Below are 57,671 nucleotides of genomic sequence, written 5' to 3' on the forward strand. Positions count from 1 at the left end.
TGTTTGAAGCCCAGGCTTACAGTTTTGCCCTCCGCCAGCAAGATAATCCCAGGGCAGCAATCGAGGTGCTTACGCCGTTTCTCGATGCCAATGGCGATTCCATTCAACAGGCTCAAATTAAGGCAGAGCTTGCCACTTCCTATGCTGCAAATCGTGAATATGAGCGTGGGTTAGCATTACTAGATACCATTCAAGGCCAGCCGCTAGTGGTGGCTCGTGCCCTCAGAGGGATGACGTTCTACACAGATGCCCCTGTCGTGCAACGTCGTGCGATCTCAGCCTATCAAGGGGTCTTAACCAGCTCCAGCCTGACGGTGGGGGCCGCTCGTGAAGTGGCGGCTGCCCTGGGCGCTTATCCCAGTAGCCAGCCCACCACATTAGCGACCTATCGCCAGCTGTCGGCTCAATACCCCGATGACGTCAGCCTCTATGTACAGACCAGCATTTGGGAGCGACAGCTGGCTCAAATTTCGGCCTACGAGCTGCGACAGCGTCTGTTGTCGATCAACTTACCGCAAAATCCCACCCAGCTTCAGTACATTGCCACCAGCCTGGCCAGACTTGATCCCCCCGATGCAGAGCTAATCACGTTTTATCAGGATGTGCTTGCAGTGACGTCTGCTGAGCCATTTCTCCACTATCGTCTCGGCCAAATTTATCTTCAGAAAAATCAGTTGGACCTGGCCCAGGAGCAGCTGCGTCTTTATGCCGGAGATGATCCGGCTGTTTTTCTATTCCAGGCGGAACAAGCTCGTCGTCAAGATGATATCGACACGAGTATTGCACTATATCAGCAGCTGATTAATGACCCTACCAGTAGCAATGAGGTAGTGACCGGTGCTCTGCAAGGTCTGGCGGGTATCTATCAAGGTCAAGGTCAGTACGTTGAGGCCTTGGCTCTTTATGAAGAAATCATTGCCCTCAATCCCGGTAACGATGCCAAAATCCTGGGTCAAACCAGCCTGGCCTATCAGGGTAAATTTATTTCAGTCGAAACGGCGGAATCAGTTCTAGAGCAGTGGCTTGCCAATCACTCTACCAATGAAAACCCGCCTGAACTATATAGTCTGGTGGGTGCACTACCCGCGGATCCAGCCCGCAGCGAGCTGTATGAAGCGCTGCTGATAGCTAACCCTAATTCCATTGCGGTGCGTCAGCGTCAGATCCAGGTGCTGGCGATGACCGACCCCGATGCGGCTAATGAGGCTGCGGCGCAGCTCGTGGCTGATAACCCAGATGCTCCTGAAGTTTATCTGCTACAGGGACAGATTGCCCAAGACACCGATGATTTATCGACGGCGGCTAATGCGTATAACACTTTGCTAGAGCGAAACCCTGAGCAGTTTGATGCAATGGTCGGTTTGGCTGGGGTTCGTTTCCGGCAATTGCGCTATCAAGAGGCGCGCCGTCTATATGACCAGGCCATTGAACTGGCCCCGGACGATATTAATTTACGCCAGACCTCCATTAGCTTAACGGTGGCTCAAGATCGTCCTTTACGAGCATTGGAAGAAATCAATGCGCTGCAAAGTCGAGTCCCTAACAATCTTGGTCTGGAGCGCCAGGAAATTTTAATTAAAGAGGGATTACTACTTCATCGCGGTTTTCAACCTGTTTGGGAGCGTTATTAACCGTTTCTACATTTAGAGCCGTAATTTTTGGGTAAGACGTGAATCCAATCGCTCAATTTTGATGAGTTTCAGAGTGGTGTGGCAGGATAAGGACGTTTGCCGACAGCTTGGCACACTGGCTGTATATCGGTTTATATCAGTTTCCAGTCGATTTTCTATGGTGCAGGATGGACATCCTACACCGGATCAGCAAGCGATCACACCGTAAGTGATCACATTGTGCATCACACCGTAGTCAAAACTGAGCACTGATATACGTGGCAGCTAATTGAAGTGGCAACTAATGGGATATGTCGCGGTTTTAATTTGTTAGGACATGACTACAACGCTAGACCATATAAAAAGGATGGGACAAACATGTTGTCGAGAGCGGTTTTTAAATGGATGCAGCGTTGGGGCTGTCTAGTCCTTTTGGGTCTTGTGCTTAATGTATGGATTACTGGTTGCTTGGTATCTGTGCGATCGCAGGCTATTTATAACCTACCAACACAGCTACCGGCTTCTATCACAATAGCTACGTCGGATGGTGCAGCTCAACAGTCTTTTTTTGAAACCACATGGCAGCGTTATCGCGATCGTTTTATTCAGGCTGATGGTCGGGTGATTGATTGGGAAAACGACGATCAGCGCACCACGTCTGAAGGTCAAGCCTATGCGATGTTGCGTGCATTGCTGATCGATGATCCTGAGACCTTTGATCGAGTACTGCAATGGGGCGAAGAAAATCTAGCGCGTCTGGATGAAGACGGTGAACTGCTCGACCATCTTTGGGCCTGGAAGTGGGGGCCTGATGCCGCACCGGGTGAAGCTCAGACATGGGGCATCCTTGACGAAAACTTTGCCACTGATGCCGATATCGATGCAGCGACAGCCCTGATTATGGCTGCCCGTCGTTGGAAAAAGCCAGCCTATTTGACCCTAGCAAAGATCAAACTCAAGGATATTTGGGACTTTTCGACAGCTGATATCGCCTTAAAAGATGATCTGTCTGGACATTATCTTTTGCCTGGCCCCATGGAGGCCTTTCATCCCTCCCCTGAAACCTGGTACCTAAACCCATCCTATGCAGCACCCTATGCTTTCCGGCTTTTTGCCCAAGTCGATCGACGGCGCGATTGGATGGAACTTGTCCATACCAGTTACAGAATGCTGGAAGAGAGTGCAAAAATCTCAGAACTAGGACTGCCCAGCGATTGGTTTTTGCTGCACAGTGAAGCCCCTCACTATCGAAAATTACCAGCCTCAGCCCCGCTTAGAAGTATTTATGGCTTTGATGCCTATCGAGTGTGGTGGCGAGTAGCCCTTGATTTGACTTGGTTTGAGGCTCCTCCAGCGGGCCACTACCTGAGCGAGCATCTCACACCCTTACTGGAACTTTGGCAACAATCTCAAAAGCTACCAGCCCAGATCGATCTGGCGGGTGAAGCGATGGTTGATTATGGGGCCACATCTCAATACGCCATGGTTTATCAGGCTGCTCGTCATTTAGATCCCAAGGCAGCCGAGGCGATTCGAGAAAATAAGTTGGCACTGGCAGACCCCAATGATTTTTGGGATGGAGATTCTGCCTACTACACGCAAAACCTTGCTTGGTTGGGGCTCTATCCTCCGGAATGGGTACCAGAATCCTGGTTCAGATCAGTTCGCTAGGCGTTTGTTAGGTCGGTTTCAATAACTCAACCGTGTCCTTGGGATCTACAGGCATAAGCTGTACATTGACCAACTCTTCGCGGGCAGTGGGTAGAGATTTGCCAATAAAGTCCGGATGAATAGGAACCTGCCGATGGCCCCGATCTATTAGCACAGCCAGACGAATCATATTGGGTCTGCCATAGTCCAGTACGGCATTGAGGGCGGCTCGAATGGTGCGCCCGCTAAAAATGACGTCATCCACTAACACAACTTTCTTCCCTGTCAGATCACAGGGCATCTCACTTTTTGCAGGTGTACGAGTGCTGATTTTATCGAGATCGTCTCGGTAAAATGTAATGTCGAGTTCTCCCACAGGAACTTTAATGCCTTCAAGCCGTTCCATTTGCTGGGCAATGGTATGGGCCAGGGGAATGCCACGGGTGTAAATGCCGACTAAGACTAAGTCATCCAGAGCATGGGTGCGTTCAATGATTTCAGAAGCCAAACGGTTTAGAGTACGGCGAATCGCCTCTGCGGATAGAATTTCAACAACCTGATCGGCCATAATTAAGGCGAGAAGTGAAAGCAATTTATGCCGTTGCTGATCAAGAGATACTTCTATCTATGTTGCCAGCGTACAATTGGCAATTCATAGATTAAGGGATCTCAAGGTACATTAACGCTTAGTTTAATAACCATAACGAAGACTTTCGACTTAGCAAGCCTTAAACCATAAAGTTTGTATCTTCACCTTGGGCCGCTTGCCAACTACGCGCATCGTAATAGAGTTCTTCTAGGGAAATTTTATAAAGCGTTTCTCTTAGTTTTTCCTGCAATTTTCGCCATAGGGTAAGTGTGACCCAGTCCTCAGCTTTTTCAGGAGATGCTAGCTCCAAAGGCGTAATTGGTTCGCCGACGGCATCTAAAATTTGGCCTAGATATATATGACTGGGCGCTTTTGCTAAACGATAGCCACCACGCGAGCCTCGAACTGATTCAACTAAGCCCGCTTGACGCAGTTGAATTAGCAGTTTTTCTAAGTAGGGAGCTGGTAGATTTTGTCGCTGAGCAATGAGTTTAACGGACGCTAAACGGGGTTGCAAACTCAGATCGAGCATTGCTTTAACACTATAGTGTCCGCGGGTTGTCAGTTTCATGGTTAAGGCGGATACTGGCTCGACTTTGAGGTTTAGAAAAAGGTGAATCTAGCCTCAGGTCAACAGGATAGATTAGGGAGAATTAGGGAAAAGTTAACATAAGAAGTTTCCATAATGATTAGACCCTGGACAAATTACTAGGTAAATCAACTCTTAATACAATTATCAAGAAATAAATGCAAACAGCGTGCACAAACGTATTTTAATCATGTATGATTCTGCTCGTTATCTACTGCGCAGTGAGTAGGTAATGTTTAAAAATAGTAATGGGCTGGGTGCTTCAGGGAGTTTAAAGCAATTTAATTGAAGCATTACTCGTGGACTCCTTCCCAAATATCTATGATTAGCTTTTGATATTGCGGACCAATGGAATGAATCCTGTATGAGGTGATAATTAGTTGATCATGTCTCCATTCAGAACGATGGTTTTTCTCGGGGAAAATATGAAGTTTACTCAGACATGGTTTAACAGTCACAGCAAGCAGAATCATTTCTTTAAGCAGTAAAAGCAAACTTCCAAACGTGTTCGTGTTAGAGATGTGGGTGAATGGCTAAACCGTCAAATTCAAATCCATTAACTGGTAAGACATTACTTAAAAAAGTAAAGGACTTAGAACATCTCTCTAGAGAGGAAAAGGCTAAAGCCTGTGGCTATTACACGGTGACAAAGAATGATGTTGTCCGTGTGAACATGATGAAATTTATGAATGCGCTGATTGATGCCGAAGGTATTCAATTGGATAGTATTCAAACAGGTAATGGGCGAGGCGGGCGTAGTGCAAGCTATCGAATTACTGTGCAATCTAACGGTAATTTGTTGATTGGAGCTGCCTATACCAAGCAAATGGGGCTAAAACCCGGAGATGAGTTTGAGATTTCTTTAGGTCGTAAGCATATTCGCTTAAAGCAGCTTAATGTCGATAGTGATGACGATGCTGACGAATAATCGTTTGTAATTGCGTCATCGTTAGTTGGCTCAATTCTTAGCTTTAATTCAGAAAAATTATGGGGTTGCCAGTAGTTTTAGATGTTGCCCTAGGGCTGGTGTTCGTTTATATGGCCTTGGGTTTGATTGCCAGTGAGGTGCAGGAAATTGTTAGCACTATGCTGCAATGGCGGGCTGAACATCTTAAGTATTCGATTGAGCAGCTGTTGGCAGGGGGACAATCTGCCGATCATCGTGCTGCTCGTAGGTTAGCCGACCAGATTTACAGTAGTCCCATGGTGCGTGACTTGAATTATGAAGCCCAGGGAATCATTGCTCGCTCGGCTCGGCAGATGCTCCATGTGATAGGTAGTGTGTATCGATTGGTGAGCCGTACCCGTAATGTATTTGGCAGGCAAACGTCCGGCCCTTCGTATATTCCGTCAGAAGCATTTGCAACCACACTGATGGAAACCTTGCAGTTGGAAGGGGTGCAAAAAACAGTAGTCGAAGCTCGCCTCAAGCGATTGTTGCAGGAGCGCATCATGCTTCCTTTAGGAGATACGCTGCATACGCTACGAGCAGCCGTTGGTGATGGTGCGCTGCTTGATGTCGAGCTGCGAAATTTGGAAGCGTCCTTAGAGAAAATATTCATAGACTATCGGACGGGGCGCACTGGTTTAGCCCAAATTGCCGATCGGGTCATGGCCGAGCTAGATCATTTTGCCGATCAGGGAGCTCAAGTTTTGCCTGAGAGCTATGGGGCAACCCAGGCGTTTACTCGGCGGCTAGGATACTTGCGATCGCAAATTGCCGGCGGCATGGATATGGCCGAAGGTTTAGTCCATCAGCTACAGCCAAATTTGAAAGAATTGCTGGCGTTATTAACGAGTTCAGGTGAGCAAGCCGACTCCCGTTCTGAACTGGCCTATATCCGTCAAACCCTTGATGGCAGAATACCTGTACGTCTTCAAGAGAGTCTCAATATATTGGCTGAGCGAGTGAGTCGTCGCACCGGTACCGCAGAGGATCAGTTTAAACTTTTCCAGCAGGAATTAGAACATTGGTACGACCGAGGTATGGATCGGGCCGCAGGGGTATATCGCCGTAACTCAAAAATAGTTGCCATTTTAATTGGTGTGGCGATTGCAGCTGCCGTTAATGCAGATACGTTTTACATTGTCAATCGTTTGACGGTCGATCAAGCTGTACGTAATAGCGTAATTCAAACCGTTAACCAGGCATCCCTAGACACTCTCGTTTCCCCCTCTGACGATGCTAGAGCCCTAAGCGATGACCTACAGTCCTTAGGGACTGCTGTACAAACCACACTTTCGGACTATTCGCTGCCCATTGGCCGCTCTCCTAAACTGTTGGCGACTCAAGCGGTGCTAGAAGCTGATTGGCCCCTACCAATACCGCGCCATTGGTTTGGATGGATTGTGACAGGCTTGGCTGTTTCTATGGGATCTAACTTTTGGTTTGATGCTCTACGGCGGATAACGTCAGTCCGTTCAGCGGGGGCTAGACCTGCTAGTTCAACGGCTACTTCGGAGCGTCCATAATCGGTAGCCACACAATAAAAACTGTACCCTTATCAGCAGGTGATAGTTTTTGATGTAAGGGTACAGGTATCCATGGCGGTACTGCTGTTTGAGTCCAAATGGGGCTGATCAAGTCTATGGTCCCTCCCATTTGGATAACCAAATCTTTTGCGATCGCTAAGCCCAGGCCCGTACCACCAATGGCCCCCTGGGACTGAATCCCTCGGTAATGTCGTTCAAATAAATGAACTTGATCCTCTGCTGGAATCCCGGGACCATTATCGCCAATGACAATGCCTACGTAATTTTCTTTGGTTAATCCTCCCAGAAGCCAAACCCATGCTTGATGAGGTGCATACTTGAATGCATTGTCCAGTAAATTCGCAATCACTTCCTGTAATGCTTGGGCATCAACGCCTACGAGTGTTTGCGGGAAACCGTCCAAGGGAGAATGCCAAAACTGTCGATTTCTTTCACTAGCAGCAGCTACCGTCACCATGATCAAGGGGTGAATCACATCTTCCAAACGTTGGGGGGTAATTTCTAAAGAGCGACCTAATGCAGGCAGCAGTGGCTTTTGACTAGTGTCAATGTTATCTGGTGGCAGCAGGGGAGGTGTGACTTCTTGGGCAATATCAGCATCCCCAATGTCAACTGCAGCGTCAAAATCAGTAACCAGTTCCTTCAGTCGTTGACTTTCACGTACAATACCGTCTGCCAATCTATAGTTGGGGTCATCTTGGGTTAATCGCCGCAGCATTAGCTTCCCAAACGTACCAATAGCGGTTAAAGGATTACGAAACTGATGTAGCAGGTTATGAAAAACGTCAGATTGTTCTCCTTGTAACGCCTGTTTGGTTTTGAGACGTTGACGTAACCATTGATTTTGCCGATCTAAAAAGCAACCGGCCGCTAAGCTCGTCGAGACCGTTTGTAAATACTGCTGTTCACTCGCTTGCCAGGCGCGGTCCGAACGCATGGTAACTAGGACGCCCATAACGATTTCCTGATGCATTAATGGCATAACCAGGCGTTCACCCCCCAAGTCTGGACCTGATGGTTCAATTCCAGTTAATTCTCCAGGTGAAGCACTATCTAGGTCTGATGGCGGTAGAGCATCGCGCTTAGTTCTAGGATCAAGCAAATCTTTGAAGTCGCCAGACTCTGGTAATTGAGCTATGGGAACCAGTATGGGTTCAGATTCTTGATCCATACCTAAGGTGAGATAGATGACAGACGATACCTCGCCGAATGTCCGGCGCAATAATTCGAGGTGAGCCTGACATAAATCTACTAATTCGGCACTGGCTGGCATGGTCTGGCCTTACGTTGATCAATGGAACGATCCCTTGGGTATTTCACAAATCCGGATAAAATTATCTAAAGTTTAATTTTTATCAAGATAACCAGAAAAATTATGGGGTCTATATTGTCCCCGATTTTTTAGATGATTGTCACCAGCACACTTTCAGCCAGTACGCCACATTTTTAAAAGAAGTTGAAAATCTAAGGCACAACCGATATACTTTGCTGGGTTAAGTGTTTTTGTAACTATCAATACACGAAGCCGCTATTCAATAAATGCATGGGAGGTCAATTAACTTGGCACGGAGACGTAAACGCAAAAGCCGTCGCCGCCTCGAAGGGCGTCGTATTTTAGAGTCCGTTCCTCAATACAGCATAGAGAGTGGAGAAGCAAAGCCTGTGACTGCGGCTCGTAACTTCATTCATTCTGAAGGAATTCAACCACCTGCTGTACTACTGGTCAAGCGTAATGAGCATACCACTGACCGGTACTTTTGGGCAGAGAAGGGGCTGTTTGGTGCTCAGTATGTTGAAGAGAACCACTTTTTGTTTCCTAGTCTTCGCGCCTTAATTGGTGAAGAGGAAGAAGCAGTTCTGGGCTAAAAAGTAAAGGTTAAGTGCTTTGGTCAGCACTTAACCTGTTCAAACAAAACCTATAAAAGATTACCAGGGAGGTGTACCATTTGTGCCTCCCTTTTTGGCGAGTATTTTGATGCCACAAGCAGGCTGTTGTCCGACGTTTTACAAGAGTTGAAAGGGAGCATGGGCTTTAAGCTGAATAATTTCATCCCGATGACCCCTTACAGCTAGAGCACTCCCCTTATCTGTGCTGCTAATACGGAAAGCAACTTGTTCTTCACGTTTAGCCTGTTTCCAATAGGCAATGGCAACAACAGGGGATAACAAGACTAAGACAAAGAAAACTGGCCCATAGTTACTAAATAGAGTCGCCAATACCAAAGAAAAGCACATTAACGCTACAGCTGCTAAAAATGCCAAAAAAATAGCCAAAAAGATGCTAGGTCTCACTAAGCCAACTAACTTAACCCAAGTATCTTCATCAGATGCTGATACTTCGGGCATTAGGTGGTAGGCACGCTCCTCAAAATAGTCAAGTAGCTTTTGGTGTAATGTCTCTGGAGACTGATCGGTCAAAAATTCAGCGATCTCGGTACGATCCTTAGTAGCTGCTTTGATAAAAAAGAACAACCCTACTCCTAAAAGCATAGTTAGGAAAAAGGTTGACTGACTGACTGCACTTTCCACAACAGCTATCCCTGCAAAAACAACAACTACTGGAATCACATTGACTATACCCCAGTAGCTGTTGCTTATGCGGTTGACTGATTGCTAGATAGCTATCGAATCTAAGACGCATCCTTGAGACGATACCTTAAGAGCTCATTGCTCGACGCCTAGGTGTAGTATTACGCTGACCTAAAATATAACGCTGCCAAAGCTCTGCGAGCTCTCGTGCTTTAGTCTGCCAGTCAGGGCGTAGGCGGTACATTCTACGGGGACGGCCACGACCCTCAACCTTCTTCCAATAGCCCATAATCGCACCCTGATTCTCTAGGAATTTCAGAGCACTATAGAGCACTGTATCTGACAAACGATAGTCAGGGTACTCATTTTCAATCGCGTGAATCAGTTCAGTACCGTAAGAATCACGACGTATGAGTACCGAAAGGACGTAACAAACAGCTAATTCCTTATTGAGGTAGAGAGGCGGCGGATCTTCAAAAAATTGATAAATGTCCTCAAATTTCATGGTTTATTGCTCCGGCTGCAATAGGGATGGGTTTAAGACAGCTTGGCTATTGATGATTTGTTAATGGAGCATTGAAAAAGTGTTAGGTCCAACCTAACGGCTTTATAAATTAATGTTCCAAAGGCCCTTGAGTAGTTCAAGCTCAAGGGCTGGTGATGGTCACCAAACTTGGTAATGGTCACCACTATTTGGTGATAGTCACCATTACTTGGTGGAGATCACCAAATGAGAGGGCTTCTCAAAAGCTGACTGAGCTATTCAAGCTAAATGGTGACTATGACCTATGTTGCGTGTATACCCTTGTCATGGCAATAAGGAGCAAAAGCTACAGCCTCAACCTTAGATATTTCGCCAACCTAGATATTTCGTCAAAAGATTTTATTAAAAAATCTAAGCTTTATTTTAGACGCTAAAAAATGCTTAGTGGGATCGCTGCCTTATATAGTTACTATCCGCAAACAAAATATAAACTAGCTTGAGATTTTGATAATAAAAAATGCCTGATAGTCCTTTCTCCGTTCGCTGTTACTGATTTAGAGGATGAATCGATCCGTAAAATTTTCACCAGCCTAAATTTGGCAAACTGTACTAATAGTCAGAAATGCCATTTGATATTTTTCTAGTTCAAGGGCCTTGAGTTATGGTTCTTGTTCGTCCCTTGGTGAGGGTGATGAAGAGAGTTGGGTTTGGAATAGACGTTGACCGTCACGGCTAGCAACGAGTTCTAAAGCCAAAGGGCCTGTGGTGAAAATTTGCTTGCCTGCAACGGCTTCAATTTCCAGAGGAGCGCCATAGTTTTGCACCTGGTTAAGAAAATCGATAACAGGTTCACTAAAACCGCCAGCTACGCGAGGGTTATCTACGATGATGATGCCTTCTAAACTCGCTCTGATTTGAGCACTGGTAACCAGGGTGCGTAGGGCCTCTACTAAAGAAGGTGTGCTAGGGTAAGCTGCCTCGATAGGGACACGGGCTATGATTTCCCCCTGTTCAAAAACGATACGGTTGAGCTTGGCTTGCAGAGTGATTTCTACACATGGGGGAACTTCTTGCTGTACAACGCAGGGTTCACCGACTACATAGTTTCCCGAGACGCCAACGCGAATTACATATTGCTGACCGTCGGTGATATTCCTGGCGATTCCTCGAATGATTTGGGGATTAATGCGCAAAATTTGCACTGCCTTATTAGGGGCATCGGGCCAGATCGCATTTAAGGCTAATCGGTTGGCTTCTGATAAGAGTTGTTCGATTTCTGCTGTGGCGGCTGCAATGGAGGATGGCCGAGTGATTAGCAGGGCCAGGGTTTGGTTCCGACTAATGGCAACATTGCCAGCGCGTAATTTGAGGAACTCTGATTCTAAACGCTGGATCTCGTCCTCTAGAAAAGCTTGCTCAGTCTTCAATCGCTCCAGGGCTCCTTCTCGCTGGGCAATGGCGCGATCTCGCTGTAGCAACTCTTGGTCTCGCTGAGCCAGTGAGCGGTCTCGCTGGGCAATTTGTCGCTTGACCTCGGCCTGCTGACGTTGTAGAAGTTGACGATCCCGCTGTAGTCGGCTAATTTCTCCCTGGAGCTGATCGGCCTGTTCAGAAACAATGCCAAGCTGATTTTGAGTTTGACCAAGACGTTGTCGGATGATGGTTTCTCGTTCAGTGGCCTCATCTAAAAACGTAATCACTTCGGTCAGTTCACCTTCGGCATTAATTTTTTGACGAGTGACTCGATTGAGGGCTTGTTCTACTTCAGATTTAGCGATTTGAGTTTCTTCTAAGGCATTGCGGGCCTCTGATAAATTAGCCTGGGTTTCTTCAAACTCAAAAAGGCCTTTGCGTAGTTGCTCACTGGTGATCAGTAATAGACTCAAGGTTGAAGCCGAAATTACACTGCCCGTCAAAATACTGACAAGGGTGGCTGTTTGTCGGGGGCGAAGATTGAATAACGATAGACGTGCCTTTCCCACACGCATACCAATTCGGTCGCCCAGTGTGGCAATAAGGCCACCGAGGACGAGCACGGTCGTAATCAGTATTAGACCAACGTCCATCTAACGTCTATCCAACGGAGCAGAAGCACCTGAGCAGGCTCTCGTATAGGTTACTTGATTGTTTGTCACTGTGGTGAGTAAACCGACGATAACCCTAAGCAAACTGCTGGCTGAGAGCGACGGGATCGTGGACAGTTATTTTCTTTTTGTGAATAGATATCATCGTGTCTTGACGCAAATCCCCCAGTAGCCGTGTGACGGTAACTCGTGTGGAGCCAATGGCTTCGGCGATGGCCTGATGGGAAAGTTTGAGGTCTATAGTAATGCCGCTGGTGCTGGGCACTCCAAAATCGCGACAAAGAATGAGAAGAAAGCTGACAAGTCTAGAACCCATGTCCCGATGAGCCAGTGTTTCAATCATCATCTCAGTTTGCAAAATACGAGAGGATAACCCTTGGAGCAGCATAATAGAGAGCTCAGGATGTTCCTCAAGTGCCTGTTTCACTTGCTCAATGGGCATGGACATTAGTTCGACTGGTGTAAAGGCGACGGCATGGTAAAACCGATCTGACCGATTGCCTGTTAGCAGTGAAAGAACGCCAAAAACACTATTTTCCCTAAGCAGAGCTACTGTAATTTCTTCGCCAGCTTCATAGACTCTAGAAAGCTTAACGGCACCCTTCAGTAAAAAATAAACTCGTTCAGCCGGATCGCCTGGAAAGAAAATTGTCTTACCGCGCTCGTAGGTTTCGGCTACAGGGGGGAATGAGCCTGTGGATAGCTGCCGTAATAGGTTGGCAAGAGGTTTCTCTGTAGTCACGGTAGTGGGAGTATGCGATCTCAAAGCTATAGCAAATATTTGCAAATAAGAGTAGCTGAAAGCTGTAGTGGCAAACTGAGCCTTCAGGTTTTAAACCGATCAGAAGCGGAGATGCCGAAAACAATTTAGCAGCGTTTCTAACCAATCAGTGCCTCAGTAAAAATACTCAACCAATCGGTAGAAAACCTCCAATTGGTAAGATTTCCTGACTTTAGACCAATAAAACCCAAGTTCGTCGAGGCTTTTGTATAGCAATATACTAAACTTTGTTTTCCGGTCACCTTAATGACTAGCCTCAACGTTAATTGGGCTAACTCGCTGGCAAGGGTATTCATGGGAGCCATTTTTCAGTATGCTCCTAGGGGCCGTTCCGGCGGCATAGCCTTAATTAACTAATTTCGATACAGCTCCACCCAACTATCATGTTAGACCTGACTGGAAAAAATGCCTTGGTAACTGGTATTGCCAATAATCGTTCAATTGCCTGGGGAATTGCTCAGCAGTTGAGTAAGGCTGGTGCGAATATTGGTGTCACTTATCTTCCTGATGACAAGGGGCGCATGGAAAAAAAGGTTCGGGATTTAACCGAGCCTTTGCATCCTAGTTTGTTTTTGCCCTGTAATGTCCAGGATGATGAGCAGGTCCAGGCTACGTTTGATACCGTGAAGACCGATTGGGGCAAGTTGGACATTCTGGTTCACTGTTTGGCATTCGCCAATCGTGATGATTTAGCGGGAGATTTTAGCGATATTTCCCGTCAGGGGTTTCAAACTGCTCTGGATATCAGCGCTTACTCTCTGGTGAAGCTTGCTCAGCAGGCAAAAACTTTAATGATTGAGGGCGGCAGCATCCTTACCCTGACGTATCTGGGGGGTGTGCGGGTAGTGCCTAACTACAATGTAATGGGTATTGCCAAGGCGGCTCTGGAAATGAATGTTCGTTACCTAGCGGCAGAACTCGGGTCTAACAATATTCGAGTAAATGGGATTTCAGCCGGTCCGATCCGCACCCTGGCATCGTCAGCGGTGGGCGGAATTCTAGATATGATTCACCATGTAGAGGAAGTTGCTCCCCTGCGTCGTACAGTTACTCAGTCGGAAGTAGGAAATGCCGCAGCGTTCCTATGTAGTGATTTAGCCTCCGGTGTGACTGGGCAAATCCTTTACGTTGACTCTGGCTATGAAGTCATGGGAATGTAGTGGTCTTTGCAGCCATTAGTTCTTTGTTTTAGTCCATATCCCCCATGGCAAATTGGCTTGAACATAGCGTGTACGTTGATGTGGAGGCCCCCATTGAATTAGTGTGGGCTCTCTGGTCGGATCTAGAGCAGATGCCCCAGTGGATGAAGTGGATTGATTCGGTAGAACTTTTAGACGATCAGCCCGAACTATCTCGTTGGAAGCTAGCTTCGGGCGTTTGGGAATTTACTTGGATGTCTCGTACAGTTAAAGTGGTTCCCCATCAGATTTTGCAGTGGGAATCGGTAGATGGGTTGCCCAATCGTGGTGCAATCCGGTTTTATGGCCATCATGCTGGTAATAGCACAGTTAAGATGACCCTTTCCTATTCGGTGCCAAGTGTATTGGCCCGTTTTATGGAAAATGGCTGGTTGCGACAAATTGTCGACTCTACGCTACAGGCTGACCTGGAGCGATTTCGCCAAAAAGCTGAACAGGATGCTAAGGCTGGCTGAAGGGCATTTACTAGACCCTAGTGGTGATTGTTGATTACTTCGACGGGTGCTCATGAGCTTCGACATGCAGCAGGCAGAGACATGCTTGCAGTCTCTAGACCTGGTTATGTTGTTTACGGATGTGCTAGGGTGGGTCACTCCGGCTAATGGACGTGCGATCGCAATCAGAGCGTTCAATCACCCTTATCGTGCCCACTGCATCGCTCAGCGAGGTGATGCCCGAGTTTGGGAAATCAAGCTCAATAACCCCGAAGTTCTGACTGCAAAGCTAAAGACAAAACTCTATCAGTCCATCCATAAAAAATATCCGCATCCTTTAATTGTCTTTATTGATCGTCAGCGATGTCGGAGTCTTTGGTACTGGCAAAGCGCCTCTAAAAGTTCTCACTCAATGGTCTTTATCCCTCGGCAACCCTTAGCCGCATGGGAAGCTCGATTAAATTATTTGGCCGATTATAGCCCTGATTCAGGTTCCCTCGATTTACAGTCACAGTCTGTCAGCTGTGCTGAGTTTACTGAGCAGTTGCGACAACAATTAAATCATCTGAGTGACGGGATTATTGGGATCCCTAACAGCCATGATCGACGTTGGTATGCGGCTATATTATTGCAACGTTTGATTATTATCCACATACTTCAGCGGCGTGGATTTCTAAATCAAGATATTTGGTATCTGCATAATCAACTGGGGCGTAGTCAGCAACAGCAGCGAAATATCTTTTTTCGACAGGTGCTTCAGCCCCTGTTTACTCAAGGGTTATCTCTGCCTCCTCTTGAGCGTCCTCGACGGATTAGTTGGGCCGGTCAAATTCCTTACTTAGGAGACGTTTTTTACACCCATCCTCTTGAGCAGCAATATGGCGAGTTGGACATAGCTGATGCGCTGTTCGAGTCAATCTTAGTGTGGTTTGAGTCCCCCTTATGGCAACAGTTGACTCATTGCTCTCAAATCAGCACCATTGGTCTGGCGTTTGAACAAGTACTGATAGAGGGGCAGACTGATCATTCGGAGAATGTGACGGATGCTCTCGGTGTTTGTTGTGAGCTAATTCTTAATAAGTTCATGCTCTGTCATCTTGAGGTTGATCAAGGGCAAGCTGTGCCCGATTTCTGGGATATTCTATTTCGTGGACATCCTAGGCATCTACGCCAGCTAGTGCAGGACATTTTGCCGCAGTTTTCCGTTCTAGATCCAGCCTGTGGTGCTGGTACTTTGCTGCTGGCATTACAGTATCGGCTCGTTGACGTTTACAGTGCACTAATTGGGCAATTGGCCCATCAAGTTGACAGTCAGCTTGATATTTGGGTTAAAGGAGTACACACAGAACACCCTTCCTTGCTACAGACCATCTATCGCCGCGTCTTTAGGTATGGTCTTTATGGTGTGGACCTCAATCCAGCAGTGATTGATATCGCCCGTCTTCAGTTGCTGCTGGGATTGGTGACCATGGCGCGGCAACCGCAAGATATTGAACCCTTACCCAGTCTCGATTTCAATCTTGTTACGGGGGATAGCTTAGTAGGATTCATTCGGGTAGATGAGGCTGGATTTGATCGATTAAGAGCTTCAGAAACTCTGCTGCAGGGCAATTTGTTGCAGCCTTTAGCGGCTGAAAGCTATCGCACGATTCTCTCAGAGAAAAATATTGCTCTTGAACATTATCGGTCTCAGTCCTATGTGTTGGAGGAATTAAGTCAGGGTATCCCCCATTATGCTCGACTCGAATTTTTTCGAGATCAGATTAGTCGCCTTGATGTTAGAGCCCAGACCAAACTGAACGAGCTGTTGCTCACTGAATTTAGTCAAACCCTAGGTATCCAATTTAGAGAATCTCAATTACTGGAAGCTCCACGGCGGCGGTTGCTGCGTATTGAGGATATGACAGTCCTACGTCCTTTCCATTGGGGATATCACTTTAGCCATGTGCTGGAACAGTCCCATGGGTTTAACGTGATTTTATCTAGGCCTCCCCAAGGCTCGTTTCGACCCACTACCCAAGAATTTTTTCAACGCTTTTGTGACTTGGCTAAACGAAAAAATATTGATGTTCATACGTTTAAAACAGCTAAACGTTCGCTGCTCAATACGGATGCTGAAATTGCGAATGCCTGGTTGTTGTACCAAAGCCAATATTCGTTACTAACCGATTATTTTTATCGTTCCCCACAATATGATCACCAAAGCCCTTTGCTTAAGGGGCAGCGGCAGCGGACTCAATTGCGTCGACACTGGCTTTTCATTGAGCGATGCTATCAGCTTTTGGCTCCTCAAGGCATCTGTGGCCTGGTCACATCCAATGACATCAAACATAGTCCTAGGGGAGTTGCTCTTCGCAGTTTGTTAGAGAATCAAACGGATAGTGGTTTATTAATGAATTTAGCGGGTGCACAACTTTCTTCTGACCAATGCTTTCTTTGGTTTTGTAAGCAGTGACCTTGGGGTGAACCTATTTTGAGTATTCGACGGTTACACCTAAATCTTTTTCTAGGGTGAGGCAATTACGCCCATCTCCTACCCTGAGTTGATAGTCCACACGATCCATTAGCTGGTGCAGGATCAACCAGCCATAGCCTCCTTCTTGAGGGGAATTGGGGTTAGGCGTGCGATAGTTACGCATATCAAAACCATGGCCTTCATCCCAGACTTCTAGGGACAAGAAATAACCTTCAATACCGAGGCGTAGAACAACGGGAATATCAGGACGGTCTTGATGGGCATGGCGCACAATATTCGAATAAACTTCAACAATGACCAGTCGCAGTCGGCTTTCAACTTTTTGCCAATCTAGATCGGTATCGCTGCCTATTTCGGCTTTGAGTGAACTGAGTAGCCAATCTTCCACTACAGCCAAAAACTTTAAGTCACTGGGGATAGCAAGTTCAGTTTTCATAGCTAAAACCCTACCTCCAAAGACAAGATGGTTTGATCGTCATGTTGTTCGTTGGCTGTGGTATTCAATTGAGCCAGCAATTGCTCAAGATTCAACCCAGTGGTCTGTTTTTGCAGTAGCTGCCACAGGCCCTGTTGACCTAGCATCTTGTGCTGGCCATCAATGGTCACTAAGGCCTCAGTAATGCCATCGCTGGCCAATAGCAGAGCATCCCCATCCTTTAATGCTAGTTGGCCTGCTTGAGTCTGCCATTTCGGTAAAATTCCGAGGGGAACGCCGTTACCTTTCCTTAAATAAGTAGGTTCTGGTGGTGGCGCAGTGCCTTGCATTAAGAGTTTTTGGGACCACACCACTGGATAAACGTGGCCTGCGTTGGCATAGACTAGCTCCTTACTGGTGGGGGTGTATCGCACCAACACCATGGTAATCATGTGTTCGTTATTGACCAGATCAGCGTTGAGGGCCTGATTCAGGTTTGCCATGACGGTTTCAGGCCCCGGTGGTTGGCTGGCCGATAGTTCTCGACGCAGCAAGGAGATAGCACTAGCCATAAACAGAGCAGCAGGAACTCCCTTGCCAGAGACATCTCCGACGGCTAGCCAGATATTGCCTTGGGGATGGATAAAAACTTCGTAGAAATCACCCCCAACGGCTCGTGCCGCCTGACATTTTGCTTGAATTTTAAGACCAGGGATATCGGGCCAAACTTGGTGGAGCAGTTTATGCTGAATCTGCCGTGCCACCTCCAGCTCCGTACGCATCTGTTCAGTTTGTCGCTGGATATGATGGTGAAGTTTCGCCTGGGATATAGCCATCACTACTTGCTCAGTGATGCTGGTAAATAGGCTGACGGTCGTACTGTCCCATGTGCCTGCGATTTGGTACAGGGCAATCGACGCTAAGGGCTGATCTCGATAGGTAAACCTTGCCGCTAAACGAGTTAGGGAGGTATCTCCATGGGGGAACTTGTCTAACACGAGTTCCTGGCAGGGGGCACCTACTTCTGCCAAGTCAGCCATGGATTTTTCTGATTTAGCATAGGTGACCGGTTTGGGTGCTTCTCCGACTTCGACTGAATCCACGGGATATAAAACGGCATAATCGGCCTCAAAGGCTTTCCCTAGGGCCTCTGCCACTGTTTGGAGGGTACTGGCATAGTCCAGAGAACTCCGAATCGTTGTGGTAATTGAGTTATATAGCGATTCTTTTTTGAGGGACTGAGATAGGGCGCGAGTGCGTTGCTTGACAATGCGATATGTGTTGGCGGCTTGGTCAATAACTTGACGTAACTCGTTAGGTTTCCACGGTTTGGTAATGTATTTGAAAACTTTACCCGAGTTAATTGCATCCACTAAGTCTTCAACATCGGTGTAGCCTGTGAGGACAATACGAATGGTGTCGGGATATTGATCGGTGGTGAGGCTTAAAAACTCCGTACCATTCATTTTGGGCATGCGCTGGTCGGAAATAATGATCGCCATTTCACCGTACTGTTTAAGGCACTCCAGGGCGTCTTGACCACTACTGGCCCGATAGACACGATAGCTACGCCTAAAGGTGCGGTGCAGCAGCTCTAAGTTATCGAGTTCATCGTCGACAACAAGTAACTTGAGCTGTTCATGAGTGGTGGAACTCATACTATCCTGTGGGATATCTGATTCTCGGGGCATATTAGGGCCAACCTTGGGAAGATAATCACCAATTCACCAATATTTACCAGTCAATCTTAGTGTGCCCAGGGAAATCCTAGGGAGACTGTGCCCATTCCCATCAAAATTAATGCATTTCGCGTATATATAGGTGATGGACGTTCGGTTAGCTTTAAACTATGGTCTACCTAGAGATTTCTGCTGGTCGTTGATAACTATGGCTAAACATTCCTCAATTTGTTTAGGGCTTTCTGCAGTTTTTTCCATGGCGATTGCTTTATCGGGTGGGTGGGCTTATGGTCAGTCATCCCATCGTGATTTGGTTGAGGAGTTAGCGCAGCTAGATCGAGCAATTTGTCTTCAGCAGTGGGACCAAGCGATTAATATCACCAGTAGGTTGATAGCTTCTGCCTCTGTGTCATCTAGTTATCGTCAGGAATTGCTGAGTTTTAGACATCAGTTACAGGCATGGCGCATCAGTGAAACGACTCCTATCGTGCAAGTCAATTGCGATCGCACTCTCCCCATGTACCTCACCCTTACGGCTCCCGAGCCTGCTCAACCTCAGCCCTTAGATTGGAATAGCGCTTTAGCTACGTTTCGCAATTCTCGCCCCATTGTTCAGTTTGATAGCGACTTTGATCCAACTGACACCTTAATTCCGCCTGAACTAACGGTGAACAGCCCTGACGCCCTAGTGGATTTTGCGATTCCCGTCGATACGACTGATGGTTTTAGTGTGGTGGGTGGCAGCATTAATAGCAGGCCGCAGGTATATAACCTGCTAGCTCGTTTAGGCGATCGCATATCCCTGGAGATAGATGTTACCCGGGCCTATATGGGGGGGGATCCCCATCTACTCCTATTCGATCACAGAGGGCGTTTGCTTGTGCAAAGCGAGATTGATGCTTTGCAGGCGTCAATTCAAGATTTTATGATTCCTAGCACGGATGTCTATTTTGCTGTGGTGAGTCCCCAAGGTACCAGCCCTATTCTGGATGCTGATGGTCTGATTGTGGGCTGGCAAACTAGTCAAAATAATAGCTTTGACTATACAGTGACCCTGACAGGCGTGACACCATATCAAGCGTTGTTGCCCTAGATTTGTTAACGGGTTGTGTCTTAGGCATAGGCTCTTTGAAGATGTAGAGCCCATGCCTAAATACGTTCTGCTAGCCGTAATTTTGCAGAGCGAGCCCTGGGATTGTGCCGCAATTCTGCCTCGCTAGCAGTAATCGGTTTTTTAGTTAAAACCTTGAGCTGTTCATGGTTCCGTAAGCCATGTTTGACCCGTCGATCTTCAAGGCTATGAAAGCTAATGATGGCTAGCTTGCCTCCTATTTTGAGCCAGTTAGGTGCTGTTTCGATCAGCTGTTCAAGCACGTCTAACTCTCGGTTAACGGCAATACGAAGGGATTGAAAAACCCGGGTGGCAGGATGAATGCGACCATGACGATATTTCCCTGGGACGCTAGCTGCGATCTCAGCAGCCAGCATGGTTGTGGTTTGAAACGGTCGACGCTCCACGATCCGACGGGCAATCCGGCGGGAGAGGCGTTCCTCACCATAGTGATAAAAAATGTCTGCCAGTTCACGTTCTGAACTGTGATTAACCAAGTCAGCCGCTGTCAGGGGTTGGTTGGGGTTCATACGCATATCCAATGTCCCCTCATGGCGAAAACTGAAGCCTCGCTCAGGTTGGTCTAGTTGAGGGGAGCTTACGCCCAAATCTGCCAGCACGCCGTCAAAACCTTCGTCAGAAGGCTCAAAATCCGCAAAGTTACCATGCCAAAACGTCACCCTGTCCCCAAATTCCGCCAGGTTCCGTTGAGCGGCCTCTAAGGCCATAGGATCTTGATCTAGAGCCATCAAATGAACCGTAGGATCAGTTTCTAAAATCAAACGACTATGGCCCCCACCGCCTACTGTGGCGTCCAAATAATAACCATGGGGTTGAGGGGCTAACCCTGTCAAAACTTCCTCTGCAAGGACAGGTTGATGGTCAAAGGGCGTAGCTGAATTTAACGGGTCATCATTACTGACAGTATTCACGGATCGTCTCGTTGCAATTGGGACTGCATCATACCGCAGTGATGAGCTTGGCAAATGAGGTGAATTAATCGCTATATCTTGCTAGCGCAGAAAAATTAGGCAACAATCAGATCTACTTAATTGAGCTATTGCGCTTTTATTCAAACTTTCAGCGAAGAATCTTGCTAAAGTAAATCAGAGAATAATACGGCGTAGTTTCTATGACACGGCTCGAAACCAGAACAGAGCCCATGGTAATCAACCTGGGTCCTCATCATCCCTCAATGCACGGTGTGTTGCGACTCATCGTTACCCTCGATGGTGAGGATGTGATTGATTGTGAGCCCGTGATTGGCTACCTGCATCGCGGCATGGAGAAAATTGCCGAGAGCCGTACAAACGTTATGTTTGTGCCCTATGTTAGCCGTTGGGACTACGCGGCTGGCATGTTTAATGAGGCAATTACTGTCAACGCTCCTGAGCAGCTGGCTGATATTGAAGTGCCTAAGCGGGCCAGCTATATACGGGTGATTATGCTGGAGTTAAATCGCATTGCGAATCACTTGCTCTGGTTGGGACCATTTTTGGCTGACGTTGGTGCTCAAACCCCCTTTTTCTATATTTTCCGTGAACGGGAAATGATTTATGACCTGTGGGAAGCGGCTACAGGGGCAAGGTTAATTAATAATAACTATTTTCGCATCGGTGGTGTAGCAGCAGATTTACCCTACGGTTGGGTCGATAAGTGTGAAGACTTCTGTGATTACTTTTTACCCAAGGTTGATGAGTACGAAAAGTTGATTACCAACAACCCAATTTTCCGTCGTCGCGTTGAGGGTATTGGAACCATTACCCGTGAGGATGCTTTGAATTGGGGGCTTTCAGGTCCTATGCTGAGAGGCTCTGGCGTTAAGTGGGACCTGCGCAAAGTTGATCATTATGAATGCTACGACGACTTTGACTGGGAAGTACAGTGGGAAACTGCTGGAGACTGTTTTGCCCGTTATATTATCCGCGTACGTGAGATGCGGGAATCCATCAAAATTATCCGTCAGGCCTTGAAAGCGTTGCCTGGTGGTCCCTACGAGAACCTTGAGGCCAAACGTATGGCAGAGGGGCCTAAGTCTGAATGGAACAGCTTTGATTATCAATTTATTGGTAAGAAGATTGCTCCCACATTTAAGATTCCAGCAGGTGAACACTATGTTCGCTTGGAAAGTGGGAAGGGAGAACTCGGAGTCTTTATTGTTGGAGATGACAGCATCTACCCGTGGCGTTGGAAGATTCGTGCACCTGATTTTAATAACCTTCAGATCTTGCCTCATCTATTGCGGGGTGTGAAGCTGGCCGACATTATGGCAATTTTAGGAAGTATTGACGTGATTATGGGCTCAGTAGATCGCTAAATCGTTTTTTATGCGGCCCTGAGATTAAGCCGCTGTTAGGGATGGTGTGTAAGCAGCATCCCTGTTTTTATTCTGAACTACTGGACTCATCATCAATATTGCAGTCAGTAGCCTGATTTACTGAGTTGATATAGCCTTCGTGAGCAGTTGATCCATCGGGGTAGGTGACAAAGGCCATGTCAGCCTGATCAAATCGAGTGTTGCGAGTAATGGCGTTGTACATGTCGGCGTAGCGCATATAGGCCTTTGTAAAATTAGCTCCGCTCATATCAGCTGCCCGTAAGATAGTGCCATAGAGACTGGCGCTTTCGAAGTTGCTGTTGACTAACCGAGCGGCACAGAGGTTAGCATCACGCAGTTCTGCATTAGTCAGGTCTGCCCGCTCTAAATTGCTATATTCCAAGGTGCCCTGGAGGATTTTGGCATTGCGTAGGTTAGCTCGTACTAAGCTGGCCTCCTCTAAATCAGCTCCTCGCATGTTGGTGTAGCTCAAATCCGCTTCATCCAACTTGGCTTCTCGGAAAACAGTATTAATCAATAAGCTATTACTAAAGTCAGCTCCCCGTAAATCGGAGCCAAAAAAATTGGCTCGACTCAAATCTTGATTGCTAAAATCCTTACCGCGCAGATCACAGCTAACACAGGTATAGTTTGGATGCTGTGGATCGGTCATAGCATCTAATGAATTATCCCGTTGAGTAACCGCTGCAGCAGGGTCGCTTGATTTTGATAGCGCCTTATTGACCTGTGGTAATCGCATAAGTAGTGGGGTCATGGCTGCAGATAAAATCAACAGGGTTAGCAGAAAGTTAAGTTTCATAGGCCATGCACTGCCGATAATAAAAGTTATCTAAAAAATCAAAATTATGGGCTCGTTTTAGAACCCAGAGTCAGAATAAAAACCTCTACCATTTATACCTGTCCTAATCCAAAGGACGCACACCAGAACATTCAGACCATGGTTATAGGTTTTACCTATCTAATAATCAATAAAAATTGGTTTTAATTATGCTTGACTCTAGTGTGTGTATTGATACCCTGAAGTTGAGTTCTTGTACCATCTGTTTCCATTATTCTTTATGGGATGTCGGCAACAGATGAGTCTGTTCTTATGGCTTTCTTAAACGGCCTCCTGACGTCAACGGTTTTGGATGGATTGTTTAAGGGGACCCTACAGACGGTAGCTCAACCTTACGTTATTATTCACCGATTACAGATTGAATTCCATGGGCTCATCTCCCTTTCGTAGTATTTTCTTACCATCACTAGTGTCATCCGGGTTGGCATTTGTCGTTATTACGTTACCGTTGTCGATGGCAAATTCAGTACCCACTTGGGTGTCTCCTAGTCAGGCTCGGGGTGATTTAGTTAGCCCTCTAGATAATTCGGCTAAGCCAATTATTCGTTACATTGGGTTGGCCATTCTGGGTAGTGTGGGGACTGGCATGATAACGGCAGACGTCTTGCGACGTCTTTACCGACGCCAACGTGCTCTCGCTGCAGTGCCTGCTCCATTTGAAGCCCCTTTAATTGAGCCAACTACTACTTCAGAGGAGAAAACGTTTACTAGTTTCGACGATTCGGTGTCGCCTTCTATGGCGGTGGGTAGCTCAATGACATTAAATGGGCAGAGCTTATTGGCGACAAAACTGGCCCCAGGTCAAACAGTTGTTCATTTTAGAGGATATACCCAGAATGGTACTATTGACGGTCTTGAGTTAAAACCGATTTCTCTGGATGAGTTGATGCAGTTGGATGCCGATGTCACTCCAGTCGATATTCCTATACTTACGTTTCTAGAGCAGGTGGATCCGGCGCATTTAGATACTGGTGATGCCATGGTGTTTGGTGTACGTTATCAAAATAAGTACTACTGTTTATGGCGCAGTACATCAGACCAGGAAAAAGTGTTGGGATGGGCGAGACGTCTCATCCGGCAACATAGAGATGTGATTGTGACTCAGAATAGTGAGGCGCAATATTCGCTATGGTATGTACCCCCCAAACATCTTAGATAAATTAGGTGGATATCAAGTGCCCACATGAGGGGCATACGTTAGATTCTTATATTTATTTCTGTTTTTTATACGTAATGAAGTATGGCTGACTTATCTTCCCAGGTAATTGCCGCATATTCTCAGGGACGACGAGATTTTAGCTACTGTAAGATGCCGGCTATTCGGATGTCTCAGTATGAGCTAACTGGGATTGATTTATGGGGCTGTAATTTAGCGGATGCTCATTTGGCGGATGTTGATTTTAGCCAAAGCAATCTGCGGGGTGCTGATTTACAACGGGCAAATTTACGACGAACGAATTTTCAAGAAGCTGATTTACGGGGGGCATGTCTCCTGGGTGCTCAGTTAGAGGATGCCAATTTTCAGGATGCGATCGCAAACTATCAAACCCAATTTCCGGAAACCTTTGACCCTGCCCAGGCTGGAGTTCATTATTTGGGGTCTAAAGCTGCATTAATTGATTGCAACTTGAGTGAGCGTGATCTAGGTGGTATTGACCTTAGCCATAGTAATTTGGCTGGTGCTCAACTAAAAAAGACAAATTTGTTGGGAGCCTGGTTAGTCGGTGCACAGCTTACCGAAGCGAACTTAAGCTATGCAAATCTGAATTCCAGCAATCTCTCCAACGCCAACTTGCAACGGGCCAAATTCAAAGGTACTGATCTGACTAGGGCGAACTTATCAAAAGCCATCTTATTTGGTGTCGACTTAATTCATGCAGAGCTAAAAGAGAGTTGTTTATCCGGAGCTGTGTGTGATCCATCTACCCAGTGGCCCGAAGACTTTGATTGGGAGTGGGCTGGGGTTTATTGTCTAGGACCCAATCAATCTTTGTGGGCAGCTGATCTAAGTAATCTGGCGCTCGTTGGGGTTGATCTTAGCGGAGCTAACCTGGTCGGCGTTAATTTTACAGGGGCCGATTTATGGGGAGCTAATTTGCAAGGGTGCGATCTGCGAGATGCCTGTTTAGCTGGTGCAAATTTATGGGGTGCGAACTTGGTTGATGCAGACCTGACAGGAGCCGAAATCGACACCGCTAACCTTGAAGCTACCATGCTTTCCTAGGTGGTTTGAGCACCCAAATTGTCTCTAATATAAGAATTCTGTAGGTTCCGCAGGACGATTTGTTTGCCGTTCCTTAGGAAAGTCGACTTGATAAGGCAAGGGTGGTTCTTCAATGAGAATATGCCGGGTGCCCCAACCATCGTTATAGAGCTCAGGGCGTGCGCCCACCAGATTATCTACAGGTATATCTAGCACTTTTTTCATTTCTAAATAGCGCCGACCTTCAAAGGTTGTCTGGAGCAGTTCAGGGGATACCTTGAGACCTTGTTGCGCAAGAATGCGCTCTAGAGTGGTGAGCTGATCTAATGGAGTGTAGGTAGCCATAACAACAACTGTGTCAAGGGGTTCCACATCCATATTCAATTCTGACTGATCAAGCTGCCAAGTTTCTTTTCTGCTGCCATCATCAGCCAGCTGTTTGAAGGTCAGTTCTCCTTGCCAGCGACCATTTTGTACGTTGACGACCTGATAGTCCAAGATTGAATAGGTGGGTTTAGGTTCTACATTGTCATCAGTCGGCGAAAGCTGTCGCATTGCCAACACATTAAGTTCCGTTTGGTTAGGAAAGTTAGCTGTTCCTTGTAATTCATAGGTATAGTTATTCCTGCCTGGTTCTATGGTGAAGTCCATTTCAGCCACAGGTAACCGATTGATTAAAACAGGATTATTAGGTGTCTCGATTGAAAAACCGCAGCCGCTTAACACACTACCTAAGCCGCCAAGCAGGAAGAATAACTTTAGTCTACGAAGACTAGATGGCGTCATTATATGGAAAGACATAGTCAGTAAATAGTAAGTCCGGATAAATTACGTGGCTGTACTTTTGTCAGAATTTTTGTCAGAGAACAGATAAGAGCCTTCTCGTAGGGAGTCTTTGCTTGAAGCTTTAGTAATTGGCTACTGCCATAAACAACGGTTACAACAATTTCTGTTGTCTAACCGGAAAGAAACTTCCGTTATCTCCGTCAGAACTAGGTGAAATAAGTCATAAAAATCACTTTATATGACTTATAAAATCACTATTGAATCCATAGATCAATTTTGGGATGGGGTTGTTCCTAATGAATAGAATTAGGCCTTTTCACCGAAAAAATATACAAATTCTAGTGTTTTTAATGATTCCTTTATGCGTGAATTTGCCCATCATAGGTCAGTATAGGTATTCGTTAGTTCGTAAAAAACTTAATTATGAATAACAAAATATAGTAGTCACCTTAATCGTATCTTGATCTATTTTTGCCGGATTGTGGCGATTAAGCTTGATATTTGATCTTGGAAGACTGTAAAAAAGCTTCTTAATGCATTATTCCTTAAACAAAATAACACTAACCTTTATAGAGTTCTCAGGGTGAAGACTGATCTATGTGTAAATCAATAAGCTACAGAGCAAACCCTTGCAAAGAATTTTCTGACTGGGTAAGACTTGATTGAGACCCGCCTAGGGTTCATCAGGGTTTGTATATGTTTTGAAAGGGCAAAAGAGCCAATAATTTGATTATTTTGACCTAGGTATGTATCTGGGGGGAGTGCTTACAGCAGTGTTTTTAAGGATAATCAGAAAACGCTTATTTATCTCGCTATTTTTATCTGTTCTATTAATTGTGACCACCTTAGGGCCTAGTATGGCTCAGGTGACGTCATCTCCAGGAGCTTCTGATGATCCAGCGGAGGCAGGTACTGCTGTTGATCGTCGTAATCGTAACGAAGATGGTGCAACATTAGGACGAGATCTTCTGCAAGATGCTCAAGCGGCTGAATTAGAACAGGAAGATGGCAGTCAATATATTCTTGAATTCAATCGTAGTCCGGTCGTAGGTACACGCCTGCGTCTAGAGGGTATTTATAATGAGTCTCGGTTAAGGTTTACACGGCCACGTAACTGGTCGGTTAAGTCTGTCAAGATTCTGTTGCGTTATCGTCATTCTGGGGCTCTTTACGCAACTCGCTCCAATCTGAACGTGATTGTTAATGACAATAATGTTGGTAGTGTACCGCTAAATCTGAAACAGGGTGATACGGGCACCATTGTTTTTGACATTCCTACACGTATTCTAAAAGATTACAACGAGCTCATTATTGCGGGTTTGCAGAATAACTCACCCACCTGTACCCAGGATCCATTTGACCCATCACTTTGGACAGAAATTTTACCGGATTCAAAGCTGGTATTTAACTATGACGCTGAACCGTTCCAACTGGATTTCAATAGCTATCCCTATCCCCTGATTGACGTGCTCAGTTTGGAAACAAACCACATTGATTATGTTGTTCCTACTGAGCAGGATCAAGCTTGGTTAACAGCTATTTCACGGCTACAGACATCTTTAGGACGTATTGCTGACTATCGCCCTTTAGAAACAGATCTAGTTGAAAAGTTTGATGATGTAGCTGATGGCAACCGAGTCGTAATAGTTGGGACACCTAGTCAGCAACCCATGTTGGAGAACCTTAATTTACCACTGACTCTCAAAAATAAGCGTTGGTTGGATAACAAACAGACACTAATTTCTTCTGATACTGGTATTTTGATGTGGACTGTGCTTAAGGATAAACAGTCCCCTGTATTAGTAGCAACAGGTAATGGATCTACTGCTGTAGATAAGGCAGTGCGGTTCTTAACACAGTCTCAAGATCGCAAAATTGGTGCCGGTCAAATTGTTTTGGTAGATGAGGTGGAAGAAATTGAGGCACCTGACATTCGTGATTGGCCTCGTTATCTGCCCCTATCTGATAATTTTGAGCTCAGCGATCTAACAGGATTTAATAATGAGCCGATTGATGATGTGGTGATTCGAGGTGCTCATGCGCCACCGTTTGAATTTGATTTTAAGGCGTTACCGGACGATCGCTTTTTGCCAGGAAATGTGATGACTCTGCGGTACACCTATGGTCCCCAGGTAAACCCGCTCACATCTCTAGTGGAAGTGCAGTTAGACGGTATTACCGTTGCTGGTCGCCGTCTCGATTCGATTGACGGTAAGCGGCGATCCACCTTGAAAGTGGAATTGCCAGAACAGCACATTACACCTCAGTCACGTTTAAAAGTTTATTTGAGATTTGATCCACGGGAACGTCGTTCCTGTAGCCGTGTTACAGACCACCAACTATGGGGCACCATCCACAGCGACAGTGCCTTTAATCTCAACCGTCAACAGGTGGCAAAACTACCGGATCTAAATCTATTAAAGGCTGGTTATCCGTTTGCAGCACCTCAAGATTTGTCTCGTACTACCATTGTGTTGCCCAACAAACCCAGTATGACTGAGTTATCGTTGATGCTTGAATTAAGTGAGCGTCTCGGTCGTTTAAGTCGTTCAGAAGCAGTACGGGTCCAGGTTTATCCGGTTGGCAAACTGACCCCGGAAATACGGGAATCACAGAATCTGGTGGCTATTGGATTGCGATCGCAATTTCCCTTGGTTGAAGCTTTAGAAGCTGCGGAGTTTAACCTGAAAGATGGAGCCCGCCAATGGGGTGACAGTCAGGTTCAAACGTTGCCTGATGCAGAGGGTGTTTTACAGCAGCAACTATCTCCGTGGAATGAATCACGAGTATTGTTGACTATGACAGCTCAAAGTGAAGATGGTTTGAAGCAGCTCCGCGATCTCTTAGAACTGGATTCCCTATTTTTCCAGTTGCAAGGGGACACGGTGTTAATTAGTGCCAATGACGAAACGCCATCTCCTTATGACGAAAACGCCTATAATCTAGAGTTCTTACAGCGTTCTGCCCAGCAAGATATTCAAGAAAAGAGTGCGTTTCAAAGAGCCATCACCGTCATTCAGGGTAATTGGTTCCTCCTGATTCCCGGTATCATTGTGCTCTCATTGTTGCTCTATGGTGTTCTCCAAGCATACTTAAAACGAAATGATGCTCTGACGGCTGCCCAAGGTGTTATGACCGATCCATCTGCGCCAGGAGAACTTTAATTATGGCTGAACGAATATTCATTACCCATCGATTGAGAGACTTTCAGTCTGTCTTCAAAACCTATCTGTCTAAAAGAGTTCGGCCTTTACTGATTGAACTGCTGATCATTACGCTCCCCGATTGGTTTGATCAGAGTTTGCAGTGGCTCAATAAACAACAGCTATTGGTGTTGGCATTGTGTTTAACCACATTTGCCTGGCCTATCATGACAGCGCGGCCAACAATTCTGCAGCAGGGACTGGTGGCGTTAGCCCTATTGGGTGTAGGTCAGGTATTGTTGCGGTTAGAAGATCGCCAGACTAGCCAACGAGTCAGTGAATACTTGCATTTGCTATTGATAGCTGTTAGTACCATCACAACCCTGCGGTATCTGTACTATCGCTCTAACTACACGCTTAACTTAGGTTCTTGGCTGGATGGTTTCTTTTCAATTTTGCTGTTTACGGCAGAGCTTTATGCAATTGCTACTCTGTTATTGTCCTATTTCCAGACCTTAAGGATTCGCGAGCGTAAATCTATTTCCCTCGATCGTTGGCCACAGGAGAAATGGCCTAAGGTAGATATTTATATTCCTACCTATAACGAAGATGTTGCCATCGTCCGTAAAACCGTATTGGGAGCCCTCAAGATTGATTATCCGGCAGATAAAAAGGTTGTTTATGTGTTAGATGATGGTCGTGCTGAAAAATATCGGGAACGTCGCCTTGCCCTAAAGGCCATGTGTGAAGAGTTAGGATGTATGATGCTGACCCGTGACAACAACGATCACGCTAAGGCTGGTAACATCAATACAGCACTGGACAGAACAGACGGTCAGCTAGTGCTTATTCTAGATTGTGACCATATACCGGTACGAGGGTTTTTGCAGGAAACTGTTGGCTTCTTCTTTGATAAAAAATTAGCTCTGGTACAAACTCCTCACTGGTTCTATAATCCCGATCCATTTGAGCGTAATTTACTTACTCAAGGGCAGATACCCGTTGGTAACGAGCTATTTTACAAGGTGTTGCAAAAAGGTAATGACTTTTGGAATGCAGCCTTTTTCTGTGGCTCTGCAGCCTTGATTCGTCGTAAGTATCTGGTTGACGTTGGAGGGATTGCAACCGAGACAGTAACCGAAGACTGCCACACATCTTTACGATTGCACTCTCTGGGTTATCGCACTGTTTACTACGACAAAATTATGGTGGCTGGCTTAGCCCCTGAGAAATTTTCCTCATATGTAGGTCAGCAGGTTCGTTGGGCCAGGGGGATGGCTCAGATTTTACGGATTGAAAATCCCCTGTTTAACCGCAAACTTAATTTGCGTCTATCTCAGCGATTTTGCTATTTCAGTGCCACTTCCCATTTCTTTTTTGGCTTTCCCCGGTTGATGTATGCAATTGCTCCCAACCTGTTTTTGCTGTTTGGGATCAACCCTGTAAAGGGTTTAGGTATTGAGACATTGTTCTATGCATTGCCGCACATTGTGCTCTCAATGCATGCGAATCATATCTCCTACAAACATGTTCGGTTTTCTTTCTGGAATGAGATTTATGAATTTGCAATGTCATTCCAGGCAGGTATTGTGACATTGCTGGCGTTGATCAATCCACATTTGGGTTCCTTTAACGTGACTGATAAGGGAGTCTCAGTAGAATCTCGTAGCTTTGATATCGATAGTGTGCGCTATCTTGTGGTTCTAGGAGCGATTACAGCTGCGTCTCTACTGACTGTACCTATCTGGCTAATTCTCAGCCCTTTGGATACTCAGGCTGTACTGATCAACACCCTATGGTGTGTGTTTAACCTTTCTCTGGTTTTAACAGCGTGTCTGGTGGCATTTGAACAACCACAGCTGCGACAATCTCACCGGTTACCGCGTGAGCTAATTGCTCGCCTTTACAGTGATGATGGTCAAGTTTGGGAAGGTACAACGATTGATGTTAGTGAAACGGGCGCTCAGGTGCTGCTTGATGTTTGGCCCAATGTTTCTGACCGGGTACAGCTAGAGATTTTGGGTGATTATGGAGCGATCGCCTTACTAGATGCAGAAATTGTCAGAGCTACTGCAACAGATGCCTTGCAGACAAAGCTAGCCATTAACTTTGTCAATATGACTCAAGCACAGCAAGATGATCTCGCCATTGTGATTTTTTCTGATGTGCGCAGATGGTATTCCCAAATTCGTGAAAATACTGATAACCCATGGCAGTCCCTCAGCTTTATTTTGATGAGTTTGAGGCGAGCTTTCCAAGAGTTACGCCCAGCTAATAGCGTTAAGATGCGTAAACAAGTTGAGGTAATGAGTGACCTTAGATGGAAAGGGTGGGGTAGCAATGTTCAAGCTGCTATGATCACTGAGCTGGGGTCAAGGGACATGCGGCTAGAGTTGTTGGGTGATGCTAGTACGGCGGCTATTGCCCTGCAGGATAATCACCCCCTGTTACATTTGCAGGTCTATCCACAAGTGGATAGCGTTCATTCCTATGATTTGATGGCTCAGGTTGAGCGTCTTGAACTCGTACCTAAGCTTTCAAGTACCTATAGTGGCTCGGTTACAAACGCAGATTTAAATAATCCTAGTCAACTCTCGGATTATCGTGTGGCTTTGGAACTTACGTTCCCTGCATCCTTGGATCAGCAACAGCAGAACCAAATTAAAACGTTACTCAGACAGGTTGCCTAAAGATCACTGCTCGTGTGATGGGTTTCTAAAGCTCATTTGTTCTAGTTCGCAACTGCGATTTTCATTATTATTTCGTCATTCTAATGGTGTACGTAGCCTGGTAATGTCCTGTGATCCTGGGTATAGGGAATTATTACCGTAGTTCCTTTTTCTGTTACCTCTTTTATGAAGACTTTGTTTGGGCGTACGTAATTTTACTGGTATTCTCAAACTAAATGTACAAACTTACAGTGCTATATGTTCCTAAACTAAGGGGGATATAGTGGCTTATTGCAGGGTGATTAAAATTTTGATAAATGTGACCTTGAAACAGGGTTCTTCCAAATAGATGGTCCGGACTAGGGAGCAAATAGTGGAATTTCTTCATAGTGAAGTTGTCGCATAAATTTATTTCTATTGCCGCATATATCTATTTCCATAGGAAAGAAACCATTTGTATGGTTATTGAGTCGAAAATGTATATATCTATTCGTGGCCGTGTGTAATAGGTGTACTACCCATTGCTTTGGTCTAATTTAGCCCTAAAGGGTTTTGGCTTTTTGCTGTATCGTTAAACATTCAGTTATGAACAGTCGTTCGATTGTGGGTTATGGTGCAACCCAGAAGTTACATCCTCTAAGCTTTTTGGCTCAGTTGATCAGTCGGCAGGTGAGTGGTCACTTCAAGTTGTACTCGGGGACTAACTCATGGTCGCTTTTTCTTAACCAAGGCAAGCTTAATTTTGCTACAGATACTGATGCGCCCTTTGATCGCTTAGATCGTCATCTTCAGGACTTGAGTAGTGAAATTTCTACTCTAGTAGGTGCTGTGCGAGTTCAACTACGGTTGATGTTTGAGCAGTCACCTAAGCAGGCTCCCCTAACGCCAGATTATCAGGCGATTAGTTGGTTGGTAGAGCAATCTCATCTAACGCCGGAACAAGCGAGTGGGTTGATACGCGCCATGGCGATTGAGGTAATTGAGTCCTTTTTGGGTGTGCAGGAAGGTAGTTATGATTTACTTGGTTTAGAGGATATTGGTGAGTATCCGGTTCTCTGTCAGTTAGATTTACGTCCTATTGTTGAAATCTGTCAACGAAATCGGCGGCAGAGCTTACTATCATCCCCCTCAGCGGTGGCAGCTGGAGCGCCAGTGGTTTCTGTACAGTCTGTAGCTGCCTCTGTGCCGTCTGTTTCACCTGCTGCTAATAAGCTGGTGGATTCTGAATCCACTGCACAAGCTGGGGCTGCTGTTGTTAATCCTCAGGCTCGAGATGGAGGCGCTAACATGTCAGCATCTTCTGATGCTCGCAGGGCTGTTTACACAATTGCCTGTATTGATGATAGTCCAACTGTTTTGAACGCAATTCAAGAATTCTTGAATGATAGAAGTCTGAACGTTGTCCCTATTAGTGACCCGGTCAAGGCGTTGATGCAGGTTATGCGCTGTCGTCCAGATCTGATTCTGTTGGATGTAACCATGCCTAATTTGGATGGCTATGAACTATGCTCTTTGTTACGCAGGCATCCAAGCTTTAGAAATACGCCCATTGTCATGGTGACGGGTAATACGGGCTTTATTGATCGCGCGAAAGCCAAGTTGGTAAGGTCTTCTGGTTATTTGACTAAGCCATTTAGTCAGTCAGAGCTCTTGAAAATGGTATTTATGCATTTACCGGCCGTGGGGCCGAGACAGTAGTGAGCTAAATTGCTCATCTACTTCAATGTTTCAGATTTTGTGATAGTTACTATTATGAACACTGAGGGCGGTTGGCCACACATTTGGGGGATGACAGACAGACTATGACGGTAATTAAAACGGCTACAGTGCTAATCGTTGAGGATACACCCTCTGAACGAGAATTAATTAGCCATTATTTACAGGAAGAAGGCTACAGTGTCATCCATGCTGTGACAGCGCAAGAGGGGTTAGATAAGGCTATTTCTAGTCAGCCGAGCGTCATTGTTACGGATGTAGTGATGCCTGGAATGAGTGGCTTTGAGCTGTGTCGAAGCTTAAAGCGTGCGCCTGAAACAGAGAAGGTTCCGGTGATCATTTGTTCATCTAAGGATCAGGCAATTGATCGCCTGTGGGGTATGCGACAGGGGGCAGATGCCTACATCACTAAACCCTTTGAGCGAGAGGAACTACTGAAGGTAATTAAATCAGTATTGTAATTTTTTTAGTGTGCGATCGCATATCGTTTGTGAGGTCACTATTTTGTCTGCTTTATCTCTGAAAAAAGACAGGCCTGTACTGGCAAAGTCATTCTTAAAGTTCCAGTTGGCTCCTAATGTTGTAGCCATGTTTCCTGCCCAGGCTGTTCAGGAAGCGGTCGTATTACCCACACGACGCGTGATGGCAATGCCCAATATGCCAGCAGCCCTCTTAGGGTTAACTAATCGCCGTGGCCGTGTATTTTGGGTTGCTAATTTAGTGCGCCTGCTGGGGTTACCAGTGCCCGATCACCACAGTCAACAATATAGCTTAATCATAGTTCAAGGACAGTCAACACCCCTAGCGTTACAGGTTGAAGCTATTGATGGTATGGTCAGCTTTCCACCGGAAGCTATTCATCCCCCTCCAAATAATGTGAGCAGTATTATTTTGCCGTACCTCATAGGCTGTGTTACTCACAACGATGAAACTATTTTTATATTAGACGTTGAAGCCCTGTTACAGTCTCCAGTGCTACAGGCACCCTAGGCTCTTCCCTTGATTAAGGTTGTTATTATCTTTTGCTGATTTCTATAGTTATCTACTCTGAGTCATTCGACGAATTGTTATTGAAACGCTATCTAAAGGAAACTTCTTATGGGTATGGATGTTGGTACGAACTCAAATGCTGAGTCTAACTCTGAGGTAGATGCAGTGGATAATACCCCTAACCAAGAAGATAGTTCTCAGCGTGATCGGTTATTGGATGGTGTTGTAGTGAAATCTGTAGACGATATTCAAGAAAATAATAATGGCTTGGAGGATGCCCGTGAGCACAATCCAAATCAAGAACTAGCTGCCCAATTAGAAGAGATTGCGGCGGTTAGTCGTCGTAATGCATCTCCTCCAACCTCGTCTAACGGTGTGTCAAAACCAATGGCCAATGTGCAAGATCAACAAACTTTATCTTATCGAGGCGTAAAATATCCTTCGGCAGAGGAGCGGTATGCCCCTGAGAATCTTAAAATTTCTCGTGGTAGCGCTCTACTACAATGGTTTTATGACTTACCTGTTAGCAGCAAGCAGCTAATTGGTTTAATCTCCTCAGAGGTTATCTCCGTTATTGGATTGGTTGGGGCAGGCTCACTCCTAATTATTAGCGGTGCCCGTCAGCAGTTATTAAAGCAAGCTGAAGCGGAACTAGCGGTCACGGATATTCAATACAACATTAAAGTCAACCAAATGGGGTTTGGTTTCCGGGGTCAATCCGAAAACACAGCCATTGTGACGCTGGCTGAGGGAGTAGCTAATGGTTCTGATATTAGTGCTAATCAGCGCGCAGTTGTTCGGGAGATTTTGCAGGGAGAAGTTGAGGCTCGCGATATTGAGTATTCTACGCTCATTGGCATAGATGGGAAAATCATTGTCAATGCCCAAACTGATCGCACTGGAGAAGAGTTTGATCCTTATGGGTTAGTTTCCCGTGTTGTTTCTGAGCGCCAGCAGATTAAGGCCAATGGTTTGGTTGAGCAAAGTGAGTTGCAACGCCAGGGAGTTGAGCTAACAACAGATGGAGATAAGGCGCTCATTCGATATGTAGCAACTCCTGTGTTTTCTCAAAACCAGACTGACCAATTAGTTGGGGTATTGATTGCGGGTGATCTCGTTAACGGTAAAACATCGATTGTTGAAGGCATTGTTCAAGCATTTGGAACTGGCTATGGCGCTATCTATTTGAGTGAAGGCTCCGATGATTTTCAATTGGCTTCCTTGGCTAATTTAGATGAAGGGGCCACTGAAATTGAAATTGGTGAAGAAGTTGAAGTTTATGATCAGAACCTGTTAGTAGCTGCATTAGACAGCCAAGGTGAAACGATTTCCCAACGTCTGGTGGAGTCCGAGGGTGATGCCTACGCTATGGCTGCAAAAACCTTGAGTGATATCAACGGTGAGCCGATTGGGATTTTAATCCGTGGGACTTCAGAGGCACGTTTACAGCAGTTAATTAATAGAAGTCTGCAGATTCAATTTTTGATTGCATTATTGGCTATTTTAGCTGATATCTTTTTAGCTCAGTTGTTGGGGCGTTCAATCGCTAGTCCGATTAAGCGTCTACAGCGTGCAACCGAGGCGTTTGCTGAGGGAGATCGTCAGGCAAAAGCCGATGTTTTTGCCAGGGACGAAGTCGGTCAGCTAGCAACTGCTTTTAACGACTTAACGAATACGGTGCTGCGTTCGGAAGGCACTCTACTGGATCAAGCGAGTGTCCAGGCAAGAGCGGCTCAACGGGCTAATCAACTAGCTAGTTTGACGAGTGACTTACGCAAAAATAATATCGATGAGGAGCGTTTGTACAGCATTGCTGTCAATGGTGTTCGTAAGGCGATAGAGACAGATCGAGTGATCTTTTATCGTTTTAATGAAGATTGGAGTGGTGAGATTATTTCTGAGTCCGTTGGCATGGGATGGCCTGCGGCGTTGGGGGCTACTATTAAAGATCCCTGTTTTGCTTCTGGCTATGTTGATCAATACCGTCGCGGTCGTATACAGGCAACCAGTAATATTTTTGAAGCCGGGTTGACTGAGTGTCATTTAGGTCAATTGACGCCATTTAAAGTTAAGGCCAATTTGGTTGCCCCCATTTTGGACAATGGAGAATTGATTGGTTTGTTGGTCGCCCACCAATGTTCGGGGCCCAGAGAGTGGAGTGAGTTGGATATTAGCTTCTTTAAGCAGGCTGCTTTGCAGATCGGTTTATCTATTGAACAAGTTAGTCTGTTCAATCAGAAACAGCAAGCACAGTTAGAGGCAGAGGCACTATCTGAGGAGCGGCGACAGCGCCAAGAGACTCTTCAAATGGAATTACTAGGTCTCTTAGACGATGTTGAAGGCGCTGCTCGTGGTGATTTGACGGTTCGTGCTGATGTTTCAGCTGGAGAGATTGGTACTGTTGCTGACTTCTTTAATGCCATTATTGAGAGTCTGCGACAAATTGTGACTCAGGTTAAAACTTCAGCGGTGCAGGTGAATACCTCTTTGGGAGCTAACGAGGTTGCTATGCAGGTGTTGGCTGATGATGCCCTACAGCAGGCAGATCGCACAACGCAGACGCTTGATTCTGTAGAAAATATGACCATGGCCATTACCCAAGCAGCTGATCGGGCCCAGCAAGCGGCCGTTGTGGCTCGTGAAGCCTCCCAGACTGCTGAAGACGGCGGATTAGCTATGGATCTGACGGTACAGAATATTTTGGATCTGAGGACAACCGTCGGTGAAACGGCTAAAAAGGTGAAGCGATTGGGTGAGTCATCGCAGCAGATTTCTAAGGTCGTTTCCTTGATTAACCAGATTGCTACCCAGACCAACTTGCTGGCTATTAATGCGGGTATTGAGGCGGCCCGCGCTGGTGAAGAAGGTCAAGGTTTTGCTGCTGTTGCTGAAGAAGTGGGTGAACTAGCAGCCCGTTCTGCAGCTGCGACTCAGGATATTGAGCGCATTGTAGACAGTATCCAGAGGGAGACTGCTGATGTGGTGGATGCCATTGAAAGCAGTACTTCTCAGGTGGTTGAAGGAACTCGCCGAGTGGATGAGGCGAAGCAGAGCCTGGCGCGTATGATGGAAGTATCTCAGCAAATTGATGCTCTAGTGCAGACAATTTCTGCGGCTACCGTTTCCCAGGTAGAAACAGCAGCCAATGTGTCCACACTAATGCAAGAAATTTCCCAAGTGTCTGAACGTACATCGATTTCTTCCAAAACTGTATCGGAAGCGCTACAACAGACGGTTGCAGTGGCTAAGGAGCTAGAACTTTCTATGGCTGCCTTTAAGGTGGATGATCAGGAGGCTTCAAAAATATCTCAGGAGCAATAACCGGTCGTTATTGAATGGAGGCAGAGCGAATAGTTTGATCGATAGGCAGTCACATAAGGCAGGTATCCAATAGGTGCAGCGTCATGGCGGTTGATAAAGAACTTGAAATTAAGCTTCAGTTCCTGGATGAAGCTGATGAGTATCTACAGACTTTAGATGGAGCCCTGCTGGATTTAGCGCAGAAAGGTGTACTGCGTAACGATATTGACGCAGCATTGCGCTCATCCCACTCGATTAAAGGTGGGGCTGCCATGATGGGGTATGTGCTGCTAAGTGACTTTGCCCATCGCCTTGAGGACTCATTGAAGGTCCTCAAACTGCAGCGCGATGGTTTAGTGATTGATGATGATTTAGAACGATTGCTACTGTCGGCGGTGGACATTTTACGTCGAATCATTGAGTGCGATCGCAACCAGAAACCACCTGACGAAACATGGCTGAACGGTACAGCCATGCCTATTTTTGAGCAGCTTTATGAGATTCTAGGAGAAGCTGATCCTGAAGACGAGAATATTTTATTGTCTTCAGATGAAAATCAGGATATTATTCCTGTTCTGTTTAGCACTGAGGTTGAAGGCTGTCTTAATCGATTAGAAGCGGCTATTTCTAGTCAAACGCCTCGGCTGCGTGAAGAGGTAGACATCCTGGCTCAGGAACTGGGCGGTTTAGGGGAAATGCTACAGCTCTCTGCTTTTTGTGAGCTGTGTATGTCAGTTGGACAGGCTATTAAGATGGCGAGTGATGACCAAGTTATGGAAGTGGCTCAAGCCGCTCTCACGGCCTGGCGACAGTCTCAGACTTGCATCTTAGATGGTCAAGTGGAACAGTTGCCCGTTGCTCTGTCGGGGTTGAGTTTTGAAGTGCCTGTAGTGACAGCTACCTCAGATATCTTTAGTGATGTCGATCTAAACGTCAGCGATCCGTTGGCGATGGACGATCCCATGCTCAATGATGGTCAGGGAGTAGAGGATGATTGGGCCACTATATTGGCTCAGGCGGAAAATGCACCCGTTGACCAGGATATTTTTGCGCAAGCCGCAACAGATAACTCGCAACCTACGGAATTTCTATTTACTGAAGAGATTCAGCCAACAGTACCTATTCAACCTGAAGCAGCAGATCCAGCGGTAGAGTCCGAATTATCAGGAGACGCTGTTCAACCAGTCAGACCGTTTGTGGAATCTGGTTCACCGTCTGTCGAGAAAGAGTCTGCTGCATCGCAGGCTGCATCGCAGACTGCATCGCAGGCTGCAGAATTTCGGTTTTCTAGCAAGTCCGGTAATGAGTCTAAGGTCGCTCCGGATGCACAGCAAGATACGACTGTAAGGGTTTCGGTGCGACAGCTGAATGAACTCAATGATTACTTCGGTGATTTAACAATTGAGCGTCATCGACTTGACAGTGAAGTAAAACGTCTGAGGACGTTGGTGAAACTGTTGCACGAGCGGTTGCGTTCCTTAGAAGAATCGGAAGAGGATCTGCGCGATGTCTACGATAAAACAGCCAGCAATAATCCACCGATGCTACCAGCTGCTGGTAATAATGGTTCTGTTGCCCTGGTCTTGAACCAAGGGGGGGGCAATGGCGTTACAACCCCTGGGTTTGATGCCCTAGAGATGGATCGCTATGATGAGCGACATCTGCCCTTCCGCGACATGATGGAAACCGCTGTCAGGTTGCGAGAAGTTGCTGACGATATTGAAATTAGTGTTGATACAGCCGAGCAATCATCACGCAATTTACAGCGTACTACTCGTCAGCTACAGCGTAATCTCAATCAGCTGCGCATGCGGCCTTTATCAGACATTACCAATCGCTTTCCACGGGCCTTACGTGAGCTGTCGCTAGAGTTTAGTAAGCCTGTGGAACTCAAGGTTGAAGGCGATAAAACTTTAGTTGATCGCAATATTTTAGAGTCCTTAAATGATCCCTTAATGCACATTCTGCGTAATGCCTTTGACCATGGTATTGAGGCTCCGGCAGAACGCCTAGCGGTAGGTAAACCAGAGCAGGGCACCATTACCATTAGTGCCCTACAACGTAGTAGCCGGACGGTGATCACAATTCAGGATGATGGTCGCGGTATTCCCTTAGAGAAAATTCGTGCTCGTGCGAAAGATATGGGATTAGATGAATCCCTATTGGCTACCGCAAGCGAAACTGACCTGTTGTCACTCATTTTTGAGCCTGGATTTAGTACGGCTAGTCAAGTGACTACGCTATCCGGTCGTGGTGTCGGTATGGATGTGGTTCGCAACAATCTTGAAGAGATTCGTGGTGATATTAGCGTAGCGACCAAAGCAGGGCAAGGATCGACGTTTACCATTTCGGTGCCTTATACGCTTTCTGTTACTCGGGTGCTGCTGGCCGAGAGTAATCGTCTCCCCATGGCTATTCCGACCGATAATCTTCAGGAAATCACAGAGGTTGCAGACGACGAAATTTACGACGATGCTGGGCGTGAAATGTTCACCCGTAATGGTGAGCCAATCCGACTGATCCGCATGGCTAAGTGGTTAGCATTTAACTGTGCTCGGCATATTGAAAGTTTGGAAATGAGCGCTAACGTGACGGTGCCGACAGTTTTGGTCTTCCGATATAACGATCAACTATTTGGCTTACAAATTGACCGCTCATGGGGCGATCAAGAGGCGGCGCTGCGTCGGGTGGAAGGGAATGTTCCTATGCCTACAGGATTTAACAACTGCACTATTTTGGGTGATGGACAAGTTGTGCCTTTGCTCAATGCTCCAGAATTTCTCCGTTGGGTGTTGAGTTGTGAAGGGTCCAATATCAAAGAAGCGTCAGTTCTATATGGTAATCCTCTACTCAGTGGCAAGCTGAGTGACCTGCAACCTGATGTAGCCGCCAGTGTGTCTAAACAACCGACAATCATGGTGGTGGATGATTCGGTCAATGTGCGACGGTTGCTGGCCCTTACGTTGGAAAAGCAAGGGTATCGAGTGACTCAGGCTAAGGATGGCCTAGATGCGTTGGAAAAACTCAATGCTGGCTTAGATATCAATGCGATTGTGTGTGATATTGAAATGCCGCGTTTAGATGGATATGGCTTCTTGGCTAAACTGAGGTCCCATAAGCGTTGTTCCCATATTCCAATTACGATGCTGACGTCGCGTACCGGTGATAAACACCGTCAGTTGGCGATGAAGCTGGGGGCCAATGCTTATTTCTCGAAGCCCTATCGTGAACAGCTGTTGCTGGATACTTTGGCAAATGCTGTGTTTAATGCGCCTTTGAATTAGGTTTTGGTGAGACGTTGCATGTAACGTCTGTACATTAGCCAAAAGGCAGTTTATTCCCGTATATTTTAGGATCTATGGAAATGAACGATAGGGTGGGCAACGGGAATGATTTCCATTACCTTAAAGCTGTTTGCGGTATATCAGGATGTTTTGGGGTGTCCTGAAATGACAATGGAGTTGCCTGAGGGGATAACGGTTAGGGAATTGTGCGATCGCATCTGCAATCAATACCCGGATCTAAAAAAATGGCAAGGCCTCACGCGTTTTGCCATTAACCTCAAGTTTGTTGAAGCCGATACTCCCCTCAGCAATGGTGATGAAGTTGTTTTAATTCCACCTGTTAGTGGGGGGTAGTAATGTGAAACAGACGTTGCATGCAACGTCTGTATATTCCAAAGCTAATAGTTACTCGGTAGCGTGTTTTTGCAGGATTTCAAGGGAAACTATTTGTAAGGCAGCTTCATGGGTTGCGGCTAACACCACTTTGGGGGCCACACCGGCATCATGGGCTTCTTTCCAGCGGCTAGCACACAGGCACCAGCGATCGCCGGGTTTGAGGCCAGGAAATTTGTACATGGGCATGGGTGTACTCAGATCATTACCCTGAGCCTTGGTGTAAGTTAAAAACTCTTCTGTGACTTCAGCGCAGACGACATGAGCGCCTAAATCATTCGGTCCTGTATTACAAGTACCGTCACGATAAAATCCTGTCATTGGACTGGTGCAACATATTTGTAGATTGTCACCCAGAACGTTTTTTATAATCGCCATAGCCTTAGATCTAAATTTCAGCAACAGCTCGCTCAACGAGCCGACGAGTGAGGGTCTGAACACCCGTGTGCTCATAATAGTTGATGGAAATATCTAGAAAGGCACCAAAGTAGTCCATTTTGTCGTCAGCTATATCCACAAATGTTTTGAGATTAGCTGCTACGCTTTGGGGTGTAATGCCTTTAGATTCAACAAAATTGCCCATCCAACCTTTGACTGACTCAAAGCTAGCGCCAATAAATGTGAGCTGGTCAGCTGTTTTAGCGCCAGGCACCGCTTCCTTAATGGCTTTGAACGCTGGATTGTTATCCAAGTCTTTAGGGGTGAGATTTCCTAAAACAGTTTCGGTTTGCTTAATAAAGTTAGGACCCAGGGGAACAAGACCGTCAAAACATACCAGTGCGGCCATCCGGATCAACGACTCACCGCCATAATCTCCCAGTGCTTTAATAAAATCACCCACGCTGTCGCCAGGGATGCCATTGATTTTGCAGAAAGCAACGATTTCAGTCACTAGCTTCATGCACAGATCGATGGTCTGAGCTTTGTCAGCCTTGGGTGTGAGGCGATTGACAATGGACAGAAAGCGGACATTTTCTGTCATTTTATTGGCCAAAGCCGCTTGGCCTAAAGCCCGCCCTGTGGAGTCAATGGTTTGATAGAGCCACATGGCTCTTTGGTATCCTTCAGACTTATCGTTATAGAGCTGAATAGCCCGTGCCCCAATTTGTTCAATTAGAGCCGTGTCACTCTCCCCAGTAACCTGTCGGATAGTATTTTCGAAACCGACAATGTTCTCCCATTCTCCAGGTAGTACCTTATCAAGGGAACGGAGGGCAAAAACCGTGAGATTTTTCTGAGGTAACTCGTTGACTAGCTCATAAATCGACTTGCTCATGTTGATGTCCTTGTATGATGGCGCAGGCGATATTAGTTGACGAGTTTAGCAAGACCATCAAGATCAAACTTTTCTAGCCAAGCTTCCCGATCAGAGGGGGTGAAATCGGTGTCTCGAGAGAGGACTTTTACTTGTAATCGATCAGATACTAGTAGGCTGCTGGCGGTACTGCCAACTTCGACTAAAGGATAGCCTGCAAGGGTGCGATCGCTATTTTGATATTTAAGGGTGGCGCTTGGATTAGAGGCGGTATCTGATACCGATAGCATCGCCAACGTATTGCCATCTTGCTTCAGCTTGGCTTCAGCAAAGCCGTCTTTTTCTTGGGTGTAGACCCGCTCAAATCCATTAGCTGTGGGAAAGAACTTGTTGAACTCACCGCCGTTAATAACAGCTTTCTTGTCAACAGCGACTGCGGGTGTTTGCTCTTCAATTTGCTCCCATTTAGCAGTGTCGCTTGGTAAGGATGCTTTAGATTGGGTGAGCTGACAGCCACCCACAACAAGCAGCCCGATGAGCAAAAGAGCACCGATGGCTACGGAAACTTTACGCAACATGAAGTTTAAAGAGTATGGCTATTTATGGGACAGAACCAGGACCAAAAATACAGATAAACTCTACCGCCATTTATAGAACACCAGAGAGTCGACCAATATTTTGTAAGTATTCGTATCGTTTTAGATGCAATTTTTGACAGCTGGAGGTCCATAATAGGGCGATGATTTAAATCGACGAGCCGTTATGCCCAGGAAACCAAGCGAATTTATTGTCCATCTACTTTTTGATGGCGGCCATCATGAGGAAGTAAGGTTTTCATCGATTCAAGATTTTCAAAAGTGGTATAGCAATGAGCTAATGCCCAAGTCCTCTTCGGACGACTTTATTAAGGTGCCATTGCCAGAGATTAATCCTGGTGAATATATGGTGATTCGTCCCTCTAGACTAGTGGCAATTCGTGTAGAACCACAGTTTAGTTCTAGTGTCGAGCGGTTTTAGGTGGCAGACAGTGATGCTAAGTGGGCGGTGGCTCCGTACGGTTCTGGTCACGACTGTGGTGTGTGCCCCGATGTCGGCAGCGGCAGTGCCGTTAAATTTGGTTAACTGCCATGTCGAGTTTTTACCGGAGCTATGTTTGGGGTACGACGCTCAGTTTGGCCAGGATCGTAGCCGATTACTTCAAGCTGTTGACTATAGCCTGGATTATTTAGAGACAGAGGCTGCAGTGACAGCCTATGAAGAGTATCCAGTGTTAAGTATTACTCGGGAACGGGTACAGCGTAGTTTGGTGCGTTTCCGTGAGTTGGTAGCCACTAGTCATTCAGCACAGCAGCTGCAGCAGTCTGTTCGACGAGAATTTGACTTTTATCGGTCGATTGGGAGTGATGACAATGGTCAGGTGGACTTTACCGGTTACTTTGAGCCCACATACAGGGCCAGTGCAGTGCCCACAGCGGAATATCGCTATCCCTTGTATGGCCGACCTGCGGATCTAGACACCTGGCCATTGCCCCATCCCACCCGCTCTGATTTAGAAGGAATGGATGGCTTACAGGGAGAGAAGGGGCCTTTAGCGGGTCTAGAGTTAGTCTGGCTGCAAGATCGTTTGGAAGCGTTTTTGGTGCAGGTGCAGGGGTCAGCCCGACTACAGTTAACCGATGGCTCAGTCATGTCAGTGGGCTACGCTGGCCGTACGGAGTACCCCTACGTGAGCATTGGCAGGGCTTTGATTGATGATGGCATTGTGGCGGAGTCAGAATTAACTCTGCCGGTGTTGCTTGACTATTTTGAGCAATATCCAGAGGCGCTTGATCGCTACTTGCCCCAGAATGATCGGTTTGTATTTTTCAAGGCGACTGGGGGCTCCCCTCCCATGGGTAATCTGAACGTACCTGTGACGGCAGGTCGTTCTATTGCTACAGACAAGACACTGATGCCGCCGGGGGCTTTGGCTTTGATTAGTTTAAACCTGCCGGTGCCCACCACCACGGATAGCTGGCAGTCCATGGCGATGAATCGCTATGTGCTGGATCAGGATACGGGTGGTGCGATTCGTGGTCCTGGTCGTGTGGATATTTTTGTGGGTACGGGCACTAATGCTGGAGAACAGGCTGGATTGATTAATACGAGTGGGCAGCTATATTACTTGCTGCTGCGTGAGTAGGTGCTGAGTCACTGAAAATAGGTGTGGGAACGTGAATGGAGAGGTTGCGATCGCAAATTTGTTGACGCAAATCATCGTCGTTGAAACTGCCAATAAAACAAGTATTCTGAGCCTTGCGATACTCAATCAGCTGAATCAGACGCCTTTGATTGTCTCGATCTAGATGATTGATGGGCGCATCAATCACAATCACGCTGTAATCGATGGCAAAGGTACGAGCCAGATTAACTTGATGTAGTTCAGCTAAGGTCAGGTGCTTAGGTGCTTGGTGCCACAGCCGTCGAGGTAAACCCACCCAATCTAAAACATGTCGACTTTGTCCTTCGGCTTGAACGCGGGAAAGTCCGAGGTTAAGGAATGGCTTGGAGACACAATCCATCACGATGGATTGTGTCCGTAGTGTTTCGCTGCACCCTAGATGGCCGATAGTGCGGGCTTGAATTTCGCCCGTTTGCCGCTGAGATAGTTGGGATAGGTTTAACCATTGTCTCTGGTGATCAACCCAAATGGCCCCAGCATCAATGCGAAAATGACCACTCAGCGTATCGAGTAATAATCTGTTGGCGGACGGTACGTAACTATGTAAGTGAACACATTCTCCGCCTCTGAGGGTGAATGAGATATCCTCTAGGCCTGGAAAGTGTTGTTTAATGGTTTGATCGGCGCTTTTGTAAAGTCTTTCTACCTGTAGCTTGATATTGTTATAGCGAATCTCAAAAGGAGTTTCCATAGGGCTTGGGTGTTTTGAGGGGTGGAAGTTTTGAAATTGTTTAAATTGTTAAATATCGCCCTAGTAAATACTGGGCGAGAGCTTTGTCTCAACCAAGTTTGACTTTGGCGTTAGCTGACAAGCCTGTGCCAAAGCTAAATTTGGCAAAAGCAAAATTGAGACGCTGATTTTAAATGGGGATAACGTTTGACTATGAAAAAACTTGTGAGCTAGGTCGTAAACCTAGAACTCTATTAGCGGTCTATCCAAGAAAGCTGCCAATAATCTCGATGCAGATAGACCTCTACTGGTAGTTAATGTGTAGCACCTGTCTAAGTAGAATACCTAAAAAGTTTGGATTTCAGGGTCAAGCTATGGCGATCTTCTTAAAGCCTTCAAATAAGGTATCCGGACTTCTGTCGTTGTTTTAGGACTTCTGTCGTTGTTTTGATGGATTGGGCCATCGATTTAGGTCAACCCATGTGATTAAGCTGCAGCGGTGATAGTTCACAATGGAGGAACTGGAAATATTGATGTTTCCTTCTATCCTTAGATGTCAGGGATTATGACCTACCCACTCCAACGTTTGTTGACCTACGGTCGTCGCTATCGCCGACGAATTTGGCTGGCCAGTTCAGCCTCAGTTCTCAATAAACTATTTGATTTGGCCCCGCCAGTACTCATTGGTCTAGCGGTGGATGTGGTGGTTAAACAGCAGGATTCACTCATTGCCAACTGGGGTGTGGCGAGCATTCGCGGGCAGTTTGTATGGCTGTCAGTACTAACGGTGATTGTTTGGGCTTTAGAATCAGCGTTTGAATATGCCTATAACTGGCTGTGGCGCAACTTGGCCCAATCGATTCAGCATGATCTGCGGTTAGATGCCTATACCCACCTTCAGTCCTTGGAACTGGCCTTTTTTGAGGAGCGCAGCTCGGGTGGCTTGATGTCTATTCTCAATGACGACATCAATCAGCTGGAGCGATTTTTGGATCGCGGGGCAAACGAAGTCCTGCAGGTGGTGACCACTGTGCTACTGATTGGTGGAGCCTTTTTTGTTATGGCTCCTAAGGTAGCGTGGCTGGCGATGTTGCCCATGCCGTTTATTGTGTGGGGTGCGATCGCATTCCAAAAATATCTGGCCCCCCGCTACGCTGAGGTACGAGAGCGTGTAGGTTTATTGAATGGTCGTCTGGCCAATAACCTAACAGGCATTGCCACTATTAAAAGCTACACAGCTGAGGCCTATGAAAATCAGCGGGTAGCAGCAGATAGCGAAGCCTATCGTCAGAGTAATCGTGGAGCGATCGCACTCAGTTCTGCATTTATTCCCCTGATCCGTATTCTGATTTTGATCGGATTTACGGCCACCCTGCTATATGGAGGTTTAGAAGCAGTGGCTGGCAACCTGGCTGTGGGTACCTATAGTGTGTTGGTATTTCTGACGCAGCGGTTGCTGTGGCCTTTGACTCGTTTAGGCGAAACCCTGGATCAGTATCGGCGTGCCATGGCCTCCATCGAGCGGGTGATGGATTTGCTGGATACGCCTGTGGCTATTCGCCCTGGGGATTATCGGTTGCCCGTTAGTAATGTGCGTGGCGATATTGCATTTAAGGATGTGACTTTTGCTTATCATGATCGCCTGCCGGTGGTAGAACACCTAACTCTGAAAGTGCCTGCCGGTAAAACAACGGCGATTGTCGGTGCGACGGGTTCCGGAAAGAGTACCCTAGTCAAACTTTTGCTGCGCTTTTATGAAATCAGCAATGGGCAGATCATCCTTGATGGTCACGATTTGCGGCAGCTACATCTAGATGATTTACGTCGAGCCATTGGTTTAGTCAGTCAAGATGTGTTTTTATTCCATGGAACGGTGGCTGAGAATATTGCCTATGGCAGCTTTAGCGCAACGTCCGCTGAGATTGAGAAAGCGGCCAAACTAGCTGAAGCCAATGATTTCATTGAGCAGTTGCCCCAAGGGTATGACACCATCGTCGGTGAGCGCGGCCAGAAACTCTCAGGCGGTCAGCGTCAGCGGTTGGCCATTGCCCGTGCGTTGCTAAAAGACCCACCGATTTTAATTTTGGATGAGGCCACATCGGCGGTGGATAACGAAACTGAGGCGGCCATTCAGCGTTCGCTAGAAAAGATCACGTGCGATCGCACCACCATTGCCATTGCCCATCGGTTATCAACGGTACGAAATGCCCACTGTATCTATGTCATGGATCGAGGACAGTTAGCAGAATGGGGAACCCATGAGGAACTCCTAGCTCGTTCTGGCATCTATGCCAATCTATGGCGCGTTCAAATGGGTGAGCGCGTACCGATGTAACGAATAGCACCGCCCTAATTTACCTGATTTCAGTATGTGTAGGCCCAATGTACATCTGAATCTTTAATTTATAGACTTCCATAAGCCACCTAGAAATTCCGGGCTTGGCTATGCCACTTTGGATAGTGGATTAACGCTAATCGTTCTGTACGCTTGCGTCATCAGTGTTTTCCCCAAACTATCCATGGAACGAAATAGGACTCAATCTAAAGCGGTCACTCGTCGTCCAATGCAACCTCAGCAACGACCCCTTTATTGGTTACCTACAGCATCAGGTATGTTAGCGCTAACCGTTGGGGTCCAAGGCACTGCCAATGCCCTGGGAGAATGGCCAGGGTTTTTAGGGCAGTCCAACACACCGATCAACGAGTTGGGAGAGACAGACAATACCGCTACAGCTGTCGATACAAATGGGACCTCCTCTGTAGAACCTGCTCTGCTCAGGCCAAGGTTTTCTCAAGCGAGTCCACAGGCTCAGCAAGTCCGTCAGGCTGAGGCCCCACCTTCTTTCCCAAAACCTATTACAAATTTGGAAGACTACCGTCGAGATTTGCATCGTCGTTCGAATGCCGTCGAATCTCAGTTATTAGGTTTGCAGCAACTGTTATCCATCCAGGCCTATGGCACAAGTTTTGCTGATCGACTTTTGGTCGAAGATGACGCCTATCAAACTAAAATGCGTCAACTGAAGAGTTTAGAGGCGGAACTACTCCAAGCCGCTATTGCCCAAGCAGATACAGCCACATTCAACCAAATTTATGTGCGTTTGTATAACACTGATCGAGAGCTACGACGGATCGCTCAGATGCAGTTACAGCGCCATATTGAACAAGCTCAGACCAATTCAACCCTGGGGTTATGGCAAGAGCCGATGTATGTTCAATCACTGCGATGGTTGATGGAACATACCCATGAGCGTCATCAACTCCAAGCGCGTCAGCAAACCTTTACTGCCACTATGGTTCAACGGACGCAAATGAGTGCTGAATCTTTTGAAATTCAATCTTAAGACAGGCATCCATGACCACTTGCCAGCCATGATCAATGGCTTGTTGGGCAACACCTACATCATAGATATCTAGCTGGGTCCACAAACATTTCACCTCAGACATTGTCTTGAGTGTCAGGAGTTGTTCCATAAGGTCAGGGAGAAACTCACTACGGCGAAAGACATTCACGATGTCAATGGGGCCAGGAACATCGGCTAGGTGAGCATAGCAACGATGGCCGTCAATCTCTTTAACGGCAGGGTGAATGGGATAGACAACGTAGCCTCGCTGGCGCATGTATTGAGCCACTTGATAGCTGGGGCGTTGGGGTTTAGGAGAGTGACCCACAACAGCGATATACTTCGTTTTGGCCAGAACATGCTTAATGACAGTTGGATCTTTATACAGGGTGTTCATGGCTTGTGACTGTTAATGGATATCGCGAGCTCATGCAAATTGTTTCTCACTATCTACTATTTGACACGGCTGACACTATTGATATCCTAAACATTACTTCAGCGATTCAACAGCAAGTGACCGTCGCTAAGGTGAGTCAGGGCCATGTGGTTATTTTTTCTTGTCACACTACGACAGCCTTAACTGTCAATGAACATGAAGAACGGCTATTGGTGGATATCAAAACCTATTTGCGTAACCTTGCTCCGCCGCAGGATCGCTACCTACACAATGACCTGCATTTACGAGATGTGCCCTCTGATGAGCCCATTAATGCGCACTCCCACCTGATGGCGATGACCCTGGGCAATAGCGAAACGGTGCCAATTGTGAATGGTCAACTGGCTTTAGGGACCTATCAATCGGTGATGTTGGTGGATTTGGATGGCCCTAGACAGGGACGGAAGGTCTTAATCCAAGTTTGTGGTTCTTAGGGATCTCTTCGAAAAATCCCCGTTTTGTAGAGACGTTCCATGGAACGTCTCTACAAAACGGACGAGGTTAATGAGGGATTAGGGGATACGAGGATCTTCCTTGTCCGAATGCAGGGTTTGACCAGGGGTGAGATACATAAACTTTGACCCATTAGGTGCGCCAGGCTTATGCCAGATTCCCTTAGGCACTACAAATGTTGAACCAGCTGAGGCAACAACGTGTTGCGGCGTTTCTCCATCCAGCAGCGTCATTTCAAATTCCCCTTCAAGGATGTAGAACCATTCATCCGTGTCTGGATGCATTTCCCAGACCGGTGAAATGCCGGTGATGCTACATGCGCCCACATGGTTGCCGTTAAAGGGTACAACGTCGACAAAAGATCCCTCAGAGTGGGCAGTGAGTTCTGCGTAGACGTTTTTGATTTCCATATTGGGTGGGGAATAGGGAGCGGATGTTTAAGGGGAAAGCATTTGGCTGATGGCTGCTTTTACCCCAAGATTGGAGCGTGACAAATCAGTGATAACACATCAAAATAGTTTGTGTGTACTATTTGGGGTGGTCAGATTGTGGGAGTTTCTCCGGCTATGGTTTAAGTCTCATTTTTGGGTGAGTCTTTGAGCAAGCCTTTGAGTTGCATATGGCTGAGTAGCCAGCTAGTCATGGTGGCTCGCCGGGTTAGGCGGGGGACTAGCTGATCAATGCTATAGCCTTTGAAGCCTAGATAGGTTTTAAGTAATTGCTTATTGGATTTAGGAATTGAGCGGGTGAGTTGCACCGTTGCAGGGCGACTCTCGATAAAGTTGGGCGGTTCAGGAAACTTTTCTTGCAGGGGTTCGATGACGTTACTGGCGTCCCACTCCTTGGTAGCCTCGTCATAGCGATAGCCCAAATAGTGCCAAACTAAGCGATTAACGATATCGTCCTCAAGTTCTTCGTTAAGAATGGCCCAGAGGGTGGTTTCGGTTAGAGGGGGTAACTCGGTCATGACAGGTAGCAATGCAATAGAGCATTAGGATAGCAATCTGTTGACCGGTAAAATTAGCTGGTTTGGTCTAGCAAGCGGTTCCAGCGTTTTGGAAGAACGACTGATCTTAGACGATTTTAATCGGGATGCGGTTAATCAATCATTGGCAATATTGCCGATGCCTGAAACGCCCTCATTTTTAAAGGCTGTACGGCCCAGGTTTGATGTCCATGTATTTGGGCAGGTGGTATCGACGAATGCAACCCTATGGGCGATGGCTGGTGCTCAGGCAGGAACGGTTGCGATCGCACACACCCAAACCGCTGGTAAAGGTCAGCGAGGCAAACAATGGGAGTCTTCATTAGGCGGCGTCTATCTATCGGTGATGTTAGAGCCCGACTGGCCTGCTGACCGAGCGGCCCAACTTACCCTCTGTAGTGCATGGGGCATTGTCAGCCAATTTAGATGGTTAGGCATTCCGGCGCAAATCAAGTGGCCCAACGACATTGTGGTGGCTGGTCAAAAGCTGGGGGGGATTTTGAGTGAAAGCAAGCTGGAACGGGGAACTATAGCTCGTGCCGTGATTGGAGTAGGGATTAATGTCTACAATCCAGTCCCGGTAACCGGTGTCACTTGGCACAAACTCACTAAAGTCAAGGGTAAAGAGGCTGTTGCCAGCTTGAGTGAGGTGGCTGCGGCTGTGCTGCTAGGTATCTGGCGAGGTGTTTTTTATAGGAATCATACAGATGGCAAAAGTTTCACGGATGCTTATCAAAGTCTGCTGACCAATCTAAATATGCCTGTAGTTCTGGAAGGAAAGACGTTAAGGGTAGTTGGTGTTACGGAAGCGGGACACTTAACTTTAAAGTCTTCGTCACAGGTCTCAAGGGACGTTAATCAGACAGTTGATCAACTGGTCTACATCAAACCCGGTGAGCTGTCCCTCGGATACTCCCACACTGATATTGAATAGCAAGCACCCGTATTGGGTGGCGTGACTTCGATTCAGTTTCCTAATAACTTCATTTATTTTGTTCTTCTTACACTAAATTCCTTAATCACTAATCTAAATCGTCACTCGAACTATTTATTTATCTTCCTATGGCTGATTTTTGCCCATCTCCTTCGGCATCGTCTAATTCTGATGCGTCCAATACTAGCTCCAGTAACGTTACGCCTAAGATAATTGTTGCTAACAAGCAGCCTGGACAGTTGTGGAAAAAAATCGGCATAGTCGGTTCCGTGGCTGTGATGGGTAGTCAGCCAGTACTGGCTCAAATTGATATGCCTGCGGGTGAGATGGATGCGCCATCTGTTACCGCTGAAGCAACTCCTTTTATTGCTGCTACGCCAGATGCACCGGAAGTGTCTACTTTAGTAGCGCCGCCGCTTGTAGTGTCTCCAGAGGCGGCTCCTCCTGAATTTTCCCCCGCTCCTCAGCCCGTGCCATCTAGTGCGATAGACGCGATTACATCCCAGGTAGACATTGAGATTACTGCCCCCGTCCCTGAACTGGCCTTGGAGCCAGAATTGCTTGAATCGGAGCCTGCAGTCGAATTAGAAGACGGAAAAACTGCTGATGCTGACGCTACGGTGGCAGGAGCAGAAGAGGCGACTGACACTGACGCTACGGTGGCAGAGGCAGAAGATGTAACAACGGCAGAAGAGACGACTGACGCTAACGCTACGGTGGCAGAAGAAGCAGAGGATGCGACTGACGCTGACGCTACGGTGACGGCAGGCGAGACAATATCTGATGGGGAAAATGTGATCCCTGCCGTGGAAATCGTTACCCCCAGTGACGTTGTCCCTGGAGCCATACCTACGGTAGAAGACTTAGCATCTGAATTTGGGGGTGTCTTCGTTGATCCAACTGAGTACAGCGAAGGGGAGACTCTGGATTCAAATGCGCCTGATGTCGTTGTTTCAGAACGATCGACGGGATGTGAGTATACGGTTGATGCTGAAACTCTCAGTGGCTGTGGCGCTGGCGAAGATACTGCAACGGTTGCTAGTGGGCCTGGAACCACTATTCCCGAAGCTGCCATCAATATCGGCCCGGTGAGTATTAGCCGCTCGGGCGTCCGCTTCTCTGGTGGTGCTACCACTGTGGCAGGGCGTGAGTTTTACAACACGGTTGCAAAGCCACTGGTTGAACTACAGGCGGGTGAATCCTTTATCTTTCCCCTGGCGGCTCCATCTCCCATTACATCGTTGTTTGGCTGGCGTTGGCACCCTATCCACCATACCTATCGCTTCCACAGTGGAACAGACCTCGGAGCTCCTCAAGGCACGCCCATTCTAGCCACTCAATCGGGTCAGGTTTCTGTGGCTGATTATTTAGGAGGGTACGGTCTGACGGTGATTTTGCGGCACAATGACAACACCTTAGAAAGCCGCTATGCACACATGTCTCATATGCTCGTGCAGCCAGGTGAGTGGGTAGAGCAGGGAGAAGTTATTGGACTGGTCGGTTCCACAGGGGATTCCACCGGACCACACTTGCACTTTGAGCTACGTCAGTTGACCCGTGAGGGATGGTCGGCGATTAACCCTGACGATGTATTGAGATATGCGTTGGCTAACCTCAACAACCGCATGGATGGTCGGCCACTACAGGCGCTCAACATTATTCCTTCAGCTCAGGCAGCTGCAGTTCAGGCGGCTTTGCCCAAGGGCGTCAAAACCGAAACGATGGTGAAGGATGCGCCCCACTTCCGCCCAGCTCAACCCCATGCCCAGTAAAGAGCCCGGCAACAATAGGGATGTTTTATTTACCTATCGCCGCACTATTCGTTTCCATGAAACGGATGCAGCTGGTGTGGTGTACTTTGCCAATATTTTGACCCTTTGCCACGAAGCCTATGAAGCGGCTCTAGCTGATGCGGGCATCAATACTCGAGAGTTTTTCGGGGGAATGGCCTTAGCAGTACCGGTGGTCCATGCCTCTGTGGACTTTCGGCGACCGCTGCACTGTGGTGATGAGGTTGAGATCGCGCTCACACCTCACCGCTTAAACGAAACCACCTTTGAAATTCGCTACTGCCTCAAGGGTGCCGCTGAGAAAACCGTAGCTACCGCCCTTACTCGCCATGTCTGTATTGACAGCACGAGTCGCCAGCGTCATCCCCTGAGCCCCGAACTGGAGCAATGGATGCAGTCAGCCACTCCATCACTACCGAACGATTAACTTTGCCTTGGGCATTGCGGGGCAGCTGTGCAACCCAGTGCCAATGCTTGGGATGTTTGTAGGCGCTGAGCACAGGTTTTAGAGCTGCCTTGAGCTTTTGTGGAGTGGTTTGACTATGGGGTGCTGGGACGCATAATGCTGCCACTGCCTGGCCCCATACCGGGTCGGGCAAACCCACGACGCATATATCCTGTACTAACCCCGTTGCCAATATGGCGGCTTCCACCTCTACAGGAAAGACATTTTCACCACCAGTAATAATTTTCTGACTGTGGCGTCCGACGATGTGTAGGTGGCCTTGCTGATCGATATAGCCAAGATCGTCTGGATAAAACCAACTTTGGTGTGGCGACAACGGTATTGCGGGCCAATAACCCAAGCCCAAAGAGGCTGTCCTTAAAGCTATTCGACCCATGGTGCCTACGGGCTGAGGTTGAAATGATTTCAGTTCGTGGACGGCTAGGGTGACATGGGGCAGGGGTGAGCCGTTACTGCGTACCCCCTGTTGAAAGTCTGTAGGCAATAAGGTGGCTACCTGGGCCGCTGTTTCACTCATGCCATAGGTAAGGGCGATGGGTAACTGAGCTGTTTGTGCAAGTAAAGTAGGCCAAGCGGGAGCCCCGCCTAGCAAAATGGCTCGGAACTGGGAAAGCCAGAGCAGGGTGTTGCCGTTCTTTATCAACCTCTGTAGTTGGGTGGGCACAAGGGAGATAAACCAGGTCTGATTGGGTTGAACTAATCGCTGATCTGCGTCTAAGTCTTTGAATGGCTGGATGATGAGTTGACCGCCGGACAACCATACGCGTATTGCCTGCATGAGACCGCTGACATGGTACAGCGGTAAAACGCAATAACTATTGACCGGTGTTTGGTCAAAATGGGTTAAAAATCCCTGGGCTGCTGTACTGAGAGTTGCCCAGGTATGGATAACAAATTTGATTTTTCCAGACGTTCCTCCGGTGGCAATGAGGATCTGTCCTGGCTCTGGTTGCTGGTTCGATAAATTAAAAGATACAGGAGGAGGTTGGCCAAGAATTACATCGGGTTTTAGCTGTGCTGCCACCTGCTGCCATTCCTGTTGCTGCCAGTTAGGATTTGCCAGCACTAGAGCAGCTTTAGCCAGCAGCCCGCTCCAAAGATATGCCAAGAACTGTGTCGGTTCAGCCTCATTGATCAACACCACAGCATCCGTTGGAATTTGCCGAATGCGATCGCACCAGGGTTCGTTTAGGGTATTCCAAATATCCCAGGGGCTAGGGCACTCATAACGGGGTGCTCCTAGGTTTCCATTGTTCATTGTTGTCCCTATGTCTGGTAAGTGTTGTCTATTTGCCGGGACTATCCCAATCTTTGCCATAGCTGCTGCCAATTGGTCTGGCTGAGACCATCATTGGTAAACCACTGTTCGGTACCCAACCCCAAGGCTCGGTGGGGAATATCAGGGTAAGCCATGGCCAAGTCGATGGCTAGTCGAATCAAGGCCTGACGACCAACGGCGGTTTCAAATACCGATGAAATCACCAGATCGATCGGATACTTGTGATAGAAATGCTGTAATCGTTGGGGTGAACCCATGATGGCTGCTTTGATCACATAGATGCCATCCCAGCCTTGGTGAAAGTGAGCCTTAAGTTGCTCTAAGCTGGCAATGGATTCATCTAAGGCAATGGGGGTTTGATAGCGATAGCTGAGTCGCATCAGAGTATCAAAGTCTTTAGGGGGCAGGGGTTGTTCTAAAAATTCGATGCGTTGGTTATTGCGATCGCACCAATCTAACCACTGTCGTGCTGCCAATTCATTTAGACCCCCATTAGCGTCTAAACGCAGTTTGGCCCCTAATGGCAGCTGACCCAGCAGCTGATCGAGCCAATCTATTTCTTCAGCCACTGAGCCCACACCAATCTTGTACTTAAAGACGCGGTAGCCCTGTCGCCATAGCGTTTGCCACTGTGCTAGCGAAGCTTGACCCCTAGCCAATAGAACCCCACATTGAGCATTGGGTAAGTCGATTGGGCGTAGTTTGCGCTCTAAGCTAGCAAAGACTGACTCCAGACCAAACTGACAGGCAGGTAGTGTGGGCAATAAAGAAGGCACCCTATGGTCCGATAATTGAGTCGGCAGTTGCTGGCAGAAATCTAAAGCCTGCTCAAAGGTTTCAGAGCCAAACCAGGGGAGCGGTGCCACCTCACCAAATCCACTGCGCCCATCTTCATCGGTCAGTTTAAGAATGAGTCCCTGACGTACTTGCCATTCCCCATGGTGGGTGCGTACCGGCTGTCGAAACCGACGATTATAGGGACGAAACTCAAACCGGTAGGACATGGTGATAGGTACTGAGTCAATTCAATCGGGAGCCGCTTGACTAGCGTAATTTAAGGGTGATCGGCAGCAACAGTCCCAGGCATACGAGTATTCCACAACAAAACTGGAAACGTATGGCCACGAACTTAGCATTTTGTACCAACTCGGGCTGATTGTGATAGCGCTTCACATGGCGACAAAGTTGAATGGCAAATGGGGCACTGACTAAGGTCAAGATCAGGCTGCTGGGAAACACTTGCAGAAGCATGCCTCCAAGCAAAATCACAAAGATGCTGCCACATAGCCATGGTAAAAGTGTTGCCCCCCCCAGGGTGCCCAGGCGGACAATGGGAGAGCGTTTACCGGCAGCTATATCATCATTGACTTGATGGAAGTGGGAGCAAAATAGCACTAATGTAGTCGTCATGCCAATAACAGCCCCTAATCCCCAACAAGCCAGGGAAAATGTCTGGGCTTGGGAATAGTAAGCCGCGCCTACGCCGAGACCAAAGCTAATAAAACATAAAGGTTCGCCTAATCCTTGATACCCTAACCGGAAAGGAGGTCCCTGGTAGAGATAGCCCAGGGCACAACAAATTAAAATCAGCCCCAGAATGGTCATATCTTGCTGCATGAGAGCAATGGCGCTTACGCCAGTAATCCCTAGGGCCAAACTGAGATTGCCAAGCCAAAAGATTAAAGCTTGGTTTTGGGTCAGGTTTACCAGGGAATGATGTTTATTTTTATCAATGCCAGTGTCGGCGTCGTAAACGTCATTGCTGAGGTTTTCCCAGACTAAAAGCAGTATTGCTGACAGCAAAAAAATGGCCAGGATGCGCCCGTTTAACTGTTCTGTTTCTAGACGCGCCAGTAAGCTACCCACCAAAATGGGAATGATGGCAACGCTGTACATCGGGGGCTTAATGGCGGCAACCCAAAGAGATTTGGGAGCGGCAGGGTTGTCAGAATCTTGAGTGACAGACGCTTGATCAGAGGCTTGACCAACTGTAGGGATGACCATTTGGACGTAATTTCTTTGCAACTATAAAACCCATAGTTAGCATAGCGGTTG

General features: G+C 47.0%; 51 protein-coding genes. 29 read left to right on the plus strand and 22 right to left on the minus strand.

The window, feature by feature from the left end:
• The 3 genes from DXZ20_RS16475 to DXZ20_RS16485 all read left to right on the plus strand — a co-directional run.
• Positions 1 to 1,631 (plus strand): tetratricopeptide repeat protein (locus DXZ20_RS16475; RefSeq protein ID WP_250565793.1); only part of this gene is annotated, 1,631 nt, incomplete at its 5' end.
• 61 nt (positions 1,632 to 1,692) lie between these two features.
• Positions 1,693 to 1,839, plus strand: a complete 147-nt coding sequence (locus tag DXZ20_RS16480; protein ID WP_163667916.1) for a hypothetical protein — start codon at positions 1,693 to 1,695, stop codon at positions 1,837 to 1,839.
• Positions 1,840 to 1,988: 149 nt separating this feature from the next.
• Positions 1,989 to 3,281 (plus strand): family 8 glycosyl hydrolase, encoded by a 1,293-nt coding sequence (locus DXZ20_RS16485; protein ID WP_163699317.1) that lies wholly within the window; start codon positions 1,989 to 1,991, stop codon positions 3,279 to 3,281.
• A gap of 7 nt (positions 3,282 to 3,288) precedes the next feature.
• On the opposite strand, the gene pyrR is transcribed toward DXZ20_RS16485, so the two are convergent.
• Both pyrR and DXZ20_RS16495 read right to left on the minus strand, forming a co-directional pair.
• Positions 3,289 to 3,828 carry a bifunctional pyr operon transcriptional regulator/uracil phosphoribosyltransferase PyrR gene (gene pyrR, locus DXZ20_RS16490; protein WP_163667920.1) on the minus strand — a complete coding sequence of 180 codons (540 nt, stop codon included), beginning with the start codon at positions 3,826 to 3,828 and terminating at the stop codon, positions 3,289 to 3,291.
• Positions 3,829 to 3,988: 160 nt separating this feature from the next.
• Positions 3,989 to 4,420 carry an Rrf2 family transcriptional regulator gene (locus DXZ20_RS16495; RefSeq protein ID WP_006515165.1) on the minus strand — a complete coding sequence of 144 codons (432 nt, stop codon included), beginning with the start codon at positions 4,418 to 4,420 and terminating at the stop codon, positions 3,989 to 3,991.
• Between the two features lie 547 nt (positions 4,421 to 4,967).
• Between DXZ20_RS16495 and DXZ20_RS16500 the strand changes: the two genes are divergently transcribed.
• On the plus strand, positions 4,968 to 5,366 hold the full coding sequence (locus tag DXZ20_RS16500; RefSeq protein WP_006515164.1) for an AbrB family transcriptional regulator: 399 nt from the start codon (positions 4,968 to 4,970) through the stop codon (positions 5,364 to 5,366).
• A 59-nt stretch (positions 5,367 to 5,425) separates the two neighbouring features.
• Positions 5,426 to 6,910 (plus strand): hypothetical protein, encoded by a 1,485-nt coding sequence (locus DXZ20_RS16505; RefSeq protein ID WP_163699318.1) that lies wholly within the window; start codon positions 5,426 to 5,428, stop codon positions 6,908 to 6,910.
• Here DXZ20_RS16505 and DXZ20_RS16510 read toward each other — a convergent pair.
• On the minus strand, positions 6,891 to 8,204 hold the full coding sequence (locus tag DXZ20_RS16510; protein WP_163667923.1) for a GAF domain-containing sensor histidine kinase: 1,314 nt from the start codon (positions 8,202 to 8,204) through the stop codon (positions 6,891 to 6,893). The genes DXZ20_RS16505 and DXZ20_RS16510 overlap by 20 nt on opposite strands.
• A 287-nt stretch (positions 8,205 to 8,491) precedes the next feature.
• Between DXZ20_RS16510 and DXZ20_RS16515 the strand changes: the two genes are divergently transcribed.
• Positions 8,492 to 8,797 carry a DUF3155 domain-containing protein gene (locus tag DXZ20_RS16515; protein ID WP_036018428.1) on the plus strand — a complete coding sequence of 102 codons (306 nt, stop codon included), beginning with the start codon at positions 8,492 to 8,494 and terminating at the stop codon, positions 8,795 to 8,797.
• Between the two features lie 138 nt (positions 8,798 to 8,935).
• Here the strand turns inward: DXZ20_RS16515 and DXZ20_RS16520 are convergent, their stop codons facing one another.
• From DXZ20_RS16520 to ntcA, 4 genes are all read right to left on the minus strand, one after another.
• A complete protein-coding gene (locus DXZ20_RS16520) occupies positions 8,936 to 9,499 on the minus strand; it encodes a cofactor assembly of complex C subunit B (RefSeq protein WP_348918245.1) in 564 nt (187 codons plus the stop codon).
• A gap of 88 nt (positions 9,500 to 9,587) precedes the next feature.
• Positions 9,588 to 9,965: a PadR family transcriptional regulator gene (locus tag DXZ20_RS16525; protein WP_006515159.1), complete on the minus strand. Its 378-nt coding sequence runs from the start codon at positions 9,963 to 9,965 to the stop codon at positions 9,588 to 9,590.
• A gap of 638 nt (positions 9,966 to 10,603) precedes the next feature.
• Positions 10,604 to 12,010, minus strand: a complete 1,407-nt coding sequence (locus DXZ20_RS16530; RefSeq protein WP_163667928.1) for a DUF3084 family protein — start codon at positions 12,008 to 12,010, stop codon at positions 10,604 to 10,606.
• A gap of 94 nt (positions 12,011 to 12,104) precedes the next feature.
• A complete protein-coding gene (gene ntcA / locus DXZ20_RS16535) occupies positions 12,105 to 12,770 on the minus strand; it encodes a global nitrogen regulator NtcA (RefSeq protein WP_006515157.1) in 666 nt (221 codons plus the stop codon).
• A 422-nt stretch (positions 12,771 to 13,192) separates the two neighbouring features.
• Here ntcA and fabI point away from each other — a divergent pair, with 422 nt between their 5' ends.
• From fabI to DXZ20_RS16550, 3 genes are all read left to right on the plus strand, one after another.
• On the plus strand, positions 13,193 to 13,969 hold the full coding sequence (gene fabI / locus DXZ20_RS16540) for an enoyl-ACP reductase FabI (RefSeq protein WP_163667930.1): 777 nt from the start codon (positions 13,193 to 13,195) through the stop codon (positions 13,967 to 13,969).
• A gap of 44 nt (positions 13,970 to 14,013) precedes the next feature.
• Positions 14,014 to 14,463 carry an SRPBCC family protein gene (locus DXZ20_RS16545; protein ID WP_006515154.1) on the plus strand — a complete coding sequence of 150 codons (450 nt, stop codon included), beginning with the start codon at positions 14,014 to 14,016 and terminating at the stop codon, positions 14,461 to 14,463.
• 64 nt (positions 14,464 to 14,527) lie between these two features.
• Entirely contained in the window at positions 14,528 to 16,897 is a 2,370-nt protein-coding gene (locus DXZ20_RS16550; protein ID WP_163699320.1) for a DNA methyltransferase family protein, read from the plus strand.
• 13 nt (positions 16,898 to 16,910) lie between these two features.
• Here DXZ20_RS16550 and DXZ20_RS16555 read toward each other — a convergent pair whose 3' ends face one another.
• Both DXZ20_RS16555 and DXZ20_RS16560 read right to left on the minus strand, forming a co-directional pair.
• Complete coding sequence (locus tag DXZ20_RS16555) at positions 16,911 to 17,354, minus strand: ATP-binding protein (RefSeq protein ID WP_163667934.1); 444 nt, start codon at positions 17,352 to 17,354, stop codon at positions 16,911 to 16,913.
• Between the two features lie 2 nt (positions 17,355 to 17,356).
• Complete coding sequence (locus DXZ20_RS16560; RefSeq protein WP_163699322.1) at positions 17,357 to 18,991, minus strand: SpoIIE family protein phosphatase; 1,635 nt, start codon at positions 18,989 to 18,991, stop codon at positions 17,357 to 17,359.
• A 277-nt stretch (positions 18,992 to 19,268) separates the two neighbouring features.
• Between DXZ20_RS16560 and DXZ20_RS16565 the strand changes: the two genes are divergently transcribed.
• A complete protein-coding gene (locus DXZ20_RS16565) occupies positions 19,269 to 20,105 on the plus strand; it encodes a hypothetical protein (RefSeq protein ID WP_163699324.1) in 837 nt (278 codons plus the stop codon).
• Between the two features lie 56 nt (positions 20,106 to 20,161).
• Here DXZ20_RS16565 and rsmH read toward each other — a convergent pair whose 3' ends face one another.
• Entirely contained in the window at positions 20,162 to 21,055 is an 894-nt protein-coding gene (gene rsmH / locus DXZ20_RS16570) for a 16S rRNA (cytosine(1402)-N(4))-methyltransferase RsmH (RefSeq protein WP_163667942.1), read from the minus strand.
• A gap of 200 nt (positions 21,056 to 21,255) precedes the next feature.
• On the opposite strand from rsmH, the gene DXZ20_RS16575 reads away from it, so the two are divergent.
• A complete protein-coding gene (locus DXZ20_RS16575; protein WP_163667944.1) occupies positions 21,256 to 22,440 on the plus strand; it encodes an NAD(P)H-quinone oxidoreductase subunit H in 1,185 nt (394 codons plus the stop codon).
• Between the two features lie 67 nt (positions 22,441 to 22,507).
• Here the strand turns inward: DXZ20_RS16575 and DXZ20_RS16580 are convergent, their stop codons facing one another.
• A complete protein-coding gene (locus DXZ20_RS16580; protein WP_163699326.1) occupies positions 22,508 to 23,260 on the minus strand; it encodes a pentapeptide repeat-containing protein in 753 nt (250 codons plus the stop codon).
• Between the two features lie 406 nt (positions 23,261 to 23,666).
• Between DXZ20_RS16580 and DXZ20_RS16585 the strand changes: the two genes are divergently transcribed.
• Together DXZ20_RS16585 and DXZ20_RS16590 are read left to right on the plus strand one after the other, a co-directional pair.
• Positions 23,667 to 24,458, plus strand: a complete 792-nt coding sequence (locus DXZ20_RS16585) for a hypothetical protein (protein ID WP_163699328.1) — start codon at positions 23,667 to 23,669, stop codon at positions 24,456 to 24,458.
• An 81-nt stretch (positions 24,459 to 24,539) separates the two neighbouring features.
• On the plus strand, positions 24,540 to 25,523 hold the full coding sequence (locus tag DXZ20_RS16590) for a pentapeptide repeat-containing protein (protein WP_163667950.1): 984 nt from the start codon (positions 24,540 to 24,542) through the stop codon (positions 25,521 to 25,523).
• Between the two features lie 24 nt (positions 25,524 to 25,547).
• Here DXZ20_RS16590 and DXZ20_RS16595 read toward each other — a convergent pair whose 3' ends face one another.
• Positions 25,548 to 26,303, minus strand: coding sequence for a hypothetical protein (locus DXZ20_RS16595; RefSeq protein ID WP_163699330.1), 756 nt, complete (start codon positions 26,301 to 26,303; stop codon positions 25,548 to 25,550).
• Positions 26,304 to 27,145: 842 nt separating this feature from the next.
• Between DXZ20_RS16595 and DXZ20_RS16600 the strand changes: the two genes are divergently transcribed.
• From DXZ20_RS16600 to DXZ20_RS16635, 8 genes are all read left to right on the plus strand, one after another.
• On the plus strand, positions 27,146 to 29,452 hold the full coding sequence (locus DXZ20_RS16600) for a cellulose biosynthesis cyclic di-GMP-binding regulatory protein BcsB (protein ID WP_250564717.1): 2,307 nt from the start codon (positions 27,146 to 27,148) through the stop codon (positions 29,450 to 29,452).
• Positions 29,453 to 29,454: 2 nt separating this feature from the next.
• Complete coding sequence (gene bcsA, locus DXZ20_RS16605; protein ID WP_163699332.1) at positions 29,455 to 32,121, plus strand: UDP-forming cellulose synthase catalytic subunit; 2,667 nt, start codon at positions 29,455 to 29,457, stop codon at positions 32,119 to 32,121.
• Positions 32,122 to 32,685: 564 nt separating this feature from the next.
• Positions 32,686 to 33,798 (plus strand): response regulator, encoded by a 1,113-nt coding sequence (locus DXZ20_RS16610; protein WP_163660718.1) that lies wholly within the window; start codon positions 32,686 to 32,688, stop codon positions 33,796 to 33,798.
• A 104-nt stretch (positions 33,799 to 33,902) separates the two neighbouring features.
• Positions 33,903 to 34,277 carry a response regulator transcription factor gene (locus DXZ20_RS16615; protein WP_006515139.1) on the plus strand — a complete coding sequence of 125 codons (375 nt, stop codon included), beginning with the start codon at positions 33,903 to 33,905 and terminating at the stop codon, positions 34,275 to 34,277.
• Positions 34,278 to 34,320: 43 nt separating this feature from the next.
• A complete protein-coding gene (locus DXZ20_RS16620; protein WP_163699333.1) occupies positions 34,321 to 34,806 on the plus strand; it encodes a chemotaxis protein CheW in 486 nt (161 codons plus the stop codon).
• Positions 34,807 to 34,914: 108 nt separating this feature from the next.
• A complete protein-coding gene (locus tag DXZ20_RS16625; protein ID WP_163699335.1) occupies positions 34,915 to 38,127 on the plus strand; it encodes a methyl-accepting chemotaxis protein in 3,213 nt (1,070 codons plus the stop codon).
• A gap of 83 nt (positions 38,128 to 38,210) precedes the next feature.
• Entirely contained in the window at positions 38,211 to 41,390 is a 3,180-nt protein-coding gene (locus tag DXZ20_RS16630) for a hybrid sensor histidine kinase/response regulator (protein WP_163699337.1), read from the plus strand.
• A 105-nt stretch (positions 41,391 to 41,495) separates the two neighbouring features.
• Entirely contained in the window at positions 41,496 to 41,744 is a 249-nt protein-coding gene (locus DXZ20_RS16635; RefSeq protein WP_163699339.1) for a MoaD/ThiS family protein, read from the plus strand.
• Positions 41,745 to 41,795: 51 nt separating this feature from the next.
• Here DXZ20_RS16635 and DXZ20_RS16640 read toward each other — a convergent pair whose 3' ends face one another.
• Genes DXZ20_RS16640 through DXZ20_RS16650 form a run of 3 tightly spaced genes read right to left on the minus strand, consistent with a single transcriptional unit; the run spans position 41,796 to position 43,616 of the window.
• Positions 41,796 to 42,161 carry a DUF2237 family protein gene (locus DXZ20_RS16640; protein WP_163660728.1) on the minus strand — a complete coding sequence of 122 codons (366 nt, stop codon included), beginning with the start codon at positions 42,159 to 42,161 and terminating at the stop codon, positions 41,796 to 41,798.
• Between the two features lie 10 nt (positions 42,162 to 42,171).
• Positions 42,172 to 43,059: a hypothetical protein gene (locus DXZ20_RS16645; RefSeq protein WP_163660730.1), complete on the minus strand. Its 888-nt coding sequence runs from the start codon at positions 43,057 to 43,059 to the stop codon at positions 42,172 to 42,174.
• Positions 43,060 to 43,091: 32 nt separating this feature from the next.
• Positions 43,092 to 43,616: a hypothetical protein gene (locus DXZ20_RS16650; RefSeq protein WP_163660732.1), complete on the minus strand. Its 525-nt coding sequence runs from the start codon at positions 43,614 to 43,616 to the stop codon at positions 43,092 to 43,094.
• Between the two features lie 184 nt (positions 43,617 to 43,800).
• Between DXZ20_RS16650 and DXZ20_RS16655 the strand changes: the two genes are divergently transcribed.
• Together DXZ20_RS16655 and mltA are read left to right on the plus strand one after the other, a co-directional pair.
• Positions 43,801 to 44,055 carry a hypothetical protein gene (locus DXZ20_RS16655; protein WP_006515131.1) on the plus strand — a complete coding sequence of 85 codons (255 nt, stop codon included), beginning with the start codon at positions 43,801 to 43,803 and terminating at the stop codon, positions 44,053 to 44,055.
• 13 nt (positions 44,056 to 44,068) lie between these two features.
• Positions 44,069 to 45,220: a murein transglycosylase A gene (mltA, locus tag DXZ20_RS16660; RefSeq protein WP_163660734.1), complete on the plus strand. Its 1,152-nt coding sequence runs from the start codon at positions 44,069 to 44,071 to the stop codon at positions 45,218 to 45,220.
• On the opposite strand, the gene DXZ20_RS16665 is transcribed toward mltA, so the two are convergent.
• Positions 45,177 to 45,950 (minus strand): P-loop NTPase family protein, encoded by a 774-nt coding sequence (locus DXZ20_RS16665; RefSeq protein ID WP_163699341.1) that lies wholly within the window; start codon positions 45,948 to 45,950, stop codon positions 45,177 to 45,179. The genes mltA and DXZ20_RS16665 overlap by 44 nt on opposite strands.
• A gap of 544 nt (positions 45,951 to 46,494) precedes the next feature.
• Between DXZ20_RS16665 and DXZ20_RS16670 the strand changes: the two genes are divergently transcribed.
• Both DXZ20_RS16670 and DXZ20_RS16675 read left to right on the plus strand, forming a co-directional pair.
• A complete protein-coding gene (locus tag DXZ20_RS16670) occupies positions 46,495 to 48,264 on the plus strand; it encodes an ABC transporter ATP-binding protein (protein WP_163699343.1) in 1,770 nt (589 codons plus the stop codon).
• 184 nt (positions 48,265 to 48,448) lie between these two features.
• Positions 48,449 to 49,273, plus strand: coding sequence for a hypothetical protein (locus tag DXZ20_RS16675; RefSeq protein ID WP_163699345.1), 825 nt, complete (start codon positions 48,449 to 48,451; stop codon positions 49,271 to 49,273).
• Here DXZ20_RS16675 and DXZ20_RS16680 read toward each other — a convergent pair.
• On the minus strand, positions 49,221 to 49,670 hold the full coding sequence (locus DXZ20_RS16680; RefSeq protein ID WP_163699346.1) for a CoA-binding protein: 450 nt from the start codon (positions 49,668 to 49,670) through the stop codon (positions 49,221 to 49,223). The two genes, DXZ20_RS16675 and DXZ20_RS16680, sit on opposite strands and share 53 nt — an antisense overlap.
• Before the next feature lie 32 nt (positions 49,671 to 49,702).
• Between DXZ20_RS16680 and DXZ20_RS16685 the strand changes: the two genes are divergently transcribed.
• Positions 49,703 to 50,143: a secondary thiamine-phosphate synthase enzyme YjbQ gene (locus DXZ20_RS16685; protein ID WP_163699348.1), complete on the plus strand. Its 441-nt coding sequence runs from the start codon at positions 49,703 to 49,705 to the stop codon at positions 50,141 to 50,143.
• A 78-nt stretch (positions 50,144 to 50,221) separates the two neighbouring features.
• Here the strand turns inward: DXZ20_RS16685 and DXZ20_RS16690 are convergent, their stop codons facing one another.
• Both DXZ20_RS16690 and DXZ20_RS16695 read right to left on the minus strand, forming a co-directional pair.
• Positions 50,222 to 50,572, minus strand: a complete 351-nt coding sequence (locus tag DXZ20_RS16690; RefSeq protein ID WP_163699350.1) for a cupin domain-containing protein — start codon at positions 50,570 to 50,572, stop codon at positions 50,222 to 50,224.
• Between the two features lie 161 nt (positions 50,573 to 50,733).
• Complete coding sequence (locus tag DXZ20_RS16695; protein WP_163699353.1) at positions 50,734 to 51,129, minus strand: DUF1823 family protein; 396 nt, start codon at positions 51,127 to 51,129, stop codon at positions 50,734 to 50,736.
• A gap of 40 nt (positions 51,130 to 51,169) precedes the next feature.
• On the opposite strand from DXZ20_RS16695, the gene DXZ20_RS16700 reads away from it, so the two are divergent.
• The 3 genes from DXZ20_RS16700 (at position 51,170) to DXZ20_RS16710 (ending at position 54,298) form a co-directional block, all read left to right on the plus strand.
• Positions 51,170 to 52,081, plus strand: coding sequence for a biotin--[acetyl-CoA-carboxylase] ligase (locus tag DXZ20_RS16700; protein WP_163699354.1), 912 nt, complete (start codon positions 51,170 to 51,172; stop codon positions 52,079 to 52,081).
• Positions 52,082 to 52,209: 128 nt separating this feature from the next.
• Positions 52,210 to 53,853, plus strand: a complete 1,644-nt coding sequence (locus tag DXZ20_RS16705) for a M23 family metallopeptidase (RefSeq protein ID WP_250565794.1) — start codon at positions 52,210 to 52,212, stop codon at positions 53,851 to 53,853.
• Entirely contained in the window at positions 53,843 to 54,298 is a 456-nt protein-coding gene (locus DXZ20_RS16710) for an acyl-CoA thioesterase (protein WP_163699356.1), read from the plus strand. Before DXZ20_RS16705 ends, DXZ20_RS16710 begins: the two co-directional genes overlap by 11 nt.
• On the opposite strand, the gene DXZ20_RS16715 is transcribed toward DXZ20_RS16710, so the two are convergent.
• The 3 genes from DXZ20_RS16715 to menA are packed head-to-tail and all read right to left on the minus strand — an operon-like array spanning position 54,192 to position 57,620.
• Positions 54,192 to 55,595, minus strand: coding sequence for an AMP-binding protein (locus DXZ20_RS16715; RefSeq protein ID WP_163699358.1), 1,404 nt, complete (start codon positions 55,593 to 55,595; stop codon positions 54,192 to 54,194). The two genes, DXZ20_RS16710 and DXZ20_RS16715, sit on opposite strands and share 107 nt — an antisense overlap.
• 41 nt (positions 55,596 to 55,636) lie before the next feature.
• A complete protein-coding gene (locus DXZ20_RS16720; RefSeq protein ID WP_163660755.1) occupies positions 55,637 to 56,620 on the minus strand; it encodes an o-succinylbenzoate synthase in 984 nt (327 codons plus the stop codon).
• 40 nt (positions 56,621 to 56,660) lie between these two features.
• Positions 56,661 to 57,620, minus strand: coding sequence for a 2-carboxy-1,4-naphthoquinone phytyltransferase (menA, locus tag DXZ20_RS16725; RefSeq protein WP_284681681.1), 960 nt, complete (start codon positions 57,618 to 57,620; stop codon positions 56,661 to 56,663).
• Positions 57,621 to 57,671 lie beyond the last annotated feature (51 nt).

Source organism: Adonisia turfae CCMR0081 (assembly GCF_011009555.1).
Taxonomy (GTDB): Bacteria; Cyanobacteriota; Cyanobacteriia; order Phormidesmidales; family Phormidesmidaceae; genus Leptothoe; species Leptothoe turfae.

Excerpts from the sequence above, each read along its gene's own strand:
- DXZ20_RS16630 (WP_163699337.1), top strand. The coding sequence starts at position 38,211 with ATGGCGGTTGATAAAGAACTTGAAATTAAGCTTCAGTTCCTGGATGAA.
- DXZ20_RS16710 (WP_163699356.1), top strand. The coding sequence starts at position 53,843 with ATGCCCAGTAAAGAGCCCGGCAACAATAGGGATGTTTTATTTACCTAT.
- DXZ20_RS16495 (WP_006515165.1), bottom strand. The coding sequence starts at position 4,420 with ATGAAACTGACAACCCGCGGACACTATAGTGTTAAAGCAATGCTCGAT.
- DXZ20_RS16690 (WP_163699350.1), bottom strand. The coding sequence starts at position 50,572 with ATGGAAATCAAAAACGTCTACGCAGAACTCACTGCCCACTCTGAGGGA.
- bcsA (WP_163699332.1), top strand. The coding sequence starts at position 29,455 with ATGGCTGAACGAATATTCATTACCCATCGATTGAGAGACTTTCAGTCT.
- DXZ20_RS16670 (WP_163699343.1), top strand. The coding sequence starts at position 46,495 with ATGACCTACCCACTCCAACGTTTGTTGACCTACGGTCGTCGCTATCGC.
- DXZ20_RS16680 (WP_163699346.1), bottom strand. The coding sequence starts at position 49,670 with ATGAACACCCTGTATAAAGATCCAACTGTCATTAAGCATGTTCTGGCC.
- DXZ20_RS16600 (WP_250564717.1), top strand. The coding sequence starts at position 27,146 with ATGGCTCAGGTGACGTCATCTCCAGGAGCTTCTGATGATCCAGCGGAG.
- DXZ20_RS16555 (WP_163667934.1), bottom strand. The coding sequence starts at position 17,354 with ATGAAAACTGAACTTGCTATCCCCAGTGACTTAAAGTTTTTGGCTGTA.
- DXZ20_RS16545 (WP_006515154.1), top strand. The coding sequence starts at position 14,014 with ATGGCAAATTGGCTTGAACATAGCGTGTACGTTGATGTGGAGGCCCCC.
- mltA (WP_163660734.1), top strand. The coding sequence starts at position 44,069 with ATGCTAAGTGGGCGGTGGCTCCGTACGGTTCTGGTCACGACTGTGGTG.
- DXZ20_RS16635 (WP_163699339.1), top strand. The coding sequence starts at position 41,496 with ATGATTTCCATTACCTTAAAGCTGTTTGCGGTATATCAGGATGTTTTG.
- DXZ20_RS16505 (WP_163699318.1), top strand. The coding sequence starts at position 5,426 with ATGGGGTTGCCAGTAGTTTTAGATGTTGCCCTAGGGCTGGTGTTCGTT.
- DXZ20_RS16645 (WP_163660730.1), bottom strand. The coding sequence starts at position 43,059 with ATGAGCAAGTCGATTTATGAGCTAGTCAACGAGTTACCTCAGAAAAAT.
- DXZ20_RS16720 (WP_163660755.1), bottom strand. The coding sequence starts at position 56,620 with ATGTCCTACCGGTTTGAGTTTCGTCCCTATAATCGTCGGTTTCGACAG.
- DXZ20_RS16525 (WP_006515159.1), bottom strand. The coding sequence starts at position 9,965 with ATGAAATTTGAGGACATTTATCAATTTTTTGAAGATCCGCCGCCTCTC.
- DXZ20_RS16550 (WP_163699320.1), top strand. The coding sequence starts at position 14,528 with ATGCAGCAGGCAGAGACATGCTTGCAGTCTCTAGACCTGGTTATGTTG.
- DXZ20_RS16565 (WP_163699324.1), top strand. The coding sequence starts at position 19,269 with ATGGCGATTGCTTTATCGGGTGGGTGGGCTTATGGTCAGTCATCCCAT.
- DXZ20_RS16615 (WP_006515139.1), top strand. The coding sequence starts at position 33,903 with ATGACGGTAATTAAAACGGCTACAGTGCTAATCGTTGAGGATACACCC.
- DXZ20_RS16590 (WP_163667950.1), top strand. The coding sequence starts at position 24,540 with ATGGCTGACTTATCTTCCCAGGTAATTGCCGCATATTCTCAGGGACGA.
- DXZ20_RS16625 (WP_163699335.1), top strand. The coding sequence starts at position 34,915 with ATGGGTATGGATGTTGGTACGAACTCAAATGCTGAGTCTAACTCTGAG.
- DXZ20_RS16580 (WP_163699326.1), bottom strand. The coding sequence starts at position 23,260 with ATGAAACTTAACTTTCTGCTAACCCTGTTGATTTTATCTGCAGCCATG.
- DXZ20_RS16665 (WP_163699341.1), bottom strand. The coding sequence starts at position 45,950 with ATGGAAACTCCTTTTGAGATTCGCTATAACAATATCAAGCTACAGGTA.
- DXZ20_RS16695 (WP_163699353.1), bottom strand. The coding sequence starts at position 51,129 with ATGACCGAGTTACCCCCTCTAACCGAAACCACCCTCTGGGCCATTCTT.
- DXZ20_RS16530 (WP_163667928.1), bottom strand. The coding sequence starts at position 12,010 with ATGGACGTTGGTCTAATACTGATTACGACCGTGCTCGTCCTCGGTGGC.
- DXZ20_RS16585 (WP_163699328.1), top strand. The coding sequence starts at position 23,667 with ATGGGCTCATCTCCCTTTCGTAGTATTTTCTTACCATCACTAGTGTCA.
- DXZ20_RS16560 (WP_163699322.1), bottom strand. The coding sequence starts at position 18,991 with ATGAGTTCCACCACTCATGAACAGCTCAAGTTACTTGTTGTCGACGAT.
- DXZ20_RS16640 (WP_163660728.1), bottom strand. The coding sequence starts at position 42,161 with ATGGCGATTATAAAAAACGTTCTGGGTGACAATCTACAAATATGTTGC.
- DXZ20_RS16480 (WP_163667916.1), top strand. The coding sequence starts at position 1,693 with ATGAGTTTCAGAGTGGTGTGGCAGGATAAGGACGTTTGCCGACAGCTT.
- DXZ20_RS16510 (WP_163667923.1), bottom strand. The coding sequence starts at position 8,204 with ATGCCAGCCAGTGCCGAATTAGTAGATTTATGTCAGGCTCACCTCGAA.
- menA (WP_284681681.1), bottom strand. The coding sequence starts at position 57,620 with ATGGTCATCCCTACAGTTGGTCAAGCCTCTGATCAAGCGTCTGTCACT.
- DXZ20_RS16675 (WP_163699345.1), top strand. The coding sequence starts at position 48,449 with ATGGAACGAAATAGGACTCAATCTAAAGCGGTCACTCGTCGTCCAATG.
- DXZ20_RS16715 (WP_163699358.1), bottom strand. The coding sequence starts at position 55,595 with ATGAACAATGGAAACCTAGGAGCACCCCGTTATGAGTGCCCTAGCCCC.
- DXZ20_RS16655 (WP_006515131.1), top strand. The coding sequence starts at position 43,801 with ATGCCCAGGAAACCAAGCGAATTTATTGTCCATCTACTTTTTGATGGC.
- DXZ20_RS16500 (WP_006515164.1), top strand. The coding sequence starts at position 4,968 with ATGGCTAAACCGTCAAATTCAAATCCATTAACTGGTAAGACATTACTT.
- DXZ20_RS16705 (WP_250565794.1), top strand. The coding sequence starts at position 52,210 with ATGGCTGATTTTTGCCCATCTCCTTCGGCATCGTCTAATTCTGATGCG.
- DXZ20_RS16685 (WP_163699348.1), top strand. The coding sequence starts at position 49,703 with ATGCAAATTGTTTCTCACTATCTACTATTTGACACGGCTGACACTATT.
- DXZ20_RS16595 (WP_163699330.1), bottom strand. The coding sequence starts at position 26,303 with ATGTCTTTCCATATAATGACGCCATCTAGTCTTCGTAGACTAAAGTTA.
- DXZ20_RS16485 (WP_163699317.1), top strand. The coding sequence starts at position 1,989 with ATGTTGTCGAGAGCGGTTTTTAAATGGATGCAGCGTTGGGGCTGTCTA.
- DXZ20_RS16575 (WP_163667944.1), top strand. The coding sequence starts at position 21,256 with ATGACACGGCTCGAAACCAGAACAGAGCCCATGGTAATCAACCTGGGT.
- fabI (WP_163667930.1), top strand. The coding sequence starts at position 13,193 with ATGTTAGACCTGACTGGAAAAAATGCCTTGGTAACTGGTATTGCCAAT.
- pyrR (WP_163667920.1), bottom strand. The coding sequence starts at position 3,828 with ATGGCCGATCAGGTTGTTGAAATTCTATCCGCAGAGGCGATTCGCCGT.
- DXZ20_RS16610 (WP_163660718.1), top strand. The coding sequence starts at position 32,686 with ATGAACAGTCGTTCGATTGTGGGTTATGGTGCAACCCAGAAGTTACAT.
- DXZ20_RS16650 (WP_163660732.1), bottom strand. The coding sequence starts at position 43,616 with ATGTTGCGTAAAGTTTCCGTAGCCATCGGTGCTCTTTTGCTCATCGGG.